This is a genomic window from Sphingomonas folli (genome assembly GCF_019429525.1).
Lineage (GTDB): Bacteria > Pseudomonadota > Alphaproteobacteria > Sphingomonadales > Sphingomonadaceae > Sphingomonas > Sphingomonas folii.
The window spans coordinates 57,672-112,197 of record NZ_JAHXZL010000007.1 but is presented as its reverse complement, the minus strand read 5'-3'; the positions used below and the strand labels follow the sequence as shown (position 1 = coordinate 112,197).

55 protein-coding genes (2 of these 55 only partly in view) are annotated in these 54,526 nt (G+C 71.6%); 22 read left to right on the top strand and 33 right to left on the bottom strand.

What is annotated here, in order from left to right:
- From lepB to KZ813_RS12100, 3 genes are all read left to right on the top strand, one after another.
- Nucleotides 1-48 carry the final stretch of a signal peptidase I gene (gene lepB / locus KZ813_RS20155; RefSeq protein ID WP_258046701.1) on the top strand. It extends 768 nt beyond the left edge of the window, so only the last 48 of its 816 coding nucleotides appear in the window; its start codon lies off the left edge, out of view; it ends in the stop codon at nt 46-48.
- On the top strand, nt 45-761 hold the full coding sequence (rnc, locus tag KZ813_RS12105) for a ribonuclease III (RefSeq protein ID WP_258046700.1): 717 nt from the start codon (nt 45-47) through the stop codon (nt 759-761). The genes lepB and rnc overlap by 4 nt, the downstream gene beginning before the upstream one ends.
- Nucleotides 762-1,129: 368 nt before the next feature.
- Nucleotides 1,130-1,468 carry an HNH endonuclease signature motif containing protein gene (locus KZ813_RS12100; protein WP_219755240.1) on the top strand — a complete coding sequence of 113 codons (339 nt, stop codon included), beginning with the start codon at nt 1,130-1,132 and terminating at the stop codon, nt 1,466-1,468.
- Between the two features lies 1 nt (nt 1,469).
- On the opposite strand, the gene KZ813_RS12095 is transcribed toward KZ813_RS12100, so the two are convergent.
- The 7 genes from KZ813_RS12095 to KZ813_RS12065 form a co-directional block, all read right to left on the bottom strand.
- The gene (locus KZ813_RS12095) at nt 1,470-2,771 is read right to left on the bottom strand and encodes an Nramp family divalent metal transporter (protein ID WP_219755239.1); all 1,302 of its coding nucleotides are present in this window, start codon (nt 2,769-2,771) and stop codon (nt 1,470-1,472) included.
- Between the two features lie 281 nt (nt 2,772-3,052).
- A complete protein-coding gene (locus tag KZ813_RS12090; protein ID WP_219755238.1) occupies nt 3,053-3,361 on the bottom strand; it encodes a hypothetical protein in 309 nt (102 codons plus the stop codon).
- An 84-nt stretch (nt 3,362-3,445) separates the two neighbouring features.
- Nucleotides 3,446-5,206, bottom strand: a complete 1,761-nt coding sequence (locus KZ813_RS12085) for a gamma-glutamyltransferase family protein (protein ID WP_219755237.1) — start codon at nt 5,204-5,206, stop codon at nt 3,446-3,448.
- A gap of 71 nt (nt 5,207-5,277) precedes the next feature.
- Nucleotides 5,278-5,580 carry a hypothetical protein gene (locus KZ813_RS12080; RefSeq protein ID WP_219755236.1) on the bottom strand — a complete coding sequence of 101 codons (303 nt, stop codon included), beginning with the start codon at nt 5,578-5,580 and terminating at the stop codon, nt 5,278-5,280.
- Nucleotides 5,581-5,703: 123 nt separating this feature from the next.
- Nucleotides 5,704-8,232 carry a ribonuclease R family protein gene (locus KZ813_RS12075; RefSeq protein WP_258046699.1) on the bottom strand — a complete coding sequence of 843 codons (2,529 nt, stop codon included), beginning with the start codon at nt 8,230-8,232 and terminating at the stop codon, nt 5,704-5,706.
- A gap of 34 nt (nt 8,233-8,266) precedes the next feature.
- Nucleotides 8,267-8,773, bottom strand: coding sequence for a crossover junction endodeoxyribonuclease RuvC (gene ruvC / locus KZ813_RS12070; RefSeq protein WP_219755234.1), 507 nt, complete (start codon nt 8,771-8,773; stop codon nt 8,267-8,269).
- A gap of 25 nt (nt 8,774-8,798) precedes the next feature.
- Nucleotides 8,799-9,542 carry a YebC/PmpR family DNA-binding transcriptional regulator gene (locus KZ813_RS12065; protein WP_219755233.1) on the bottom strand — a complete coding sequence of 248 codons (744 nt, stop codon included), beginning with the start codon at nt 9,540-9,542 and terminating at the stop codon, nt 8,799-8,801.
- 285 nt (nt 9,543-9,827) lie between these two features.
- Here KZ813_RS12065 and KZ813_RS12060 point away from each other — a divergent pair, with 285 nt between their 5' ends.
- Nucleotides 9,828-11,291 carry an ATP-binding protein gene (locus KZ813_RS12060; protein ID WP_219755232.1) on the top strand — a complete coding sequence of 488 codons (1,464 nt, stop codon included), beginning with the start codon at nt 9,828-9,830 and terminating at the stop codon, nt 11,289-11,291.
- 178 nt (nt 11,292-11,469) lie between these two features.
- Here KZ813_RS12060 and KZ813_RS12055 read toward each other — a convergent pair whose 3' ends face one another.
- The 4 genes from KZ813_RS12055 to ykgO form a co-directional block, all read right to left on the bottom strand.
- Nucleotides 11,470-11,847 (bottom strand): DUF4440 domain-containing protein, encoded by a 378-nt coding sequence (locus KZ813_RS12055; protein ID WP_219755231.1) that lies wholly within the window; start codon nt 11,845-11,847, stop codon nt 11,470-11,472.
- A gap of 64 nt (nt 11,848-11,911) precedes the next feature.
- Entirely contained in the window at nt 11,912-12,823 is a 912-nt protein-coding gene (locus KZ813_RS12050) for an EamA family transporter (RefSeq protein ID WP_258046698.1), read from the bottom strand.
- A 2-nt stretch (nt 12,824-12,825) separates the two neighbouring features.
- Complete coding sequence (locus KZ813_RS12045; RefSeq protein ID WP_219755230.1) at nt 12,826-13,461, bottom strand: HAD family hydrolase; 636 nt, start codon at nt 13,459-13,461, stop codon at nt 12,826-12,828.
- A 14-nt stretch (nt 13,462-13,475) separates the two neighbouring features.
- On the bottom strand, nt 13,476-13,601 hold the full coding sequence (gene ykgO / locus KZ813_RS12040) for a type B 50S ribosomal protein L36 (RefSeq protein WP_003046794.1): 126 nt from the start codon (nt 13,599-13,601) through the stop codon (nt 13,476-13,478).
- A 356-nt stretch (nt 13,602-13,957) separates the two neighbouring features.
- On the opposite strand from ykgO, the gene KZ813_RS12035 reads away from it, so the two are divergent.
- Nucleotides 13,958-14,557: a DUF4136 domain-containing protein gene (locus KZ813_RS12035; RefSeq protein WP_219755229.1), complete on the top strand. Its 600-nt coding sequence runs from the start codon at nt 13,958-13,960 to the stop codon at nt 14,555-14,557.
- Nucleotides 14,554-15,675 carry a M14 family metallopeptidase gene (locus KZ813_RS12030; RefSeq protein WP_219755228.1) on the top strand — a complete coding sequence of 374 codons (1,122 nt, stop codon included), beginning with the start codon at nt 14,554-14,556 and terminating at the stop codon, nt 15,673-15,675. Before KZ813_RS12035 ends, KZ813_RS12030 begins: the two co-directional genes overlap by 4 nt.
- A 46-nt stretch (nt 15,676-15,721) precedes the next feature.
- Here KZ813_RS12030 and KZ813_RS12025 read toward each other — a convergent pair whose 3' ends face one another.
- Both KZ813_RS12025 and pyk read right to left on the bottom strand, forming a co-directional pair.
- A complete protein-coding gene (locus KZ813_RS12025) occupies nt 15,722-15,874 on the bottom strand; it encodes a hypothetical protein (protein ID WP_219755227.1) in 153 nt (50 codons plus the stop codon).
- Between the two features lie 126 nt (nt 15,875-16,000).
- Entirely contained in the window at nt 16,001-17,470 is a 1,470-nt protein-coding gene (gene pyk / locus KZ813_RS12020) for a pyruvate kinase (protein WP_219755226.1), read from the bottom strand.
- A 68-nt stretch (nt 17,471-17,538) separates the two neighbouring features.
- Here pyk and KZ813_RS12015 point away from each other — a divergent pair, with 68 nt between their 5' ends.
- The 3 genes from KZ813_RS12015 (at nt 17,539) to KZ813_RS12005 (ending at nt 19,407) form a co-directional block, all read left to right on the top strand.
- Nucleotides 17,539-17,838, top strand: a complete 300-nt coding sequence (locus tag KZ813_RS12015) for a DUF1244 domain-containing protein (protein WP_219755225.1) — start codon at nt 17,539-17,541, stop codon at nt 17,836-17,838.
- Between the two features lie 174 nt (nt 17,839-18,012).
- Nucleotides 18,013-18,627: a 30S ribosomal protein S4 gene (rpsD, locus tag KZ813_RS12010; protein ID WP_219755224.1), complete on the top strand. Its 615-nt coding sequence runs from the start codon at nt 18,013-18,015 to the stop codon at nt 18,625-18,627.
- A gap of 276 nt (nt 18,628-18,903) precedes the next feature.
- Nucleotides 18,904-19,407, top strand: coding sequence for a pyridoxamine 5'-phosphate oxidase family protein (locus KZ813_RS12005; RefSeq protein ID WP_219755223.1), 504 nt, complete (start codon nt 18,904-18,906; stop codon nt 19,405-19,407).
- Nucleotides 19,408-19,614: 207 nt separating this feature from the next.
- Here the strand turns inward: KZ813_RS12005 and glnA are convergent, their stop codons facing one another.
- On the bottom strand, nt 19,615-21,027 hold the full coding sequence (gene glnA / locus KZ813_RS12000) for a type I glutamate--ammonia ligase (protein WP_183924528.1): 1,413 nt from the start codon (nt 21,025-21,027) through the stop codon (nt 19,615-19,617).
- 92 nt (nt 21,028-21,119) lie between these two features.
- Nucleotides 21,120-21,458: a P-II family nitrogen regulator gene (locus KZ813_RS11995; protein WP_132910351.1), complete on the bottom strand. Its 339-nt coding sequence runs from the start codon at nt 21,456-21,458 to the stop codon at nt 21,120-21,122.
- A gap of 215 nt (nt 21,459-21,673) precedes the next feature.
- Between KZ813_RS11995 and KZ813_RS11990 the strand changes: the two genes are divergently transcribed.
- Complete coding sequence (locus KZ813_RS11990) at nt 21,674-22,768, top strand: CAP domain-containing protein (RefSeq protein WP_219755222.1); 1,095 nt, start codon at nt 21,674-21,676, stop codon at nt 22,766-22,768.
- Between the two features lie 54 nt (nt 22,769-22,822).
- Here KZ813_RS11990 and map read toward each other — a convergent pair whose 3' ends face one another.
- A complete protein-coding gene (gene map, locus KZ813_RS11985) occupies nt 22,823-23,647 on the bottom strand; it encodes a type I methionyl aminopeptidase (protein WP_219755221.1) in 825 nt (274 codons plus the stop codon).
- 52 nt (nt 23,648-23,699) lie between these two features.
- Between map and KZ813_RS11980 the strand changes: the two genes are divergently transcribed.
- Nucleotides 23,700-24,458 (top strand): competence/damage-inducible protein A, encoded by a 759-nt coding sequence (locus tag KZ813_RS11980; protein WP_219755220.1) that lies wholly within the window; start codon nt 23,700-23,702, stop codon nt 24,456-24,458.
- A gap of 166 nt (nt 24,459-24,624) precedes the next feature.
- Here the strand turns inward: KZ813_RS11980 and KZ813_RS11975 are convergent, their stop codons facing one another.
- The 8 genes from KZ813_RS11975 to KZ813_RS11940 all read right to left on the bottom strand — a co-directional run bounded on the left by KZ813_RS11975 (nt 24,625) and on the right by KZ813_RS11940 (nt 34,384).
- Nucleotides 24,625-26,979 (bottom strand): TonB-dependent receptor, encoded by a 2,355-nt coding sequence (locus tag KZ813_RS11975; protein WP_258046697.1) that lies wholly within the window; start codon nt 26,977-26,979, stop codon nt 24,625-24,627.
- 247 nt (nt 26,980-27,226) lie between these two features.
- Nucleotides 27,227-27,922, bottom strand: coding sequence for a response regulator transcription factor CtrA (ctrA, locus tag KZ813_RS11970; protein ID WP_183920808.1), 696 nt, complete (start codon nt 27,920-27,922; stop codon nt 27,227-27,229).
- Between the two features lie 97 nt (nt 27,923-28,019).
- A complete protein-coding gene (locus tag KZ813_RS11965; protein WP_219755219.1) occupies nt 28,020-29,138 on the bottom strand; it encodes an AI-2E family transporter in 1,119 nt (372 codons plus the stop codon).
- A 285-nt stretch (nt 29,139-29,423) separates the two neighbouring features.
- Nucleotides 29,424-30,866 carry a hypothetical protein gene (locus tag KZ813_RS11960; RefSeq protein WP_219755218.1) on the bottom strand — a complete coding sequence of 481 codons (1,443 nt, stop codon included), beginning with the start codon at nt 30,864-30,866 and terminating at the stop codon, nt 29,424-29,426.
- Nucleotides 30,867-30,911: 45 nt separating this feature from the next.
- A complete protein-coding gene (gene lpdA / locus KZ813_RS11955; protein ID WP_219755217.1) occupies nt 30,912-32,306 on the bottom strand; it encodes a dihydrolipoyl dehydrogenase in 1,395 nt (464 codons plus the stop codon).
- A 77-nt stretch (nt 32,307-32,383) separates the two neighbouring features.
- Nucleotides 32,384-32,722 carry an acyl-CoA thioesterase gene (locus KZ813_RS11950; RefSeq protein WP_219755368.1) on the bottom strand — a complete coding sequence of 113 codons (339 nt, stop codon included), beginning with the start codon at nt 32,720-32,722 and terminating at the stop codon, nt 32,384-32,386.
- Between the two features lie 62 nt (nt 32,723-32,784).
- Nucleotides 32,785-33,012, bottom strand: coding sequence for a hypothetical protein (locus KZ813_RS11945; RefSeq protein ID WP_219755216.1), 228 nt, complete (start codon nt 33,010-33,012; stop codon nt 32,785-32,787).
- Nucleotides 33,013-33,025: 13 nt separating this feature from the next.
- Nucleotides 33,026-34,384 carry a pyruvate dehydrogenase complex dihydrolipoamide acetyltransferase gene (locus KZ813_RS11940; RefSeq protein ID WP_219755215.1) on the bottom strand — a complete coding sequence of 453 codons (1,359 nt, stop codon included), beginning with the start codon at nt 34,382-34,384 and terminating at the stop codon, nt 33,026-33,028.
- 167 nt (nt 34,385-34,551) lie between these two features.
- Between KZ813_RS11940 and KZ813_RS11935 the strand changes: the two genes are divergently transcribed.
- Nucleotides 34,552-35,004: a universal stress protein gene (locus tag KZ813_RS11935; protein WP_219755214.1), complete on the top strand. Its 453-nt coding sequence runs from the start codon at nt 34,552-34,554 to the stop codon at nt 35,002-35,004.
- A gap of 154 nt (nt 35,005-35,158) precedes the next feature.
- On the opposite strand, the gene KZ813_RS11930 is transcribed toward KZ813_RS11935, so the two are convergent.
- Nucleotides 35,159-36,937, bottom strand: a complete 1,779-nt coding sequence (locus KZ813_RS11930; protein ID WP_219755213.1) for an ABC transporter transmembrane domain-containing protein — start codon at nt 36,935-36,937, stop codon at nt 35,159-35,161.
- A gap of 158 nt (nt 36,938-37,095) precedes the next feature.
- Here KZ813_RS11930 and KZ813_RS11925 point away from each other — a divergent pair, with 158 nt between their 5' ends.
- On the top strand, nt 37,096-38,340 hold the full coding sequence (locus KZ813_RS11925; RefSeq protein WP_219755212.1) for a polyhydroxyalkanoate depolymerase: 1,245 nt from the start codon (nt 37,096-37,098) through the stop codon (nt 38,338-38,340).
- Nucleotides 38,341-38,537: 197 nt separating this feature from the next.
- Here the strand turns inward: KZ813_RS11925 and dprA are convergent, their stop codons facing one another.
- Nucleotides 38,538-39,629, bottom strand: a complete 1,092-nt coding sequence (gene dprA, locus KZ813_RS11920) for a DNA-processing protein DprA (protein WP_219755211.1) — start codon at nt 39,627-39,629, stop codon at nt 38,538-38,540.
- A 14-nt stretch (nt 39,630-39,643) separates the two neighbouring features.
- Nucleotides 39,644-40,309: a glycerol-3-phosphate 1-O-acyltransferase PlsY gene (gene plsY, locus KZ813_RS11915; RefSeq protein WP_219755210.1), complete on the bottom strand. Its 666-nt coding sequence runs from the start codon at nt 40,307-40,309 to the stop codon at nt 39,644-39,646.
- A gap of 69 nt (nt 40,310-40,378) precedes the next feature.
- Here plsY and murI point away from each other — a divergent pair, with 69 nt between their 5' ends.
- The 6 genes from murI (at nt 40,379) to KZ813_RS11885 (ending at nt 44,518) form a co-directional block, all read left to right on the top strand.
- Nucleotides 40,379-41,161, top strand: coding sequence for a glutamate racemase (gene murI / locus KZ813_RS11910; RefSeq protein WP_219755209.1), 783 nt, complete (start codon nt 40,379-40,381; stop codon nt 41,159-41,161).
- A gap of 128 nt (nt 41,162-41,289) precedes the next feature.
- Nucleotides 41,290-41,664, top strand: a complete 375-nt coding sequence (gene crcB / locus KZ813_RS11905) for a fluoride efflux transporter CrcB (protein ID WP_219755208.1) — start codon at nt 41,290-41,292, stop codon at nt 41,662-41,664.
- Nucleotides 41,661-42,776: an RluA family pseudouridine synthase gene (locus KZ813_RS11900; RefSeq protein ID WP_219755207.1), complete on the top strand. Its 1,116-nt coding sequence runs from the start codon at nt 41,661-41,663 to the stop codon at nt 42,774-42,776. The genes crcB and KZ813_RS11900 overlap by 4 nt, the downstream gene beginning before the upstream one ends.
- A gap of 262 nt (nt 42,777-43,038) precedes the next feature.
- Nucleotides 43,039-43,488 (top strand): PaaI family thioesterase, encoded by a 450-nt coding sequence (locus KZ813_RS11895; RefSeq protein WP_219755206.1) that lies wholly within the window; start codon nt 43,039-43,041, stop codon nt 43,486-43,488.
- Nucleotides 43,485-43,868 (top strand): PaaI family thioesterase, encoded by a 384-nt coding sequence (locus KZ813_RS11890; RefSeq protein WP_219755205.1) that lies wholly within the window; start codon nt 43,485-43,487, stop codon nt 43,866-43,868. Before KZ813_RS11895 ends, KZ813_RS11890 begins: the two co-directional genes overlap by 4 nt.
- A gap of 11 nt (nt 43,869-43,879) precedes the next feature.
- Nucleotides 43,880-44,518, top strand: a complete 639-nt coding sequence (locus tag KZ813_RS11885; protein ID WP_219755204.1) for a trimeric intracellular cation channel family protein — start codon at nt 43,880-43,882, stop codon at nt 44,516-44,518.
- Nucleotides 44,519-44,685: 167 nt separating this feature from the next.
- Here the strand turns inward: KZ813_RS11885 and KZ813_RS11880 are convergent, their stop codons facing one another.
- The gene (locus KZ813_RS11880) at nt 44,686-45,429 is read right to left on the bottom strand and encodes a Crp/Fnr family transcriptional regulator (protein ID WP_308461873.1); all 744 of its coding nucleotides are present in this window, start codon (nt 45,427-45,429) and stop codon (nt 44,686-44,688) included.
- 160 nt (nt 45,430-45,589) lie between these two features.
- Between KZ813_RS11880 and KZ813_RS11875 the strand changes: the two genes are divergently transcribed.
- Together KZ813_RS11875 and KZ813_RS11870 are read left to right on the top strand one after the other, a co-directional pair.
- Nucleotides 45,590-49,006: an amidohydrolase family protein gene (locus KZ813_RS11875; protein ID WP_219755203.1), complete on the top strand. Its 3,417-nt coding sequence runs from the start codon at nt 45,590-45,592 to the stop codon at nt 49,004-49,006.
- Between the two features lie 147 nt (nt 49,007-49,153).
- Nucleotides 49,154-50,317, top strand: coding sequence for a BaiN/RdsA family NAD(P)/FAD-dependent oxidoreductase (locus KZ813_RS11870; protein ID WP_219755202.1), 1,164 nt, complete (start codon nt 49,154-49,156; stop codon nt 50,315-50,317).
- Between the two features lie 333 nt (nt 50,318-50,650).
- On the opposite strand, the gene hemA is transcribed toward KZ813_RS11870, so the two are convergent.
- Complete coding sequence (gene hemA / locus KZ813_RS11865; RefSeq protein ID WP_219755201.1) at nt 50,651-51,895, bottom strand: 5-aminolevulinate synthase; 1,245 nt, start codon at nt 51,893-51,895, stop codon at nt 50,651-50,653.
- A 204-nt stretch (nt 51,896-52,099) separates the two neighbouring features.
- Between hemA and KZ813_RS11860 the strand changes: the two genes are divergently transcribed.
- A complete protein-coding gene (locus tag KZ813_RS11860; protein WP_219755200.1) occupies nt 52,100-52,321 on the top strand; it encodes a hypothetical protein in 222 nt (73 codons plus the stop codon).
- Nucleotides 52,322-52,390: 69 nt separating this feature from the next.
- Here KZ813_RS11860 and KZ813_RS11855 read toward each other — a convergent pair whose 3' ends face one another.
- The 4 genes from KZ813_RS11855 to KZ813_RS11840 all read right to left on the bottom strand — a co-directional run.
- On the bottom strand, nt 52,391-52,957 hold the full coding sequence (locus KZ813_RS11855; RefSeq protein ID WP_219755199.1) for a glycine zipper 2TM domain-containing protein: 567 nt from the start codon (nt 52,955-52,957) through the stop codon (nt 52,391-52,393).
- 94 nt (nt 52,958-53,051) lie between these two features.
- Nucleotides 53,052-53,480 carry an OsmC family protein gene (locus KZ813_RS11850; protein WP_219755198.1) on the bottom strand — a complete coding sequence of 143 codons (429 nt, stop codon included), beginning with the start codon at nt 53,478-53,480 and terminating at the stop codon, nt 53,052-53,054.
- Nucleotides 53,481-53,585: 105 nt separating this feature from the next.
- Nucleotides 53,586-53,891, bottom strand: a complete 306-nt coding sequence (locus tag KZ813_RS11845; RefSeq protein ID WP_183921641.1) for a glycine zipper 2TM domain-containing protein — start codon at nt 53,889-53,891, stop codon at nt 53,586-53,588.
- A gap of 296 nt (nt 53,892-54,187) precedes the next feature.
- Nucleotides 54,188-54,526, bottom strand: the end of a protein-coding gene (locus tag KZ813_RS11840; protein ID WP_219755197.1) for a crotonase/enoyl-CoA hydratase family protein. It continues 450 nt past the right edge of the window; only the last 339 of its 789 coding nucleotides appear in the window; its start codon lies off the right edge, out of view; it ends in the stop codon at nt 54,188-54,190.

Genomic DNA, 54,526 nt, shown 5'->3' with positions numbered 1-54,526 from the left:
ACCTGGGTCTCGGCGGCGCGCTTCCGGCGAATCGGGGAGGGCTTTTGAGCGACGCCGGCGACGATCTCGCCGGCTGGATCGAGGCGCGCTTCGGCGTCCGCCCCGACGATATCGCGCCCTTCGTCCGCGCGCTGACGCACGGCAGCCACGCCGAGGGTCAGGCCGGCGGCAGCTACGAGCGGCTCGAATTCCTCGGCGACCGCGTGCTGGGCCTGTCGATGGCGGAGTGGTTGGTGGAGCTGTTCCCGGCCGAGCCCGAGGGGCAATTGTCCAAGCGCTTCAACGCGCTGGTGACCGGCTCGGTGTGCGCCGCGGTGGCGCGGGAGATCGGCGCCGACGCGCGCGTGCGGCTGGGCAAGCAGGCGCGCGACGACGGCGCGCAGCACAGCGACAACGTGCTGGGCGACGTGGTCGAGGCGCTGCTCGGCGCGGTCTATCTCACCGCCGGGCTGGCGCCCGCGCGCGCGGCGGTGCGGCGGCTGTGGCGCGACAAGGTCCACGCCGAGGCAGGCGCGCCGCAGCATCCCAAGTCGGCGCTCCAGGAATGGGCCGCGGCCCATCGCCGCGCGGTGCCGGCCTATGCCATCGTCGAGCGCGCCGGGCCGGGCCACGCGCCGCGTTTCACCGTGCGCGCCACCGTGGGCAAGGACGAGATGCTCGCCGAGGGGACCAGCAAGCAGGAGGCCGAGACCGAGGCGGCCAAGGCGCTGCTCGCCGCGCTGTCGGCGCAGGCGCCGGTGCGGGGCAGGCGGCGGCGGTAAAAGGGCGCCCCCCTGCGCATGCAGGAGCCCCGGGCCGCGGCGCCGGCGATAGGGTGGTGGCGGTGAGAAGCGGTGCTCCTGCGCACGCGGGAGCCCGGAGCCGCGAGTGTCGCTTCCCGTGACCCTATGCTCCCGCGTGCGCGGGAGCACGGGGTCTTGTGGAGGAGCGCCACGCTCTCCCTTTCTCTCGCCGTCATCCTGAACTCGTTTTAGGATCCACCGTCTCGCAGGCCCGGCGGTCGCTGGGTCCTCGGCCCCGTGGATCCTGAGACGAGCTCAGGATGACGCCGGAGGGCGGGTCCGTGACCCACCGCGCGTCCCGCGACCGCGGTCCGGAACACCCCACCCTCCCCGCACATTCCGCCCGCATGGCGGGACGCGTGCGGCGCAAGCAGGGACTGGCCGAGGCCGAGCGGCGCGCCGCGGCCGAGGCCGCGCTGCCCGACCGCTGCGCGCTGTGCGGCCGCCCGCTCGGCCGACGCGTCGAGTGGCACCATGTCGTGCCGCGCAGCGAGGGCGGTCGCGAGACCGTGCCGCTCCACCCGATCTGCCACCGCGCGATCCACGCCGCCGCGGACAATGCGTCGCTCGCCCGGGCGGGCACGCTCGACTCGATCCGCGACTGGCCCGCGATCGCGCGCTTCCTCGGCTGGATCGCGGACAAGCCGCCCGACTTCCACGCGCCGACGCGACGCGGCCCGGCGTGACTCAGCCTGAGACCATCCCCCACAGCAGATAGCCGTTGAGCCCGACGATCACCGCCGCGATCCCCCAGGCCAGCGCCGCCAGCCAGCGCGGCGCGGCGAACTCCCCCATCAGCCGGCGGTTGGCGGTATAGGCCACCAGCGGGATCACCGCGAAGGGCAGCTGCAGGCTCAGCACCACCTGGCTCAGCACCAGCAGCTCGGTCGCGCCGCGATCGCCCATCGCCGCCACCACCACCACCGCGGGCACGATCGCGATCGCGCGTGTCACCAGCCGGCGCAGCCACACCGGCAGCCGAACGTCGAGGAAGCCCTCCATCACGATCTGGCCCGCGAGCGTGCCCGTCACGGTCGAGTTCTGCCCGCTCGCGAGCAGCGCCACCGCGAAGACCGCGCTCGCCGCACCCACGCCCAGCATCGGCGACAGCAGCTCGTGCGCCTGCTCGATGTCGGCGATGTCGGTTCGCCCCGCGGTATGGAAGGCCGCGGCGGCGAGGATCAGGATCGCGGCGTTGATGAAGAAGGCCAGCCCCAGCGCGACGGTCGAGTCGATCGTCGCCAGCTTGAGCGCCTCGTGCCGGTCGCGCGCGCCCACGCCATAGGCGCGCGTCTGCACGATCGAGGAGTGGAGATAGAGGTTGTGCGGCATCACCGTCGCGCCGAGGATGCCGATCGCGATGTAGAGCATGGCGGGGTTGGCCACCACCTCGCGCGACGGCACGAGCCCGCGCGCCGCGCCGCTCCAGTCGGGATTGGCCCAGAACAGCTCGAACGCGAAGCACCCCGCGATGATGACGAGCAGGCTGGCGATGAACGCCTCGAGCCGGCGGAAGCCGAAGCGCTGCAGCGCCAGGATCAGGAACACGTCGAGCGCGGTGACCACGACGCCATAGACGAGCGGCAGGCCGAACAGCAGTTTGAGCGCGATCGCCGTACCCAGCACCTCGGCCAGGTCACAGGCGATGATCGCCACCTCCGCCAAGATCCAGAGCAGCCAGGCGACCGGGCGCGACGAATGCCGACGGCACGCCTGGGCGAGGTCGAGCCCGGCGCCGACGCCGAGCCGCGCCGACAGCGCCTGGAGCACGATCGCCATCAGGTTCGACAGCAGCACGACCGAGAGGAGCGTGTAGCCGAAGGCCGATCCGCCGGCGATGTCGGTGGCCCAGTTGCCCGGGTCCATGTAGCCGACCGCGACGAGCCAGCCCGGCCCGACGAAGGCCATCAGCTTGCGCCAGAAGCCCGCCCCCTCGGGTACGGGGACGGTGGCGAAGCTGTCGCCGAGCGAGCGCGCGGTAGATGTCATGCGCGGCGTTGAATGCGGGAGACACGCCGGGGTTTCAATGGGGACGGTGGCGACGGCGCGATGCCGACCGTCCGACCGCCGATCTGCGGGCGTCACGCGGACAGCGGACACGCGCGCGGTGCGCCACGGCGACCGCCGGTCTGGCGCCGGTCTGGCGCCGGCCTAACGCCGGCCTGACGCCGGCTGGCGTCGGTGATGCAGAGGATCGAAGAGGCCGCGCGACGGGAGATTTTCTCGCCCGATCGGCCGTCGCCGACGTGCCGGCAGCCTCCGACGCGATCTTACCCCACCAGTCGGCGCAGCCGCTGCAGCGTCTCGTCGAGCAGCAGCGGCTCGAGCGCCATCGCGCGCGGCGCGACCGCGGGCGTGGAGCGCGCGAGCGCGGCGGGGTCGAACAGGCGCAGCGGCAGGTCGAGATCGCGCGGCAGCGGGCGCTCGGGAGGCGGCGTCAGCCACGCCGGCACCGCCTCGGCGGCGCGCGCATGGCGTCCGTCGCGGCGTCGCAGCCGACGCCACGCGCCGGCCAGACCAGAGAGAGGGGCCGCGGCGGAGGAGGCGGCGGCGGAGCGGGTGAGGACATCGGCGACCATGCGACTCACCCTAGCGGCGCAGTGGTAAGTCGATGGTTAACGCGACGGAAGGCAGCGGCGCCAGGAAGGCGCCAGGAAGGCGCCTCAGGGCGCCGGCGCCACCGCCACCTTGCCCTCGCGGCGCGGGTCGTAGCCGCCGTCGAGCCGGCCGTCGCGCACGATCACACCGTGCAGCCCCGAGTCCTCGCCCTGCCCCGGCCGCACCGTCACGCCGCGCGCGGCGAGCCCGTCGCGCACCGCGGGCGCGAACTCGTCGGCCTCGCCCTGGAACGAGTCGCCGCGCGCGATCAGGTTGGGCAGTGCCAGCGCCCGCTGCATCGTCAGCCCCCAGTCCACCGCGCCGACCACCGCCTTGCCGACATAGGCCAGGATCGCGTTGCCTCCGGCCGATCCGACCGCACCGGCGAAGCGCCGCTGGCGGTCCAGCATGATGAGCGGCGTCATGGACGAGCGCGGGCGCTTGCCCGCGGCGACCGCGTTCGCCGCCGCGCGCCCCTGGGCGTCGCGCGGGCTGAACGAGAAGTCGGTCATCTGATTGTTGAGGAAGAAGCCGTCGACCATTCGCCCCGAGCCGAAGATCGACTCCACCGTGGTCGTCATCGACACGACGTTGCCGCGCGCGTCGCCGATGACGAAGTGCGAGGTGCCGGTCGGCTCCAGCGTGCGGTCCGCGCCGCGCGCGGTGGCGCCCTGCGGTACGCCGGGCGCGGGCGCGGGACCGGCGCGCTCGCCGATCAGCCGCGCACGCCGGTCGAGATAGGCGGGTGCGAGCAGCCCGGCGACGGGCACGTCGACGAAGGCGGGGTCGCCGACGTAGCGGTCGCGATCGGCGTACATCAGCCGGCTCGCCTCGGCGAAGAGGAACCAGCCGCGCGGGTCGTCCGCGCCGTGGCGCGCCACGTCGGTGCGCTCGAGCAGGCCGAGCAGCTCGAGCAGCCCGACGCCGCTGGCGGGCGGCGGCGGCGCGCAGACCAGCAGCACGCGATAGGGTGCGCACAGCGGCTGGCGCACCGCGGGGCGATAGGCGGCGAGGTCGGCGAGCGTCATGCTGCCGGCGAGCGGCCCCTCGTGGACCCGCGCGACGATGCGCCGCGCGGTCTCGCCGGCGTAGAGCGCGTCGGGTCCCTGCGCGGCGAGCCGCCGGAGGAACCCCGCATAGGCCGGATTGCGCAGCCGGTCGCCGGCGCGCAGCAGCCCGCCGCCGGGTCGCGCGAAATAGGCCAGCACGTCGGGCGCGCTCGACTCGGGGAAGCGCCCGCTCGCCAGGAAACGGCCGAGCCGCGGCGAGACCAGGAAGCCCGCGCCGGCGGTCCGCTCCGCCTCGCCGAACAGCGCGCGCCACGGCAGCGCGCCGTGGCGCCGATGCGCCTCGGCGAGCATCTTCACCGCGCCCGGCACGCCGGTGGCGCGGCCGCTCAGCACCGCAGTGGCGAAGGGCAGCGGGCGGCCGCCGTCGTCGAGGAACATGTCGGGGGTAGCACCCGCGGGCGCGGTCTCGCGCCCGTCGTAGACGGTCACCTGCCTGGTGGCGGCGTCGTAATAGGTCATGAAGCCGCCGCCCCCCATGCCCGAGCTCTGCGGCTCGACCAGCGACAGCATCGCCTGCACCGCGATCGCGGCGTCCACCGCCGAGCCGCCGCGGCGCAGCACCGCCAGCCCGGCGTCGGCGGCGAGGGGGTTGGCGGCGACGACGAAGAGCTGCGGCGCCGTCGTCGGGGTGGCGGCGGTGGCGGCGGCGGGTGGCACGGACCCGCGCGCGGCGGGCGGGGGAGTCGCGCAGCCGCCGAGCAGCGCCGCCAGCAGCAGCGCCGCGCTCTTCCCCCACCAGCTCGCGCGCGCTGCCATGGCCGTTCCTTCCGCTACCCGAAGCCGCGCGGGATAGCGGCGAGCGGCGGCAGCGTAAACCGCGCGGACCCTCAGCCGAGCGCGATCGCCCCCGCCGCGGCGAAGCCGGCGAGCGCGAGATAGCCGAGCACGCGCGCCAGCGACTCCTTGCGATAGTCGGCGTAGCGGCGGCGGTGCAGCCAGTAGCGCCCATCCTCGGTCCGCTCGAGCGCGCCGAAGGCGATCATGCGGTCGAACTCCTCGCCGCCGAGGCGCGTCTCGGGCCGCTCGAACGCGGTGGCCGTGGCGGCCGACGTCGCCCCCGCGGAGAGGAAATGCCACGCGATCTTCTTGCGCGCCTTCATGATCACCGTCGCGGCGATGGTACCGGGCATGCTGCGTCTCCTAGCTCGTGAAAGCCCCTCCCCTTCAGGGGAGGGGTTGCGGTGGGGCTTTCCTCAGGCGCTGCGCTCGGGGCCAGGCCCCACCCCCGACCCCTCCCCTCAAGGGGAGGGGAGTTACTTCCGCCCCTGGTGACGGATGTTCCCCGGCCTCCCGCGCCGCTTGAGCACGCGTGGCGGGCGGCGGTCGCTCTCGCGCGCCCGCCCTCCCCCGCCGCCGCCGGCGCCGCCGTAGCGCCCCTCGGGCAGCTCGAAGCGCAGCGCGCCCGACACCGGATTGGCCTCCGCCAACCGCAACTCCAGCCGCTGTCCCTGCGCATAGGTCTCGCCGCTATGCTCGCCGATCAGCCGGCGAGATGCCTCATCATAGCGGAAATATTCGCCGCCCAGGTCGCGCACCGGCATCAGCCCGTCACCCCCGACGCCCTCGACCGTCGCGAAGAAGCCGAAGTTGGTCACGCCGGTGATGCGCGCCTCGACCAGCGCGCCGACGCGCTCGGCCAGATAGGCGGCGACGTAGCGGTCGATCGTCTCGCGCTCGGCCTCCATGGCGCGGCGCTCGAGCTGGCTGATCGTCTCGCCGGCGCGCTGGAAATCCTCGTCGCCCGCCAGCCCGCCGGGGCCGAGCGCGTAGGCGCTCACCAGCGCGCGGTGGACCATGAGGTCGGCGTAGCGCCGGATCGGCGAGGTGAAATGCGCGTAGCTGCCCAGCGCCAGCCCGAAATGCCCCTGGTTGAGCGGGGCGTAATAGGCCTGGGTCTGGCTGCGCAGGATCTGCTCCATGATCTCGGGGCGGAACTCGGCGTCGCCGACGCGCGCGATGATATGGTTGAAGGTGGCGGGACGGATCACCTGGCCGAGCGCGAACGCCACGTCGAAGGTGGCGAGATAGTCCTTCAGCGCGACCAGCTTCTCGCGCGCGGGCGCCTCGTGGACGCGGTACATCACCGGCGCCTTCTTCGCCTCCAGCGCCTTGGCCGCCGCGACGTTGGCGGCGATCATGTAATCCTCGATCAGCCGATGCGCGTCGAGCCGCTCGCGCGCCGCGACCGACATGATGCGGCCCTTCTCGTCGAGCACGACGCGGCGCTCGGGCAGGTCGAGCGCGAGCGGCTCGCGCCGGTCGCGCGCCGCGGCGAGCGCGCGCCAGCAGTCCCACAAGGGAGCGAGCGCGGTGTCGACGAGGGCGGGGTCCCAGGAGGGAGGGGCGACATCCTCCCTGGGACGGAGCATCGGGTCGGATCGTCCCCCGGACGATCCTTGATCATGCGGGGCATGATCAGCCCGATGCTGGAGACCGCCCGGCGTAGCCGGGTGGTGGAGGGGGCTATCCACGGTTGGGACGATGGCGAGAGTCGACTCTTCCGAAGGTAGCGCTCGTGGCGCGCCCCCTCCACCACCGGCTTCGCCGGCGGTCCCCCTCCCCGTTCCGGGGAGGAATGGGGGATCCCCCGCCGCCCGCCCGTCGATCGCGGCCTGCGCCTCCTCATAGGCGATGTTGGCCGCCAGCCGCACCAGAGCGCGCGAGAAGCGCCAGCTCCGCAGCGCGCCGTCCTTGCCGATGCGCAGGTGGCAGGCGAGCGCGGCGCGGTCCTCGCCCGCTTTGAGCGAGCAGACGTCGGCCGACAGGATCTCGGGCAGCATCGGCACGACCCGATCGGGGAAATAGACCGAGTTGCCGCGCGCGCGCGCCTCGCGGTCCAGCGCGCTCTTCGGGCGCACGTAGAAGCTGACGTCCGCGATCGCGACGATCGCCTGCCAGCCGCCCGCGTTGGCGGGATCGTCGTCGGGCGCGGCCCAGACCGCGTCGTCGTGGTCGCGCGCGTCGGCCGGGTCGATCGCGACGATCGGCAAATGGGTGAGGTCCTCGCGCCCCTCGCCGAGCGGCTGGCGCGCGACCCGCTCGGCCTCGTCGAGCGCCTCCTGCGCGAACACGTCGGGGATGCCGAGCCGGTGGATCGCGATCAGCGAGAAGCTGCGCGGCGCGAACGGGTCGCCCAGCCGCTGCACCACGCGCGCGGTGATCCGCGGCGGCCGCCCGGCCTTCTCGGCGAGCACCAGGTCGCCCGCCTCGGCGTCGCCCGCGTCGGACACGGCATACTCGCGCCGCTCCTTCTTCTCGACGCCCTGGAGCCACAGCCGCTCGCCCTCGCGCCGTAGCACCCCGATCAGCTGCTCGGCGGCGGGGGCGAGCACCTTCATCGGGTGCGCGGTCCAGCCCTGACCGGTCTCCTCGGTGCGCGCGAGCAGCCGCTCGCCGACGCCCAGCGCGCCGCGCCGGCGCTCGCGCACGCGGATCCGCGGCACGGGCACGTCGGCCTCCCAGTTCTCGGGCACCGCCCAGACGTTGCCGCCCTCGTCCACGTCGGCGACGCGCAGCACGGTCACCTTGGGCAGCCCGCCCATCTTGTGGAAGGCGCGGCCGGGGGCGGAGTCGATCAGCCCCTCGTCGGCCATGTCCTTGAGCAGCGCCTTCAGCGCGATCTTCTGTTGCGCGGAGAGCGCGAAGGCGCGCGCGATCTCGCGCTTGCCCGCGGGCGTGGTGGCGGTGGCGATGAAGTCGAGCACCTGCTCGCGCGTGGGCAGGCCGGGGGGCGGTTTCTTTGGCACGCGGCGGAGATAGGCGCTCGCGCGGCGCCGCGCCATGCGCGAGTGAGAGGGCGCGCCTCGGGGAGGTGCGCTACGCCGTCACCCGCGCGCGGCGGCGCATGCCCTCAGCGCTGGCGAGGTGGTGCGCGTGGGTGATCGCCACCGCCAGCGCGTCGGCGGCGTCGGGGCCGGCGAGCTTGGCGCCGGGCAGCAGCACCGCCATCATCGCCTGGATCTGGCGCTTCTCCGCGCCGCCGGTGCCGACCACCGCTTTCTTCACGGTGGAGGGGTGATACTCGCCGATCGCCAGGCCCGCGCCGGCGGCGGCGAGCAGCACCACGCCGCGCGCCTGCCCCAGCTTGAGCGTCGATTGCGCGTTGGTGTTGCCCAGCACCTCCTCCACCGCGGCCGAGTCGGGGCGTTCGGCCAGGATCACGTCGGTCAGCGCGGCGTGGAGGTTGGACAGGCGGCGCGGCAGCGGCATCGACGGCTCGGTGCGGATCTGGCCGTTGGCGATATGGCTGAGCCGGTTGCCGTCGGCGTGGATCACGCCCCAGCCGGTCGTGCCGAGCCCAGGATCCAGCCCGAGGATGATCATGCCGCCGTACCGGGGGCGCCCACCGTCAACCCAGTCGCTCCATCACCGCGTCGGAGACCTCGTAATTGCCCCAGACGGTCTGGACATCGTCGTCGTCGTCGAGCGCGTCGATCAGCTTGAACAAGGTCGCGGCCTCGTCCTCGCCGACCTCGACCATCGTCTGCGGCCGCCACGCCAGCTTGGCGCCCTCGGCCTCGCCCAGCACCGGCTCGAGCGCCTTGGCGACCTCGTGCAGGTCGCCGACCGCGGTCCAGATCTCATGCCCCTCGTCGCTCGAGGTGACGTCCTCGGCGCCCGCCTCCAGCGCGGCCTCGAACACCTTCTCGGCGTCGCCCACGCTGGCGGGATAGGTGATCAGGCCGACGCGGTCGAAGGCGTGGCTCACCGATCCGCTCGCGCCGAGGTTGCCGCCGTTCTTCGACACCGCGGTGCGCACGTTGGTCGCGGTGCGGTTGCGATTGTCGGTCAGCGCCTCGATGATCAGCGACACGCCGCCGGGGCCGAAGCCCTCGTAGCGGATCTCCTCGTAGCTCTCCGTGTCGCCCTTGGTCGCCTTGTCGATCGAGCGCTGGATATTGTCCTTGGGCATCGACTGCGCCTTGGCCGCGTTGACCGCGGCGCGCAGGCGCGGGTTCATGTCGGGGTCGGGTAGGCCCATCTTGGCCGCCACGGTGATCTCGCGGCTGAGCTTGGAGAACATGCCCGAGCGCTTCTTATCCTGCGCACCCTTGCGGTGCATGATGTTCTTGAATTTGGAATGGCCTGCCATGACTGCCTCTAGCGGGTAATCCCCAGCCTTTATCCCGCGCGGGGCCGCGATGCCAGTCCGGGAGGGCAAGCCTGAGCGGGTGAACGTTCTGAGACCCACGCGCCACCACCCCTGCGGACGCCGGACCCAGGCGCGAAAACGGACGTGAGGACCGCGACGTCCCCCGATTGGACCCGGCGCCCGCCGGGGTGGAGGCGAATGGCGGCGCCGACCAGCCCGAAGCCCGCCCTACCCGCCATCATCGCGCTTGCCCCGACTCCACCCCATCGGGCACAGGCGGCGGCAATGACCGTCAGCGTGGACATGGGCACCGACACGTCGGGCGCGCCCGTGACAATGGATCTCGAGGAACTGCTCGCCACCCGCTTGCTCGTCCAGGGCAATTCGGGCTCGGGCAAGTCGCACCTGCTCCGCCGCCTGCTCGAGGGCTCGGCCGGGCAGGTGCAGCAGGTGGTGATCGATCCCGAGGGCGACTTCGTCACGCTGTCCGAGCGCTACGGCCATGTCGTGATCGAGGGCGCGGACTATGCCGAGCGCGAGATCGCGCGCATCGCGGCGCGGCTGCGCGAGCATCGCGCCAGCGTCGTGCTCAGCCTCGAGGGGCTGGAGGCGGAGGGCCAGATGCGCTGCGCCGCGGGCTTCCTCGGCGCGCTGTTCGACGCGCCGCGCGAGCATTGGTACCCCGCGCTGGTGGTAGTCGACGAGGCGCAGCTGTTCGCCCCCACGACCGGCGGCGAGGTGGCCGAGGACGTCCGCCGCGCCTCGCTCTCCGCCATGACCAACCTGATGTGCCGCGGGCGCAAGCGCGGGCTGGCCGGGGTGATCGCGACGCAGCGGCTCGCGAAGCTCGCCAAGAACGTCGCGGCCGAGGCGAGCAACTTCCTGATGGGGCGGACCTTCCTCGACATCGACATGGCGCGCGCGGCGGACCTGCTCGGCATGGAGCGGCGCCAGGCGGACGTGATCCGCGACCTCGCGCGCGGCACCTTCCTGGCGCTCGGCCCGGCGGTGTCGCGCCGGCCGCTGACGGTGAAGATCGGCGCGGTGGAGACCCAGGCGCGCAGCGGCAGCCCCAAGCTCGTCCCGCTGCCCAGGGCGGACAGCGTCGACGTCCAGGCACTGCTCGACGTCACGCCCGAGGCGGCACCGTCGCTGCCGCTGTCGTTCGACCCGCGCCCGCGTCGCGTGCCGACCGACGAGCTGATCGCCGACCTCGCCGCCCCCGTCGCGCCGGGCGTCCCCGCGCCGGCGCTGCCCGACCGCTCGGAGGCGGAGGTGGAGGAAGTCTACGCCGAGGTGCTGCGCGCGATCGTCGCCGACGCGGAGAGCGCGGGGCGGCCCGCGGCGGTGCTGTTCCAGGACTTTCAGGTGCGCTGCCGGATGACGGGCGTGGCGCGGCCGGGGCTCGACCTCGCCGCGTTCAGCCGGCGATTGTCGTGCGCGCGCGCGGGGATCTTCGCGCCGCACGCCGAGGAATGGGCGAGCGCGTTGGCGCTGGCGCAGGGGCTGCCCGACGACATGCTCGGTGCCTTCCTGCTGGTGGCGAAAGCGGCACGCGACGGCGAGCCGTGCCCGTCGGACGAGGCGATCGCGCATACCTATGGGACGAGCTCGCTCGGGCGGGTGAAGCGGCTTATCGGCTATATCGAGAGCCGCGACCTGTTCGTCACGCGCACCGACATGGCGGGCAAGCGCTCGATCACCATCCCGCATCTGGGATGGACGACGGGGGCGGCGGAGGCGGCGTAGCGTTTCCGGTGAGGTGGCCGTGTGCGGAGAGCCCCCTCCACCACCGGCTTCGCCGGTGGTCCCCGTCCCCGCCACGCGGGGAGGAGCTAGATCCTCCCCGGCACGGGGAGGGGGACCGCTCGCGAAGCGAGTGGTGGAGGGGGATCTCCCCACACGCTCTGCTTACCCCTTCATAACCTTACCCCGTCTCGAGCTGCGCCTCCGCCACCAGCGGCGGCGTCTGCTGGTGCTGCACCACCGTCCAATGCTCGTGCTCGATCCGGCGATAGGTCGAGGTGCAGTGCGCGACATAGGTCTCGCCTTCGCCCCTGCTCGCCTCGACCTTGTAGGCCGCCACGATCAGCCCCTCCTGCGGGCGCACGATATGCTGCTCGCTGAAGCGCACCTCGTCCCACCGCGGCGTCTTGCTCACCGCCTCGACCGCCGCGGCGCTCTCGAGCACATAGGGCGGCTGCGGGACTACCATCAGCGCCGATTCGTCGATCGACTCACGATAATGGTCCGCGTCGGCGGTCCACAGGCTCTCCTCGAAGGCCCAGACTCGATCGTCTTCCATGCTGTCGGCTCCCGTGCTGCTGCCTCGTCCAAGCGAGGTGGGCGCGGGATCGTTCCGTCGCGCCTCAGCCCGCCGCGCCGCGCCGCCACGGATAGCCGCTGACGCGCGGCCACAGCAGGTTGAGCGCGAGCCCGCCCAGCACCAGCGCGGCGGCGAGCAGCTTCCAGCCCGGCAGCGGCTCGCCCAGCAGCAGCGCCGAGGTGCCCATGCCGAACACCGGCACCAGCATCGCGCTCGGCGTGATCGTCGCCGCTGGATGCCGCGCCAGCAGCCAGCCCCAGGCGGCGTAGCCGAACAAGGTGTTGCCGACCGCCTGCCACGCCACCGCCGCCCACACGCCCGGCCCGGCGCGCTGCATCGCCTCCATGATCGGCGCCGCACCCTCGACCAGCAGCGCGGCGGCGACCAGCGGCGGCACCGCGAAGGCGCTCGACCAGACGACGAAGCCGAGCATGTCGGTGGTGCCGCTCGCCTTGGCGACCTGGTTGCCGCCGGCCCAGCTGATCGCCGCCGCGATCGTCAGCGCGATGCCGAGCGGGGTCGCGGCGCGGTCATTATGGACGAGGATGGTGAGGATGCCCGCGCTCGCCAGCACCAGCGCACCGAGCTGATAGCCGCGCACGCGCTCGCCGCTCAGCGCGATCGCGAGGCCGATGGTGAAGAAGACCTGGCTCTGCACCACCAGGCTGGCCAGGCCGGGCGAGATCCAGCCGTCCATGGCGAGGAACAACAGCCCGAACTGCCCCGCGCCGATCAGCAGGCCGTAGGACGCGAGCGAGAGCCACCTCACCTTAGGCCGCGGCACGACCAGCGCCGGCAGAAAGGCGAGCGCGAAGCGGCAGGCGGCGAAGGCGAGCGGCGGCAGCACGTCGAGCGCGGCGCGGATCACGACGAAATTGGTTCCCCACACCGCCACCACGGCGAGCGCGAGCAGCAGGTGGCGCGGCGGCACCGCGCCCGCGGTGGGCGCGGCCATGCTCAGCCGAGCAGCCCGAGGTCGGTCAGCTCCGCGCGCAGCGCGTCGGTGCCGGCGAACAGGTGCGAGCGGATGCCGAGCGCGCGTGCCGCCGTCACGTTCGCCTCGTTGTCGTCGACGAAGAAGGCCTCGTCGGCGGCGAGGCCGAAACGGCGCAGCGCGAGATGGTAGATCGCGGGGTCCGGCTTCACGACGCGCTCGTCGCCCGAGACGACGATGTCGCGGAAGCGGTCGAACAGCGCCGCCTCGCGCGCGCGGAACGGCGCGAAGAACTCGCCCGAGAAGTTGGTGATCGCGAACAGTGGCACGCCGCGCGCGTCGAGCGCCTCGACCAGCGCGGGCATGCCCGGGATCGCGCCGGGGATCTGCTCGCCGAAGCGCGGCCCCCACAGCGCGATCATCTCGGCGTGCTGCGGATGCGCGGCGCTCAGCTCGGCGCTGGTCTCGGCGAAGGGCCGGCCGGCGTCGTGCTGGAAATGCCACTCGCGCGTGGCGACGTCGCGCAGGAACGAGTCGAGCGCCCGCTCGTCGTCGAACAGGCGCCCGTACAGCGCGCGCGGGTCCCAGTCGTAGAGGACGTGACCGACGTCGAAGATCACCGACGTCGGGGCGCTGGCCGCCGACGTCACGTCCGCCATCGCGCCGGAGGCGATCAGCCCTGGCGCGCCTTGAAGCGGCGGTTCGTCTTGTTGATGACGTAGGTGCGGCCGCGACGGCGGATCACGCGATTGTCGCGGTGACGGTCCTTGAGCGACTTGAGGCTGTTGCGGATCTTCATGGCGGTGGCGCTTCTGTCGAGAGAATAGGGAAAGCGCGCCGCCTAGAGAGCGGGGGGTGGAAAGTCAACCGAGTCGGGGGGCGGTGGCATGCGACGCTCCCCGATCGCGGGGAGGGAAACCACCGCACGTCATTGCGGTGGTGGAGGGGGCGTCCACGAGCGCGGCGCCGCGTGGAGAGCCCCCTCCACCACGCCGCTTCGCATCGCGGTCCCCCTCCCCGCGAGCGGGGAGGATCTGTCCCTCCACAGGCAGGAAGTGACGACTCACCGCGACGCTCCCCTCTCCCCACCCCGGCGGAGCTTGCGACGCGCTGCGGCGTTGCTATGGCGCAACGATCGTTTCCGAAGGATGTGTCATGCGTCGTCTCGTCCTCGTCCTTCTCGCCGCCGCACCGCTGGCCGCCTGCGCCACCGGGCCGCAGCGCTTCCCCGTCGAGGCGACCCGCTTCCACTATGACGCCGTCGCCGAGCGCGGCACCGTGAGCGTCGAGCCGCTCCAGGGCGCGGGCTCCCCCAGCCTCGAGTACAAGACCTATGCCGCCGCGGTCGAGGCCGAGCTGCTGCGCAACGGCTTCACCAGCCCCGCGCCCGGCACCACCGCCCAATATATCGCCACCGTCGGCTTCACCCGCACCGACCGGCCGCTGCCGCCGCGCAGCTCGCCGGTGCAGATCGGTCTCGGCGGCGGCGGCTTCTCGGGCGGGCGGCGCGGCGGCACCGGTCTGGGCGGCGGCATCAGCTTCCCACTGGGCCAGGCGCGCGAGCGGGTCGGCGTGGTGACCGAGCTGGCGGTCCGGCTGCGGCGCGGCCCCAACGCGATCTGGGAGGGCCAGGCGCAGTCGCTCACCGACACCAGCGCGCCCGACGCCGACGCCAACGCGGTCGCGGCGCGGCTCGCCACCGCCCTGTTCAAGGATTTTCCCGGTGAGTCCGGGCGCACGGTCGAGGTGAAATGACGCTACAGATCAACGCCGCCTTCGACGGTGGCAATATCCGCCTGGTCGAGCTCAGCGGCGAGGGCGACGACTGGACCTGCGATCTCGAGATCGTGCGCGACCACCAGTCCGACTTCTACCAATGGTTCTACTTCCGCGCCGCCGGGCTGCGCGGTAAGCGCGTGACCTTCCGCATCGTCAACGCGGGTCAGTCGGCCTATCCGTTCGGCTGGCCTGGCTATCGCACGCGCGCCTCGACCGACCTCGAGGCGTGGCGGATGATCGACACGCGCTACGACGGCGGCGTGCTCACCTTCGACTGGACCGGACACGGCGACCTCGCCTGGTTCGCCTATTTCGCGCCCTTCACCATGGAGATGCACGCGCGACTGGTGGCGCGGATCGCGGCGCGGCCGGGCGTGACCCATCGCGAGCTGGGCACCACGCTCGACGGCCAGGCGATCGATTACCTCCGCTTCGGCAGCGGCGCCAAGCAGGTGTGGCTCTACGGCCGCCAACACCCCGGCGAGTCGATGACCGAATATTGGATGGAGGGCGCGCTCGACTGGCTCACCGGCGACGCGGCGGCGCCGCTGCTGGCGGCGGCGACGGTCCACGTCGTCCCCAACATGAACCCCGATGGCACGCGCCGCGGTCATCTCCGAACAAACGCGGCGGGCGTGAACCTCAACCGCGAGTGGCACGCGCCCAGCCCCGAGCGCAGCCCCGAGGTGTTGTGCGTGCTGCGGGAGATGGACCGCACCGGCGTCACCTTCGCGATGGACGTCCACGGCGACGAGGCGATCCCGGCGAATTTCATCGCCGGCTTCGAGGGCATCCCCTCCTGGACCGACGCCCACGGCGCCAAATTCTACGATTTCGGCCGACGGCTGGCGGCGCACAGCCGCGACTTCCAGACCGAGCTGGGATACGAGCGCTCGGCGCCGGGTAAGGCCAATCTCTCGATGTCGACCAACCAGCTCGCCGAGCGCTTCGGGGCGGTGTCGGTGACGCTCGAGATGCCCTTCAAGGACCATGATCCCCACCCCGACCCCGAGTTCGGCTGGAGTCCCGAGCGCAGCCGCGCGCTGGGCGTGTCGTGCCTCGAAGTGGTGGCGGAGATGATCGACGGGTTATGAGACCCGAGATCCTCCCCGTCGAGCGGGGAGGGTCGTCACGCCGGCCTCACCGTCCGGCGCGGCGGTGCAATTCCCCTTCCAGCTCTCCGATATAGCGGCGGAGCGAGCCGGCGGAGAGCGGGTCGGTCACCATGGTCGCGGCGCGCCGCGCGCGCGCCAGTTCGGTGCGCACGAGCTCGTGCGACGCCTCGCGTAACATTGCTGCAGTTTCCCCGGCCTCACTCGCGCGCTTCATGCGCGAGGGCGCGAGGCGGGGATTGGATAAAATTACCGTCCGGCCGCGATCCGGATCGAAATGGACAAAATCGACCCGGGCCGCGCGGGCTCACTCCCGGCGATAATCCTTGAGCTCGTCACCGATGATACGGACGACGTGGAGCACGTTGGTCGAGCCCGGGGTGCGGAACGGCACGCCCGCCATCACGATCACGCGGTCGCCCGCCTGCGCGATGCCCTGGCGCAGCGCGATCCGCTTGGCCTTGGCGACCATCTCCTCGAACGACTCGACGTCGCGCGTGACGACGTTGTGCGTGCCCCACAGCAGCCCGAGCCGGCGCGCGGTCTCGCGGTTCGGCGTCAGCACCAGGATCGGCACCGAGGGGCGCTCGCGCGCGATCCGGCGCGCGGTCGAGCCCGAGCTGGTGAAGCAGATGATCGCCGCCGCCGAGACGGTAGCGGCGATGTTCTTGGCCGATTCCGCCAGCGCGTCGGCGGTGGTGGGATCGGGGCGCGTGACGGTGAAGTGGATGCGGTCGCCGTGCATCGGGTCGCGCTCCACCGCGTCCCCGATCGCGTTCATCATCGCCACCGACTCGACCGGCCAGGCGCCCGCCGCGCTCTCCGCGGAGAGCATGATCGCGTCGGCGCCGTCGTAGATCGCGGTGGCGACGTCGGAGACCTCGGCGCGGGTCGGCGACGGGCTCTGGATCATCGACTCGAGCATCTGCGTGGCGACCACCACCGGGCGGCCCATGCGCCGCGCGGTCTCGACGATGCGCTTCTGCAGCGGCGGCACCGACTGCGGCGGCAGCTCGACGCCGAGGTCGCCGCGCGCGACCATGACGCCGTCGCACATCTCGACGATCTCCTCAAGCCGCTCGATCGCCGCGGGCTTCTCGATCTTGGCGAGCAGCGCGGCCTCGCCCTGGATCAGCTTGCGCGCCTCGGCGAGATCCTCGGGGCGCTGGACGAACGAGAGCGCGATCCAGTCGACCCCCTGCTCGAGCGCGAACGACAGGTCGGAGCGGTCCTTCTCGGTCAGCGCCGCCATCGGCACCACCACGTCGGGCACGTTGAGGCCCTTGTTGTCGCTCAGCGCGCCGCCGATCTCCACCGTGGTGACGATGCGGTTCTCGTCATGGTCGGTGACGCGCAGCACCAACTTGCCGTCGTCGAGCAGCAGCCGCGCGCCGGGCTCGATCGCGGCGAAGATCTCGCGGTGCGGCAGCCGCACGCGCGTCGCGTCACCCGGCGTGGGGTCATGGTCGAGCGTGAAGGTGCTGCCGTGCTCCAGCATCACGCGGCCACCGTCGAACTTGCCGACGCGCAGCTTGGGACCCTGGAGATCGGCGAGGATGGTCGACGGCCGGTTGAACTTCTCCTCCAGCGCGCGGATCGAGCGGATGATCTGCGCCTTGGACGCCTGATCGCCGTGACTCATGTTGATGCGGAACGCGTCCGCGCCCGCCTGGAACAGCGTCGCGATCATCTCGGGCGTGTCGCTCGCCGGGCCAAGGGTGGCGAGCACGCGGACTTTGCGCGAGCGCGGGGCGATCGTATCGGATGTCTCGGTCACATGCGCCTTCCTGCTTTGCCGCGGCCGCCTTAGCGACTAACGCGCGCGGATCAAATCCGGAGATGCAGATGGACCAGCGCGATCCCCTCGACACGATCGACGACGCCACCGCCGCCGCGGCCTTCCGACGGCTGGTGCGCCACCTGCGCCATCGTACCGACGCGCAGAACGTCGACCTGATGGGGCTGGCCGGTTTCTGCCGCAACTGCCTGTCAGATTGGGTCAGCGAGGCGGGCGACCTGCCCAAGGAAGCCGGCCGCGAGGCGATCTACGGCATGCCCTATGCCGAGTGGAAGGAGCGCCACCAGCAGGAGGCGACCCCGGAGCAACTGGCGCGGATGAAGGAGAGCGTCGCGCGCAACGCGTGAGCGCGCCGGACCGGCCGGCGGCGACCTTGACTCCGCCGGTCCGCCCCGCTACCCGCGCCGCTTCGCAATCGCCCCCGCACCCCGGTGAAGCGGCGGGCCTGCGCTTTCCACCTCGTGGATCACGCAGCGCGATGACCGGGACCAACGTTGTACGCCATTGCTTAGGAACATCTGATGTCGAAGCGCAGCAGCGCCAAGTATAAGCTCGACCGTCGTCTCGGCGAGAACATCTGGGGCCGGCCGAAGAGCCCGGTCAACAAGCGCGAGTACGGCCCCGGCCAGCACGGCCAGCGCCGCAAGGGCAAGATGTCGGACTTCGGCATCCAGCTGCGCGCCAAGCAGAAGCTCAAGGGCTATTACGGCGACGTCACCGAGAAGCAGTTCCGCCACGCCTATGAGGAGGCGTCGCGCATGAAGGGCGACACCTCGCAGAACCTCATCGGCCTGCTCGAGCGCCGGCTCGACGCGATCGTGTATCGCGCCAAGTTCGCGCCGACGATCTGGGCGGCGCGCCAGCTGGTCAGCCACGGCCACGTCCGCGTCAACGGCGTGAAGTGCAACATCGCGTCGCGCCGCTGCGACGTGGGCGACGAGATCACGCTCGGCACCAAGGCGCAGGAGATGGCGCTGGTGCTCGAGGCGCAGCAGCTCGCCGAACGCGAGGTGCCCGATTACGTCGCGGCCGACGGCGCCGCGAAGGTCTCCTTCATCCGCGTGCCGACGCTGGACGAGGTGCCCTATCCGGTGAAGATGGAGCCGAACCTGGTCGTCGAGTTCTACTCGCGCTGACCTGACCTGACCTGCCCGTCGCCCCGGCATCGACCGGGGTGGCCCGGGAGGGCGAGCCCTTCCCAGAGGACCCCGGCCACGTGCCGGGGTTTTTCGTTGGCGCGCTCCGGGGCACGTGCTCCGGGGCACGCCGGAGCTTAGGGCCGCAGGCGTGGCGCTGGTGGCTCTGGGCTCCTGCGTGCGCAGGAGCACGCCGGCGCCGGGCTTGCGCCACCCCGCCCCCGCAACCAACCCGACCCGCTCTCGTTCTCCGTCCACACCGACAGGAGACCCAAGATGGCGGACGCCAACACCGACCCGACCAAGCTCAAGCACGACCTGTGGCAGAAGATGGCGGACAGCCCGTTCGTCATGGTCGGCCCGGCGGACGGCTCGGCGCACAGCGAGCCGCTCACCGCGCAGCTCGACGAGGATCAGGTCGACACGCTGTTCTTCTTCGTCGGCAAGGACAATCGCCTCGCCGGCGGCGGGCGCGTGATGGCGCAGTACGTGTCCAAGGGGCACGACTTCTTCGCCTGCATGGACGGCCAGGCGCGCCTCGACGACGACGCCGCGCAGATCGACAAGCTCTGGAATAAGCAGGCCGAGGCCTGGTTCCCGGGCGGTCGCGAGGACCCGAACCTGGCGCTATTGCGGGTCGACGTCGACAGCGCCGAGCTGTGGGAGACGGATATCTCGCTCTCGGGCCGGGTGAAGATGCTGTTCGGCGGCACGATCAAGCCGAGCGAGTCGGGCAGCCATGCCAAGGTGGCGACGACGGCGGAGAGCTCGCCGGCGTGAGGGTGAAATCCTCCCCGGCACGGGGAGGGGGACCGCTCGCGAGGCGAGTGGTGGAGGGGGATTACCTCACCCGACGCGGTGCGCGCGTGGAGAGCCCCCTCCGTCGGCGCTGACGCGCTGCCACCTCCCCGCGAGCGGGGAGGATCTAACGAAAAGGGCGCCCGGCTCTCACCGGGCGCCCTTCTCGCGTCAGCCGCTCAGCGCGACTTACGCGCTGTAGTACATGTCGTATTCGACGGGGCTCGGGGTCATCTCCCAGCGCGCCACGTCCTGCCACTGCAGCTCGACATAGGCCTCGATCTGGTCCTTGGTGAACACGTCGCCCTTCAGCAGGAAGTCGTGGTCCGCCATCAGCGAGTCGAGCGCCTCGCGCAGCGACGCGCAGACCGTCGGCACCTGTGCCAGCTCGGCCGGCGGCAGGTCGTACAGGTTCTTGTCCATCGCCTCGCCGGGATGGATCTTGTTCTGGATGCCGTCGAGGCCCGCCATCAGCAGCGCGGCATAAGCGAGATACGGGTTGGCCATCGCGTCGGGGAAGCGCACCTCGACGCGCTTGCTCTTCGGGCCCGTGCCATAGGGGATGCGGCACGAGGCCGACCGGTTGCGCGCCGAGTAAGCGAGCAGCACCGGCGCCTCGTACCCCGGCACCAGCCGCTTGTAGCTGTTGGTGGTCGGGTTGGTGAAGGCGTTGATCGCCTTGGCGTGCTTGATGATCCCGCCGATGAAATAGAGGCAGGTGTCGGACAGGCCGGCATAGCCGTTGCCCGCGAACAGCGGCTCCTTGCCGTTCCAGATCGAGAAGTGCGTGTGCATCCCCGAGCCGTTATCTTCCTTGATCGGCTTGGGCATGAAGGTGGCCGACTTGCCATAGGCATGCGCGACCTGGTGCACGACATACTTGTAGATCTGCATGCGATCCGCGGTGGTGGTCAGCGTGCCGAAGGTGAGCCCCAGCTCGTGCTGCGCCGCCGCCACCTCGTGGTGGTGCTTGTCGCACGGCAGGCCCATCTCGATCATGGTCGAGACCATCTCGCCGCGGATGTCGACCGCCGAGTCGACCGGCGCGACCGGGAAGTAACCGCCCTTGGCGCGCGGGCGGTGCGCGAGGTTGCCGCCCTCATACTCGCGGCCGGTGTTGGTCGGCAGCTCGATGTCGTCGATCTTGAAGTAGCTGGTGTTGTAGCTGTTCTCGAAGCGGACGTCGTCGAACATGAAGAACTCGGCCTCGGGGCCGACATAGACCGTGTCGCCGATCCCGGTGGTGGCGACATAGGCCTCGGCGCGCTTGGCGGTGGTGCGCGGGTCGCGGCTATAGCCCTCGCCCGTCGACGGCTCGACGATGTCGCAGAACACGATCAGCATCGGCGTCGCCGAGAACGGGTCGGTGTAGACCGCGTCGAGGTCGGGCTTGAGGATCATGTCCGACTCGTTGATCGCCTTCCAGCCCGCGATCGAGGAACCGTCGAACATCAGGCCGTCGGTCCACTCGTCCTCGCCCATCACCGAGGCGACCATGGTGAGGTGCTGCCACTTGCCCTTGGGATCGGTGAAGCGCAGGTCGACCCACTCGATCTCCTCGTCCTTGATCTTCTGCAGAACGTCTGCGGCCGTGTTCGCCATGATGCTTCTCTCTCTCGCAGGTGCCGTCCCCCGGGCGGGCCGGGCTGGGCGGTAACTCATGATACCGCGGCGCGCGGCCGCGGCGAGGCAGCTCAGATCGCGTCGTTGTCGCGCTCGCCGGTGCGGATACGCAGCGCGGTCTCCACCGGGATCACGAAGATCTTGCCGTCGCCGATCCGGCCGGTCTGCGCCGCGGCGGCGATCGCCTCGACCACGCGCTCGGCGAGACCGTCCTCAACGACCACCTCGAGCTTCACCTTGGGCAGGAAGTCGACGACGTACTCGGCACCGCGATACAATTCGGTGTGACCCTTCTGCCGGCCGAAGCCCTTGGCCTCGGTCACGGTGATGCCGCTGACGCCGATCTCGTGCAGCGCCTCCTTCACCTCATCCAGCTTGAACGGCTTGATGATCGCCTCGATCTTCTTCACGCGATTGACGCCCCACCTCGGATGAAAGACCGATACCCCACGCGGTATCTTGCACCGACCGTGCCAGCCGCGGACGCTCAGGGCAACCCAGTGCGGCGATCGGCGGGGCGACTGCCAGCGATGCGCAAAAAGCAGGCAGACACCCGTCGATTGCCGCCGCTTTGAGCAACCTCGCACTGGCCAATTTGTTAAGCGGCGGGAGAGTAGAGGGCGGCATGCGTATCTTCCGGTCGTCCTGGATCCTCGGCGTGTCGTCGCTCTCGCTGCTGCTCGGCGGCTGTGGCGGTGGCGGTGGTGGCAGCGGCGCGGCGAGCACCCCCGCCGCGGTGGTGGTGACGCCGGCGCCCGCGCCCTCCCCCTCGCCGACGCCGAGCCCGACCCCGCAGCCGACGCCCACCCCCACGCCGGTCTCGGCGGATCCCTCCTCCGCCGCGCCGACCGGCAGCTGGGCGGCGCGCGCCGCCGCGCTCTTCACCGCCCAGCCCGACGTGCCCAACTGCCGCCCGGGGATACTGGCCGACAGCGTGCGCGCCGACGTGCTCGCGCGGCTGAACGCGATCCGCGCGCTCCACCGCCTGCCCGCGGTGACCTATTCCAGTGCCGACGACGAGCAGGCGACCCAGGCGGCGCTGATGATGGCGGCCAACGGCCAGCTCACCCACACGCCGCCGGCGGATTGGAAATGCTACACCGACACCGGCTCGACCGGCGCGGGCACCAGCAACCTCTACGGCGGGCTGATCTCGCCCTATCTCGCTTACTATACCGAGGACATGTACCTCGGCGGCTGGCTCACCGAGACGACCAACCTCGTCGCCAACAACGTCGGCCACCGCCGCTGGATGCTCGACCCCTTCCTCGGCAAGATCAGCTACGGCCGCGTCGCGCAGGTGCTCGCCGACGGCAGCCGCACCGACGCCGCGGCGATGAAGGTGGTGTCGTTCGCCGGCGGCGTGACGGTGCCCGGCGGGCTGCCGCCGTACGTGGCCTATCCCTACGGCGACTATCCGGCGCGCTATTTCGACCCGGCGGCGCTGCTCTCCTTCACGGTGATCGCGGACACGACGCGGCGCGGGGGCGCCAACGCGCAGGTCGATTTCGCCAAGGCGACGGTGCGGGTAGCGAACGGCGACACGGCGCTGACGGTGTCGAACATCAGCTTCGACAACACCGGCTATGGCGTGCCCAACAACCTCCAGTTCGCGGTGGCGGGGCTGGCGAACGACGTCACCTATACGGTGACGATCGACGGCGTGTCCGTGCGCGGCCAGGCGCAGAGCTACAGCTACACGTTCCGGATCGTGCCGTAGACGAGGGTGCATCCTCCCCCTGCGAGGGGAGGATCGATCCAGCGTCGCGGCCCCTCAATACGGCGGCTTGTCGAGCCCCGCGGGCGAGCAGGTGAAAATCTCGCAGCCGTCCTCGGTGATGCCGATCGAATGCTCGAACTGCGCCGAGAGGGAGCGGTCACGCGTCACCGCGGTCCAGCCGTCCTCGAGCAGCTTCACGTCGGGGCGGCCGATGTTGATCATCGGCTCGATCGTGAAGATCATCCCCGGGCGCAGCTCGACACCCGCGCCGGGCCGCCCGACATGCACCACCTCGGGCGCGTCGTGGAACAGACGGCCCAGCCCGTGCCCGCAGAAGTCGCGCACCACGCCGTAGCGGTTCGACTCGGCGTGGCGCTGGATCGCGTGCGCGACGTCACCCATGTGGTTACCCGGGCGCGCCTGCTCGATGCCGAGCATCAGGCACTCATAGGTCACCTCGACCAGCCGCTTGGCCTTCAGCGGCACGTCCCCGACCAGGTACATGCGGCTCGAGTCGCCGTGCCAGCCGTCGACGATCGGGGTCACGTCGACATTGACGATGTCGCCCGACTTCAGCGGCTTGTCCGCGGGGATGCCGTGGCAGACGACGTGGTTGATCGAGATGCAGGTGCTGTGCGCGTAACCGCGATAGCCGAGCGTCGCGGGCACGCCCCCGCCCGCCAGGATGAAGTCGTAGATCAGCCGGTCGAGCGCCGCGGTGGTGACGCCGGGCACCATATGCGGCACCAGCATGTCGAGCGTCTCGGCGGCGAGCCGCCCGGCCCTGTGCATGCCCGCGAAGGCCTCGGGCCCGTGGAGCTTGATCGCGCCGGTGCGCCCGTGCGGCGCGTCGCTGGTGACGGTCACGTAATCGGTCATCGCGGCGATATAGCGTGGCGACCCGTCGAATGCGAGGCTATGCCCGCCCGTCATGGAGACCGAACGCATCTGGACCGCGGCGCTGGTGGTGATCGGCGACGAGATCCTCTCCGGCCGCACGCAGGACAAGAACATCGCCCAGCTGGCGAGCTGGCTCAACGTCCAGGGCATCCGCCTCGCCGAGGTGCGCGTGGTGGCGGACCGTGAGGAGGCGATCGTCGAGGCGGTCAACCAGCTGCGCGCGCGCAACGACTATCTCTTCACCACCGGCGGGATCGGGCCGACGCACGACGACATCACGGTCGACTCGATCGCGGCGGCGCTGGGCGTCGGCGTGGTGCATCATCCCGAGGCGGTGGCGATACTGGAGCGTTACTACGCCACGCGCGGCGGGGTCACCGAGGCGCGCCTGCGGATGGCGCGCGTGCCCGAGGGCGCGACGCTGATCGAGAATCGCGTGTCGGGTGCGCCCGGGATCCACGTCGGCAACGTCTTCATCATGGCGGGCGTGCCGCACATCACCGCGGGGATGCTCGACTCGCTCACCGGGACGCTGGAGGGCGGCCGGCCGGTGGTGAGCCGCACGATCGGCTGCTGGGTGGCGGAGAGCGAGGTCGCCGACCTGCTGCGCGCCACCGAGAAGGCGCATGAGGGCGTCGCGATCGGCAGCTACCCCTTCTTCCGCGAGGGGCGGACCGGCGCCAATTTCGTCGCGCGCTCGCCGGACGCGGCGCTGGTGGAGCGCTGCCTGGCCGACCTGGGCGCCGCGCTGACGGCCGCGGGGCACGAGGTGGTGGCGGGCGGGATCTGAGCGGGGCGTGAGATCCTCCCCTGCAAGGGGAGGGGGACCAGCCGCGGGCTGGTGGAGGGGTGTCGCCGGCGGTGAGTTCCGCGACACTCACCCCCGGCGACACCCCTCCGTCAGGCCTGCGGCCTGCCACCTCCCCTTTCAGGGAAGGATCTCACGTCGCTCCCCCTCAGAACCCGCGTCGCAGCGTCACGAACCACTGGCGCGGCGCGCCGGCGAGCAGGGTCTGGTTGTCGCCGCTCGCGGTGTAGCCGTTGCTGCCGATCGTCGAGACATATTTCTTGTCGGTCAGGTTGGTGACGCTGCCCTCGAGCGCGAAGCCGCGGAAGAAGCCCATGTTCTCGCCGAGGCGCACGCCGATGCTCGCGTCCATCAGCACGCGCGCGCCGACCGACTGGTCGTTGAGATAGGTGAAATAGCGCTTCGACATATAGTCCGCGCCGACTCGGCCGAAGAAGCGGCTGTCATCGTACACGATCTCGCCCTTGGCCATATGCTCGGGCGTGTCGACCACGGTCCTGCCCGCGGTGGCGGTCAGCACCGTGCCCGCGGCATCGACCACGTCGTCCTGATAGGTCGCCTTGTTGTAGCTGTAGCTGGCGAACAGGCTGAGCGGCTGGAACACGCGGTAGAAAGCGGAGACCTCGCCGCCGTAGCTCTCGACGTTGCCGGCGTTGTTGAGCGTCGGCGGGTTGCCCTGGATTCCCGAGCCGTTCTGGAAGGTGAGCAGCCGGTCGTTGAAGTCGATGTAATAGCCCACCGCGGAGAGCTGCAGCCCGCCGGCGCGCAGGCGCACGCCGCCCTCGGCGGTCTTCGACGTCTCGGGCTTGATGCGCGAGCGGATCGCGTCGAAGCCGGTCTGGGTGGTGCCGAACGGCCCGGCCGTGCCCGAGACGAAGGCGCGCATGTTCTCGGTGTAGCTGGCGAACAGCTCGGCGCCACCGCCGAGCGCGAAGACCGCGCCGGCCTGCGGCAGGAACCAGTCCTTCGATTCGATCCTGCCCGCCACCAGCACGCCGGTGAGCAGATTGGCCTGATTCTCGACGCGCATGCCCTTCCAGCCGGCGTTGATCGTCAGCGCGCCGAGCTGGAGCGTGTCGGCGACGTGATATTGCAGCGTCTCGGTGTCGTAATTGCCCGCCCACTGGGTGAAGAAGGGGTTGTCCTGATAGTCGAGCGCGCGGCGGTTCGGCGTCGTGCCGTTGGCCATGCCGTAGAAGCGGCGCGCCTGGTCGAAGGTGTTGCTCTCATACCAGGCGCCGACCTCGAGGCGGTTCGCGCCGAGCTCGAGCGCGGCGTTGGTGAAATTGCCCGCGCGCATGATGCGATATTCGGTGGTGCGGAACGACAGCGCCGAGCCGTCGGTGATCGGCGTGCCATCGGCATTCGGGGCGCCCGCGGGCGTCGGCTGATAGGGCGTGATCCACGAGCCCTGGCCCTTGTTGCGGTGGATATAGCTGGTCGACACGACCGACAGCTGCGGCAGCAGCTGCGCCTCGAACGTCACGCCGCCGAGCCAGTCGCGGCGCAGGCCGGCGGCGTCGTAATAGACGTCGTCGAGCGTGCCGATCCCCGACGGGAAGGCGAGGCCGACCCCCGGATAGGGCAGCGCCGCGGTGGCGCTCGCCGCGCGCGCGGCCTGGTTCTGCGCGATCTGCGCGATCTGCAGCGCCAGCGGATAGTCGTTCGAGATATTGTCGTTGTTCAGCCCGCGGCGGCGGATGATGTCGAGGCTGAGGTCCTGGTAATCGTTCTCGCGGCGATCGGAGAAGTTGAGGAAGGCGGTGATCTTGCCGTGCTCGCCCACCTCCTTCACGACCTTGGCGTTGGCCTGGTGCTGGCGCTGCTCGCCGAAGCCCTTCCACTTGTCGGTCTTGAGGAAGCCGTAGCTGATATAGCCCTTGAGCCCGCCGCCCAGGTCGCCCGACTCGGCGCGGACGAAGGCGCGATAGGTCTGGTCGCTGCCATAGGTGCCCGAGGCGACGAGGTCGGCGGTGTCGGACGGCGCGCGGCTGACGAACTGGAGCGTGCCGCCGAGATTGCTGGTCGAGGCGGTGCCGAGCGCGCCGGCGCCCTGCGCCACGGTGGTGCTGGCGATATTCTCCGAGATGATCGCGCGGCTGATGTGAAGGCCGTTGACGTTGCCGTAGCTCATGTCGCCGAGCGGCACGCCGTCGAGCGTGAAGCCGAGCTGGTTCTGGTTGAAGCCGCGCAGCGAGATGCGGGTCGACCACTCATAGGCACCGAAGGCGTCGGCCGACTGGAAGTTGACCCCGGGGAGCTTCGCCACCGCCTTGAGCGGCGAGGTGCCGGGGGTGAGCCGCTCGAGATCGGCCGAGGTGACGGTCTGGACCTGGCGGCTCTGGCCGAAGCCGAGCACCACCACGTCCTCGCCCTCGGTCGGCTGCTCGGGCGCGGTACGGTCGATCGTCGCGGCGGTGGACGGCGGCGGCGTGTCCTGCGCCAGCGCGGGCGCGGCGAACAGGCACGAGGCGCCGGCGAGCAGCATGAATCTGGCGGTCATCGTCTCTTCCCCCATTGTCGTTAACGGGGGCGCCTGCACTAGGTCCGGGTCGGGCCGATGACAGTATGGTTGCGTTTATGCGACAGCGTGTTGCCGCCGTGCTCCTGCGCACCGAGGAGCACAGTGTCACAGGGCGAGCGTTCGCGACTCCGGGTTCCTGAATCCCCAGGAACACGGAGACGCAACAGAGAACGGCCGCCGCACCCTCCGGTGCGGCGGCCGCCGCATCAGCCGATGACGCCAGACCTCACGCGACCTGCGCGGTCTCCTCGGGCTCGCGCAGCACGTAACCGCGGCCCCACACCGTCTCGATGTAATTGTCGCCGCCGCACGCCAGGCTCAGCTTCTTGCGCAGCTTGCAGATGAACACGTCGATGATCTTGAGCTCGGGCTCGTCCATCCCGCCGTAGAGATGGTTGAGGAACATCTCCTTGGTCAGCGTCGTGCCCTTGCGCAGCGAGAGCAGCTCGAGCATCGCATATTCCTTGCCCGTCAGGTGCACGCGCGCGCCGTCGACCTCGACCGTCTTGGCGTCGAGGTTGACCGAGAGCTTGCCGGTCTTGATCACCGACTGCGAGTGACCCTTCGAGCGGCGCACCACGGCGTGGATGCGCGCGACCAGCTCCTCGCGATGGAACGGCTTGGTGACGTAATCGTCCGCACCGAAGCCGAAGCTGCGCACCTTGGAGTCCATCTCGTTGATGCCCGAGAGGATCAGGACCGGCGTCTGCACCCGTGCGACGCGCAATTTCTTCAGCACGTCGTAGCCGTGCATGTCGGGCAAGTTGAGGTCGAGCAGGATGATGTCGTAATCGTACAGCTTGCCGAGATCGAGGCCTTCCTCACCCAGATCAGTATTGTAGACGTTGAACCCTTCGGTCGACAGCATCAGCTCGATGGCCTTGGCGGTCGTCGGCTCGTCCTCGATCAGCAGCACGCGCATCGGCAAATCCCCGGTTCGTCAACGCGGTAGACCCTGTCACCCGCGTTTCGCTACGTTCATACCCAATGGCTTCTGAACCAGAAAGGTTAATTCACACTTAATCCGGACGTTCCGTTAATGTCGAATCTTCATCCTCAGCCGTCGGGCGCGGCGTGCCCTTGGCGGTGAACAGGGTGCGCTCGCGCGAGCGGGGTATGTCCTCGCCCAGCACTTCGCGCAGGTAGAGGCTGCGCACCAGCGTGAAGCCCACCACGAGGATACCGCCCGAGAAGAACAGGCCGAACAGCCCGAAGACCGCGCCGGTGCCGATGATCGCAAACAGGCTGAGCGCGGGCGGGATCGCGACGACTCGGCTGGTGACGAAGGGCGTGACGAAGTTGGTCTGCACCACGCGCACCACCGCGAAGACGGTGAGCGCCCAGACGAGCTGGTCGGTCCCGCGAGTCGCCGCCAGCCCCAGCGCGGGCAGCATCGCCGCGACCGGGCCAACATAGGGGATGAACTCGGACAGGCCGGTGAGCAGCCCCAGCAGCGCCGGCGAGGGCACACCCGCGATCCATAGGCCGATGCCCACCATCGCGCCCATCGCGGTCATCTGGATCAGCTGCGCGCGCAGCCACAGCAGCAGCGTCGAGGCGACGTCGCCCAGCGCGTCCTCCACCGCGGCGCGCTTCGCCGGCGGGACCAGCAGCAGGAAGCCGCGCTCGTAGATCTTCGGGTCGACCGCGAAGAAGATCGCGCCGAACAGGACGAGCACCGCGTTGAGCAGCAGCTCGCCCGCGCCGCGCACGATCTCGCCGATGTCCTGGGCGACTCGGCTGCCCGCGAAGGCGGCCTGTACCGCGTCCGCCACTTTCTCGCCCACCGGGCTCTGCGACATATAGGCCTGGAGCTGGTCGAGCAGCCCCGGCAGCGACACGACCAGGGTGTTGACCTGGGCGCGGAACTCGACGCCGAACAGCCAGCCGAGCAGCGCCAGGAAGGCGAGCACGCTGGCGATCGCGGCGCCCATCGCGGCGCGCGCGCTCAACCGGGTCCGCGTGGCATAGACCTCGGCGATGGCGTGGATGATGATCGCGATCAGCATCGAGCCGAAGGCGAGGATCAGCAGGTGGCGTGCGAAGTAGAGCGCCGCCAGCGCCGCGACGATCAGCACGAGCCAGAGCACCCGCCGGATGAAGCGCGCGTCGGGCTCGTCGGGGGCGAGCCGGTTCATGCGCGCGCCGGCGCCGCGGGGTGGGATCGTTGCATCGCCGGCACAACGCCCGGCTCGGCGAAAAGGCGCGCGGGCGTAGGGAAAAGCGATCGGTGTCCGAGCCGATCAGCTGGCAGGTCGTTGATCTGGTGTCAGCCGGCCTCACCCGCCTGACGTCGTCCTGGACTCGTCTCAGGATCCACCGCCGCGCGCACTCAGCCGCTTCGGCGCATGCGGCGCAGTGGATCCTGAGACGAGCTCAGGATGACGCCGGGAGGAAGCGACGGCGGCACCTCCGCCCCTTCCCTATGCCGGCAACAGGCTCAGCGGGGGCGCCCAGTGGAGCAGCTGGTGATAGTCCTGCGGCGGGTCGGGCAGGGTCGCGCGCTCGGCCACCGCGGCGGCGAGGCACAGGCCGGCGACCAGCACCATCCAGGCGGGCACGCGGCGGAGCGGGTAGGTGTCGGCGAGCAGCACCGCCGCCAGCGCGGTCGCGATCATCGGCCACAGGTGATAGCGCAGGTCGGTCGCGATCGAGATCGCCAGGAAACTGAACTCGAGCGTCACCGCCGAGATCAGCAGCGCGATGGCGAGCTGGCGTGGCGGCGCGTGGCGCCATCGCCGCGTCCCCACCAGCAGCAGCAGCGCGAGCAGCAGCCAGGCGAAGGGCCAGGCGAGCGGCGTCAGTACCGCCTGCGCGGCGAGCCACATCCACTGCTGCGCCTGCGGCCCCGGGCTGGCGAGACCGAGCGCGTTCGGCTCGCTGCCCCCGACCGGCGCCGCGCCCGCGAGCCGCGCCGGCACCAGCCAGCGCTCGGTCATGTTCCAATGCGCGGCGCGCTGCGCGAGATAGGCGAGCGGGTGGTGGAGCGCGGCGTTGGCGAGCCGCAGGTACAGGTCCCCCGCGCGCTGCGCCCTGAGCGGCACGATCGCGGCGACGCAGCCGGGCGTGTCGCCGAGCGGGTCCCAGAAATAGGGCGTGACACAATGGTTCGCGCGCAGCTGCCGCGCCGCGTCGCGCGACAGCCCGACCGAGTGCGAGCCCGGCGCCCGCACCGCGATGCCGGCGAGGTCGTAGAGCGGCTGGGTCTTCTCCACCCCGCTCGGGCGCGCGCCGATCAGCCGGTGGTTGATCGGCCCCGCCAGCGCGAGCGTCAGCGCGAGCAGGACCGCCGAGCCGACGACCAGCGCGCCCGCGCGCCGCACCGGGAAAAGCCCGGCGATCAGCGGCGCCAGCGCGAAGGCCGCGTTGGCGCGCACCAGCAGCGCGTAGCCGAACAGCAGCGCGGCGAGCAGCGCCGCCGCGGGGGGGATCGGCCGATCGCGCAGCCGCCACCACGCCACCAGCCCGAAGGCGCCCAGCGCCGCGCCGACGAGCTGCGCATCCTTGAGCACCACCGCCTGCCAGCCGAGGAAGGGCGGCAGCAGCCCGATCAGCAGCACCGTCCAGCCCGCGCCCGCCCGCCCGATCCGCGCCAGGGCACCCGCGATCAGCCCCAGCCCGAGCCAATAGCCGGTGAGCTGGAACACCAGCAGCGGGGTGGCGCCGTCGCCGAGCGGCAGCAGCCGGCGCCACAGCCAGGCCATGACGGGCGGGTGCCAGTCGTCATATTGGCCGCTCAGGACCTGGCGGAACTGCTCGACCGAGTCATATTCCGCCACGCCCGGCGCGAACACCACCAGCGAGACGAGCCACAGCGCGGCGGCGACGAGCAGCGGGTAACGGGCGGGGCGCGACGCGTAGATCATACCGCCGATTATAGGACGCCCCCGCGCGCCGCGCGCCGCCGCGGGTCAGATGTGCAATGCGCGGTTGTAGGCGCCGAGCACGCTCTCGTGCATCATCTCGCTCAACGTCGGGTGCGCGAACACCGTCTCCATCAGCTCGTGCTCGGTGGTCTCGAGCTGGCGCGCGACGACATAGCCCTGGATCAGCTCGGTCACCTCGGCGCCGACCATGTGCGCGCCGAGCAGCTCGCCCGTCTTCGCGTCGAACACCGTCTTCACGAAGCCGTCCGCCTCGCCCAGCGCGATCGCCTTGCCGTTGCCGATGAAGGGGAACTTGCCGACCTTCACCTGGCGCCCGCCTTCCTTGGCCTTGGCCTCGGTGAGCCCGACGCTGGCGACCTGCGGGCGCGAGTAGGTGCAGCCCGGGATGTTCCACGTCTCGAACGGGTGCGGGTCCTGCCCCGCGATCTTCTCGACGCAGACGACCCCCTCGTGGCTCGCCTTGTGCGCCAGCCAGGGCGCGCCGGTGACGTCGCCGATCGCGTAGATCCCCTCCACGTTGGTGCGGCCATAGCCGTCGACCTTGATGTGGCCGCGCTCGGTCTGCACGCCCAGCGTCTCTAGCCCGATGTTCTCAGTGTTGGGGACGATGCCGATCGCGACGACGACGTGGCTATACGCCTCGGTCGCGCTCTTGCCGTCCTTCCCCTTGATCGTCGCCTTGACCGACTCCGCACCGGTCTCGATCGACTCGACGCCCACGCCGGTGAGGATGCGGATGCCCTCCTTGGTGAGGCGCTTCTCCATGAAGGCGCTGACCTCCTCGTCCTCCACCGGCAGGATCCGCGGCAGCATCTCCACGACCGTGACGTCCGCGCCCATGTCGTTGTAGAAGCTGGCGAACTCGATACCGATCGCGCCCGAGCCGATGACCAGCAGCTTGGTCGGCATCTCCTCGGGCACCATCGCGTGGCGATAGGTCCAGATGCGCTTGCCGTCGGCCTTGGCGAAGGGCAGGTCACGCGCGCGCGCGCCGGTGGCGACGATGATATGCTTGGCCTCGAGCTCGACCGTGCCGCCGCCCTGCTTGACGCTCAGCCTACCCTTGCCGCTGAGCGCGCCGACGCCCTCGACCACCGTCACCTTGTTCTTCTTCATCAAGCCTTTGACACCGGCGTTGAGCTGGCCCGCGACCTTGCGGCTGCGCTCGACGATCTTGGTGAGATCGAAGCCGACATTCTCCGCCTTGAGCCCGTAATCGGCGGCATGGGTCATGTAATGATAGACCTCGGACGTGCGCAGCAGCGCCTTGGTCGGGATACAGCCCCAGTTGAGGCAGATGCCGCCCAGCCGCTCGCGCTCGACGATCGCGACCTTCAGCCCGAGCTGCGCCGCGCGGATCGCGGAGACGTAACCGCCGGGGCCCGAGCCCAGCACGATGAGGTCGTAGGTGTCAGCCATTGAGCCACTCCCGGGCCGCAGCCCCTGTTTGCCATCTGATGGGTGACGCGGCGTCCGCGCGCACCCGGGGAATCATGTCACGCCGCGGGCGGCACCTCGCGCGGGCGGCGGTCCTCGTCGATCGCGACGAAGGTGAAGCGCGCCTCGGTCACCTTGCGCGACTCCTCGCCGTGGCGGTCGCGCGCCCAGCTCTCCACCTGGATCGCGATCGAGGTGCGCCCGACGCGCTCGATCGACGCGTAGACCGACACCTCGTCGCCGACGTGGACGGGGGCGTGGAACTGCATCCCGTCCATCGCGATCGTCACCGCGCGGCCGCGCGCGCGCCGCGCCGCGGTCAGCCCCGCCGCCGAGTCCATCAGGCTCATCAGCCAGCCGCCGAAGATGTCGCCATAGGCGTTGGCGTCCGCCGGCATCGCGGTGACGCGGATCGTCGGCGCGCTGCTCGGCGGCGCCGCGGCGGGGGCGGTCGCCCCGCTCACGCGCGCGCCCCCCGCCGCGGCTCGTCGCGCTGCTGCACCTCCCACACGTCGCGCGCGCCCAGCAGCGCCACCGCCACCATCGTGCCCGCGCCGACCAGCCAGATCGTCTCCGCGCCCTGCGGGTAGCTCCACGCCGCGCCCTTGAAGACGAGCGCGGTCACGCCCAGCGCGAGCAGCCCCCAGGCCCACTCGCGCCACACCGCGGGCAGCTCCATCTGCGCCATCGCCCGTCCCGGCTCAGGCGAGCATCGCCAGCGGGTTCTCGACGAGCTGCTTGAACGCCTGCATCAGCTGCGCGCCGTCCGCCCCGTCGATCGCGCGATGATCGAAGCTGCCCGTCGCCGACATCACCGAGGCGACGCCGAGCGCGCCGTCCTTGAGCACCCACGGCCGCTTCTCGCCCGCGCCGATCGCCAGGATCATGCCCTGCGGCGGGTTGATCACCGCCTGGAACTGCTTGATCCCGAACATACCCATGTTGCTGATCGAGGCGGTGCCGCCGGTGAACTCCTCGGGTTTCAGCTTCTTGTCGCGCGCGCGCGCGGCCAGATCCTTCATCCGGGTCGAGATGCTCGACAGCGAGGCGGTGTCCGCCTCGGTGATCACCGGCGTGATCAGCCCCTCCGGAGTCGACACCGCCACCGAGATGTCGGCGCGCGCGAAGCTGACGAGCTGGTCGGGCGTGAACATCACGTTGCACTTGGGCACCTGGACCAGCGCCACCGCGAGCGCCTTGATCAGCAGGTCGTTGACCGACAGCTTCACCCCGCGCGACTCCAGCCCGGCGTTGAGCTCGCCGCGCAGCTTGAGCAGCTTGTCGAGCTCCACGTCGACCGTGAGATAGATGTGCGGCACCTGCTGCTTCGACTCGGTCAGGCGGCGCGCGATCGTCTTGCGCATGTTGCTGAGCTTGGTGAGCTCGTGCGGCACGTCGGGGATCTGGGCGGGCCTGGGCGCGGGCGGGGCGGCCCCGGCACCCTGGGCGGGTGCGGGCGCGGCGGTGCTCGCGGCCGGGGCGGCGGCGCCGGCCTTGGCGCCCTCGACGTCGGCGCGGACGATGCGGCCGTTCGGGCCGGTGCCGCTCACCGAGCCGAGGTCGACGCCGCGCTCGGCGGCGACGCGGCGCGCCAGCGGGCTGGCCTTCACGCGCTCGCCCGCGGCGCGCTGCGGCGCCGCGGCCTGCGCCTGCGTGGCGACCGGGGCGGCGGCCTGCGAGTCGGCGGGTTTGCCGTGGTCCTCGACGTCCTCGGGCGCGGCCTCGGCCTCGCTGCCGGTCTTGTTCGGGTCCTCCGGCGACGGGCGCGGCTCGCTCTCCTTCGCCGCCGGGGCGGGGGTGCTCTCACCGGACTCGTCGCCCTCGCCCTCGAGCAGCGCGATCACGGTGCCGACCTTCACGCCGTCGGTGCCCTCGGCGACCGCGATCTTGCTGATCCGGCCCTCGTCCACCGCCTCGAACTCCATCGTCGCCTTGTCGGTCTCGATCTCGGCCATGATGTCGCCCGCCTTGACCTCGTCGCCCTCCTTGACGAGCCACTTGGCCAGCGTGCCCTCCTCCATCGTGGGCGACAGGGCAGGCATCTTGATTTCGATGGGCATCGTGAGTCCTCGAGCGGATCCTGGGAGTTGCCCGCGTCTCTCGCGGACGCGCGACGCAGGGTCAACCCCACCCCCCTTCTCGCCCCCTCCTGCTCCCTTCCCGCCCGCGTCTTGCGCGCCCGCGCCGCGCGGCGGTACACCGCTCGCGACCAGGGGGCCCCGGACCGATGCGCATCTATCTCACCGTCGTCGACGACACCCCCGAGGCGCTGAGCGCGCTGCGCTTCGCCGCGCGCCGCGCGGTGCGGACGAACGGCGGCGTCGAGATCCTCGCGCTGCTGCCGCCGCCGGAGTTCAGCCCGTTCGGCGGAGTGCAGGCGACGATGGAGGAGGAACAGCGCCAGCACGCCGAGGGACTGGTGGCGCGCGCGGCGGGGACGCTGCTGGAGGAATCGGGCGTGCGCCCGTCGCTGACGGTGCGCAGCGGCGACGGCCCCAAGGTGATCCGCGAGATGATCGCGGCCAACCCGCAGATCGCCGCGCTGGTGCTCGGCGCCGCGGCGGGCGGCGCGCCGGGCGCGCTGGTGAGCCACTTCGCCGCCGAGGCGGGTACGCTGCCGGTGCCGCTGATGATCGTGCCGGGCGGGCTGGCGATGGACGCGATCGACCGGGTGAGCTGATCCAGATCCTCCCGGCAAGGGGAGATGGCGGCGCCCCAGCGCTGACGGAGGGGGCGCTCCACGCGCGCGAACGTCGCGTTGGGGGAAGCCCCCTTCCACAACGCCCTTCGGCCCCGGCCACCTCCCCGCGAGCGGGGAGGATCGGGTTCCGTCCCTACGCCGCCGCGTCGAACTGCAGGCTCGCCAGCCGCGCGTACAGCCCGCCGCGCGCGATCAGCGTGGCGTGCGTCCCCTCCTCCACGATCCGGCCGCCGTCCATCACCACGATCCGCGACGCCGCGCGCACCGTCGCCAGCCGGTGCGCGATCACGATCGTGGTGCGCGTCGCCATCAGCCGCTCGAGCGCGTCCTGCACCAGCCGCTCGCTCTCGGCGTCGAGCGCGCTGGTCGCCTCGTCGAGCAGCAGGATCGGCGAGTCGCGCAGCAAGGCGCGCGCGATCGCGACTCGCTGGCGCTGCCCGCCCGACAGTCGCGCCCCGCCCTCGCCGAGGAAGGTGTCGAGCCCCTCGGGCAGCGCGCGCAGGAAATCCGCCGCGTTGGCCGCCTCGGCCGCGGCCCAGACCTGGTCGTCGCTCGCGTCCCAGCGGCCGTAGCGCAGGTTGTCGCGCGCGCTGGTGGCGAAGATCACGGTCTCCTGCGGCACCATCGCGATGCGCGCGCGCACCTCGGTCGGGTCGGCCCGGCGCAGGTCGACCCCGTCGACCAGCACGCGGCCGCCCACGGGCTCGTAGAAATGCTCGATCAGCTGGAACAACGTCGACTTGCCCGCGCCCGACGGGCCGACCACCGCGACCGTCTCGCCCGGCGCGACGCTCAGGGTAAAGTCGTGCAGCGCGGCCATGTCGGGGCGCGTCGGGTAGCGGAACTCGACCCCCTCCAGCGCGACGCGGCCCTCGGCCGGCACCGGGAGCGCCACCGGATGCGCCGGCGCCGCGATGGCGGGGCGCTCGTCGAGCAGCTCGGCCAGCCGCCCCGCCGCGCCCGCGCCGCGCAGCAGGTCGCCGTACACCTCGGTCAGCGCGCCGAACGCGCCCGCGACGATGCCGCCGGTCAGCACGAAGGCGGCGATCGCACCGCCCGAGAGCCGCCCCGCCGCGACGTCGATCGCGCCCTCCCACAGCACGAGCGTGATCGCGCCGAAGACCAGGCCGATCACGATCGCGGTCATCACCGCGCGCAGGCCGATGCGCTGCTTGGCGGCGTCCATCGTCGCCTCCACCGCGCCGGCGAAGCGCGCGCTCTCGCGCCCCTCCTGGCCGAACGCCTGGACGATCTTCATCGCCCCCAGCACCTCGGTGACGATCGTGCCGACGTCGGCGACGCGGTCCTGCGAGGTGCGCGAATACGCGCGCACCTTCCGGCCCAGCAAGGTGATCGGCAGGATCATCAGCGGGATGCCCAGCAGCAGCAGCGACGCCAGCTTGGGCGAGATCGCGAAGAGATAGATCAGCCCGCCCACCGCGGTGAAGCTGTTGCGCAGCGCCACCGAGATGGTCATGCCGACCACCGTCTCGATCTGCCCGGTGTCCGCGGTCAGCCGCGAGGCGATCTCGGACGGGCGGTTCTCCTCGTAGAAGGCGGGGCTGAGCGTCATGAGGTGGCGCACCACGCGCTCGCGGATGTCGGCGACGACGCGCTCGCCCAGCCAGGCGACGAAATAGAAACGCACCGCGGTGCCCAGCGCCAGCACCAGCACGATCATCAGCATATAATGGAACGACGACGCGACCGCCGCGGACGAGCCGTCGCCGGCGGCGAAGCCGCGGTCGATCACGCGCTTGAAGCTGTACGGGATCGCGATCGTCGCCGCCGAGGTGATCGCCAGCGCGGTGAAGGCGGCCGCGATCTGCGCCGGATAGGCGCGCGCGTGCTGCCACACCATCGTGAGGTTGCCCAGACGGCGGGAGGGGGCGACGTCGGGAAGGCTAGCCATGCCCGGCGCCTAGCAGTGCCCGGCAGGCGGCTCAACGTGTGTGGCGTCGCGGACACCATCGCGGCACGATCGCCACTCCTCCCGGCTTCGTGCGTTACCTGTTGGTAGGTTTTGTATTACGACCGATCGAGGCCCATCTCATGGGCGGAAGGAAGCGGATGCTGTACGACGCATATGAGTGGCAGCGGTCGTGGCTCGCCTCGGCGAGCGCGATGGCGACGGTCGGGGCCAATTGGCTCAACAACCCGTCCAATCCGTTCGCCTATCTGGGCGGCGGCCCCGTGATGGCCAGCGCGCTCGAGGTGTTCGCGCATGCCTCCGCCTCGCGCGGCAAGCCCGCTTTCGCGCTCGACACCACGACGGTCGAGGGCCGCGAGGTGGCGGTGACCGAGGAGATCGTGCTCCAGCTGCCCTTCGGCCAGCTCAAGCGCTTCCGCCGCGAGGGGGTCGAGGGCGGGCCGCGGCTGCTGATCGCGGCGCCGATGTCGGGTCATTTCGCCACGCTGCTGCGCGGCACGGTGGAGCGGATGCTGCCCTTCGCCGACGTCTACATCACCGACTGGCGCGACGCGAAGCTGGTGCCGCTGACCGAGGGCCAGTTCGACCTCGACGATTACATCGACTATCTGGTCGCCTTCCTCGAGGCGATCGGCCCCGACGCCGGCGATGCGGAGGCCCCTCGCGGCGCGCACATGCTGGCGGTGTGCCAGCCCTCGGTGCCCTGCCTCGCCGCCGCCGCGCTGATGAGCGCCGACCGGCACCCGTGCCGCCCGCGCACGCTGACGATGATGGGCGGCCCGATCGACACGCGCGAGGCGCCCACCGCGGTCAACACGCTGGCCACCGAGCGGCCGTTCGCCTGGTTCGAGCAGAACGTGATCGCCACCGTGCCGATGCTCTACCCCGGCGCCGGGCGGCGCGTGTACCCGGGCTTCCTCCAGCTCGGCGGCTTCATGACGATGAACCTCGGCAACCACATGATGAGCCACTATGAGCTCTTCAAACATCTGGTCACCGGGGACGGCGAGAGCGCGGACGCCACCAAGCGCTTCTACGACGAGTACCGCTCGGTCTGCGACATGACCGCCGAATTCTACCTCCAGACGATCGACACCGTGTTCCAGGCCCACGCGCTGCCGCGCGGCGAGATGACCCACCGCGGCCGCCCGGTCGATCTCGGCGCGATCACCGACGTCGGGCTGCTCGCGATCGAGGGCGAGCGCGACGACATCTCCGGCCTGGGCCAGACCAAGGCGGCGCTGACCTGCGCCACGTCGCTCCCGGACGCGCACAAGCGTTATCACATGGCCGAGGGTGTCGGTCACTACGGCATCTTCAACGGGTCGAAGTGGCGGAACCGCATCGCGCCGGTGGTCGAGGAGTGGATCACCGCGCATGGGTGATTGAGGGGAGCCGCGGGGCAACAGGCCATCGTTCTGACCCTCGCGCTCGTCTGCTGTCACCGCCGATCGGTGGACCTTCTCGTGCGCCCCCCATCCCACGTCATCCCGCACTTGGTCCGGGATGACGAGGAGCGTGTGGCTCCGGCCCCGCCCTCCAGGAGCAGCCTGTCGCTCGCCCGCGTCGCGATCGCCCACGGCTACGTCAACCGGCTGACGCGCCCGCCGGGGTGGCGCTCCAGCCGCCCGGCGAGTTCGAGCTCGAGCAACACGTCCTGGACCAGCGCCGCGGGCAGCGCGCTCTGCCGCACCAGCTCGTCGGTCGCGACCGGCGCCGCGCCGAGCAGCGACTCGACCCGCGCGCGCTCGACGTCGCCGTAGACGACCGCCGGCTCGCGCACGCTCTCCCACGCCGTGGCCCGCGGGGGCAGCGCGCGCGGGTCGAGCGGGCGCAGTTGCTCGAGCACGTCCGCCGCGCCCTGCACCAGCGTCGCACCGTCGCGGATCAGCGCGTTGCAGCCGCGCGCGCGCGGGTCGCTGGGATGGCCCGGCACCGCCATCACCTCGCGCCCCTGCTCGCCCGCCAGCCGCGCGCTGATCAGCGAGCCCGACCGCGGCGCCGCCTCCACCACCAGGGTGCCGAGCGCCAGCCCGGTGACGATGCGGTTGCGGTACGGGAAATGGCGCGCGCGCGGCTCGGTGCCCGGCGGCATCTCGGCGAGCAGCAGCCCCTCGCGCGCGATCCGCTCCTGCAGCGCGGCGTGCTGCGGCGGGTAGGCGACGTCGATCCCGCCCGCCACCACGCCGATCGTCGCGGGCAGCGCGCCGAGATGCGCGGCGCCGTCGATGCCGCGCGCCAGGCCGGAGACGATCCCGGCCCCCGCCGCGGCGAGGTCGCGCGCCAGCTCGCGCGCGAAGCGGCACGCCGCGGCCGAGGCGTCGCGCGCGCCCACGATCGCCACGGTCGGTCGCGCGGCCAGCGCGAGGTCGCCGCGCAGCGTCAGCACCGCCGGCGCATCGTCGAGTTCGGCGAGCAGCGGCGGATATTCGGGGTCCCCCAGCAGCAGGTGACGCGCGCCGAGCTTCTCGATCAGCGCCTGCTCGCGCTCGATCGTGTCGGGTGCCGGCACGGCGGGCGCGCGGCCGCCACCGCGCCGCGCCAGTTCGGGTAGAGCCTCGATCGCGACGGCGGCGGAGCCGAAGCGCGCGAGCAAGCGGCGGTAGCCGATCGGGCCGATCGAGGGCGTGCGGATCAGCCGCAGCCGCGCCGAACGTTCCGCCGCCTCGTCCATGCCCGGGCGGCCTCTTACCCCTGCTCGGCCGCGTCGGTCGAGGCGGAGCGGCCGACGCGCGGCTCAGTGCCGTCGATCAGCCGTGCGATATTGGCGCGATGCTTCCACAGCACGAGCGCCGCCAGGCCCATCAGCAGCGGCACGAGGTCGAACTCGTCGAGCACCGCCGCGGCGACCGGCGTGCTGATCGCCGCCACCATGCCGGCGAGCGAGGAGATACGCACCAGCGCGAGCAGCCCGAGCCACAGCAGCGCGAACACCGCGCCGAGCGGCCAGTACAGCGCCAGCGCCACGCCCATCAGCGTCGCCACGCCCTTGCCGCCGCGGAAGCGCAGCCACACGGGATAGCAATGCCCCACCATCGCCGCCGCCGCGGCATAGGGCTCGGCGCCCGGCAGCCACCAGCGCGCCAGCAGCACCGCCGCGGCGCCTTTGGCGAGATCGAGCAGCAGCGTCGCCGCGGCCAGGCCCTTGCGCCCGGTGCGCAGCACGTTGGTGGCACCGATGTTGCCCGAGCCGATCTGCCGCAGGTCACCGGCGCCGAACGCGCGGGTGAGCAGCACCCCGAACGGGATCGATCCCAGCAGATAGCCCAGCAGCAGCGCGGCCGCGGGCAGCGTCCAGACGAGTTCGGCGGTCAGCTCCGGTCCCCCATTCGGCCCCCTCTCTAACCGAAACATTTCGGGTACGCTACCACCCGGCGCGCGCGGCGTTGCCGACGGCGGGGAGAGGCCCTAAGCGCGCGGGCGATGAGCGACGCGCGGCCGATCCTGTTCTTCGACTCGGGCGTGGGCGGGCTCTCGGTGGTGGCCCCAACGCGCGCGCTGCTGCCGCACGCGCCGATCGTCTACGCCGCCGACTCGGCCGGCTTCCCGTATGGGACGCGCGCGGAGAGCGAGATCGCGGCGCGCGTGCCGGCGCTGCTGGGGCGGCTGGTCGAGCGCTATCGCCCGCGGCTGGCGGTGATCGCGTGCAACACCGCCTCGACGATCGCTCTGCCCGCGGTGCGCGCCGCGCTCGACGTGCCCGTGGTCGGCACCGTGCCCGCGATCAAGCCCGCCGCGCTGATGAGCGTCAGCCGCGTCATCGGCGTGCTCGGCACCGAGGCGACGGTGCGCCAGCCCTATGTCGACGACCTCGCGGCGCGCTTCGCGGGCGACTGCCTGGTGCTGCGCCACGGCTCGGCCGCGCTGGTCGAGCTGGCCGAGGCCAAGCTGGCGCGCGCGGCGCCCGCGCCGGCGGCGGTGGCGCAGGCGCTGGCGGGGCTGTTCCACCAGCCCGGCGGCGACCGGATCGACGTGGTGGTCAACGCCTGCACGCATTTCCCGCTGCTGGGCGACGAGCTCGCCGCGGCGGCGCCGGCAGGGGTACGCTTCGTCGACGGCGGCCCCGGCATCGCGCGGCGGATCGCGTCGCTCACCGCGGGGCAGGACTGGGCGAAGGGACCGGACGTACTGGTGTTCACCCGGCTGGGCGAGCACGAGCGCCGCGTCGCGGCAGGACTGGACTTCGCCAGGGTAGAGTCGCTGTAGCCGAAGCGCCGGCCTACGCGATCCCCCCGCCCCCGTTCGCCCGCTCCCGTCCGCCGGCTCCGGCGATCGCGCGACGCCCTCGTCTGCCCGCGATTTCCTTGGTCAGCGAAAAGGACTAGGGGGGCGCGATGAACTCCCTCTTTCTCGTCATGGCGGGCGGCGCGGTCGGTACCGCCGGGCGCTACCTGACCGGGCGCGCGATGACCGCCGCGCTCGGACCCGGCTGGCCCTGGGGCACGCTGACCGTCAACCTCGTCGGCGGGCTGCTGATGGGGCTGCTCGTCGGCGCGCTCGCGCGCACGGGCGGCAGCGACCAGTGGCGGCTGCTGCTCGGCGTCGGCGCGCTGGGCGGCTTCACCACTTTCTCCGCCTTCGCGCTGGACGCCGCTGCGATGATCCAGCGCGGCGCCGCGCTCGGCGCGCTCGGCTACGCCCTGGTCTCGGTGGTCGGCGCGATCGCGGCGGTGTTCGCCGGGCTCGCGCTGGTGCGGGTGGCGGCATGAGCGGCGAGGGCGTCCGCCAGTTCACCGTCGCGCTCGACGACGACGGCATCCGCGTCGACCGCTGGTGCAAGCGCCACCTCGACGGCACCAGCTTCACCACCGTCGCCAAATGGGCGCGCACCGGTCAGCTCCGCCTCGACGGCGCGCGAGTCGGCCCGGGCGACCGCGTCCAGGCCGGACAGGTGCTGCGCGTGCCACCGCCCGAGCCGGTCCGCGTCGACGCCAAGCCCGAGCGCCAGCGCGCGCCGCTCAGCGACGACGAGATCGCCTTCGCGCGCGAGCTGGTGATCCACCGCGACGCGCAGGCGCTGGTACTCAACAAGCCCCCCGGCCTCGCCACGCAGGGCGGCACCAAGACCACGGCGCACGTCGACGGGCTGCTCGACGCGCTGCAGGACGAGTCGCAGGGTCGGCCCAAGCTGGTCCACCGGCTCGACAAGGACACGTCGGGCGCGCTGCTGGTGGCGCGCACCGCGCGCGCCGCGGGCTTCTTCGCTAAGGCCTTCTCGGGGCGCACCGCGAAGAAGGTCTATTGGGCGCTGATCGTCGGCGTGCCGTCGATCGACGACGGCATGGTCGAGCTGCCGATTGCCAAGCAGCCCGGCACCGGCGGCGAGAAGATGCACGTCGACGAGGCCGAGGGCCAGGCGGCGCGGACGCGCTACCGCGTGATCGAGCGCGCGGGCAACCGCGCCGCCTGGGTCGAGCTGCAGCCCTTCACCGGGCGCACGCACCAGCTGCGCGTCCATATGGCCGCGATCGGCCATCCCATCGTGGGCGACGGCAAATACGGCGGCCCGGCGGCGTTCCTCACCGGGGGGATCAGCCGCAAGATGCACCTCCACGCGCGGCGCATCCGAGTCGACCATCCCGACGGCGGCGAGATCGACGTCACCGCCGAGCTGCCGTCGCACCTCGCGGAGAGCCTGGCGTCGCTCGGCTTCGAGGCGATGGCGGGCGACATGATGCCGCTCGACGAGCGCGCCCCGCCGACCCGCGAGGAGAAGAAGGCGCGCGCGCGGGCGCATGCCAAGACGGTGCGCAAGGAGCGCCGCGGCGAGCGGCGCGCGCGCGCGGGTGGCGAGGGTCGGCGCGGCACCAGGCGCGGGTGAGGGGTGTAGCGGGCGTGCTTCGACGCCCGGGCGTTGCGCGACGTTCAGCCTCTCGCTGGCGTCATCCTGAGCTCATCCCAGGATCTACCTCGCCGCGTGCGCAGGCATCGCGGCACCTGCGGACCAGTGGATCCTGAGACGAGTTCAGGATGACGCCGGTGGGGTAGGCGAGCCTTGCCATCGCGCCGGCTCCCGCCGCGGATCGGCCGGGCAGGCCCAGCCCCCGGTTGCACCGCTCGGCCGCCCGTGTAGACGCTGGGGCATGGACCTCGACCCGGCCGCCGCGCTCAAGGCGCTCCAGAGCCGCAACTTCGGCGGGCACAGCGCGCGGCTGGGCATCCGCTACCACGATCGCGGCCCCGGCTGGGTCGAGCTGGCGCTGCCCTTCTCGCCCGACCTGGTCGGCGACGAGGACAGCGGCGTGCTCGCCTCGGGGCCGATCATCGCGCTGATGGACGTGGCGACCAGCATCGCGGTGTGGCAGCGCATCGCCGCCTTCGCGCCGCACGCCACGCTCGACCTGCGGATCGACTATCTCCGCCCGGCACGCCCCGGCCAGACCGTGATCGGTCGCGCCGAGTGCCTGCGCGTGGCGCGCTCGATCGCCTTCACGCGCGGCATCGCGCACGACGGCGACCTCGCCGACCCGGTGGCGCATGTCGCGGCCACCTTCATGGTGCCCAGCGGCACCTATCCCAAGGTGGCGCCGTGAAGCTCCCGCCCTATGCCGAGCTGCTCGGCGCCGCGCTCGAGGTCGGCGACGATGGCGCGCCGCTGATCGTGATGCCGTTCGGGGAGGACGTCGTCGGCCGCCCGGGGTTCCTCCAGGGCGGCGCGATCTCGGGGCTGCTCGAGGTTGCCGCGATCGCGGCGCTCCACCACGCGCTCGCGGGCGAGGGCGGCGGTCGGGTCAAGCCGATCAACGTCACGGTCGACTTCATGCGTGGGGGGCGCGATCACGTCACCCGCGCGGCCGGGACGATCACGCGGCTGGGCACGCGCGTCGCCAACGTCGAGGCGGTGGCGTGGCAGGACGATCGCGCCCGCCCGATCGCGGCGGCGCGGATGAACTACCTGATTGAGCGCGACTGAGGCCGCGCGCGATGACGCCGCCGCTCGAGCCCACGGTGCTGCTGCCCGCGTTCGCCCCCTATCTCGACGTCGCGGGGATCGCGGTGTTCGCCGCCTCGGGTGCGCTGGCCGCGGCGCGGCGCGCGCAGACGCCGGTGACGCTCGCCTTCTTCGCGCTGGTGACCGGTGTCGGCGGCGGCACGGTGCGCGACCTGCTGATCGGCGCGCCGGTCTTCTGGGTGCATGACGCTCGGGTCGCCGCGGTGTGCCTCGTGATGGCCGCGGTGATCTGGGCGACGCCCGAGCGCTGGTGGCGCGGCGCCGCGCTCGACTGGTTCGACGCGGTCGGGCTCGCCGCCTACGCGGTATATGGCGTGGCCAAGGCGCTGGGCTATGGCGTGCCGCCGGTGCCGGCGGCGCTGATGGGGGTGGTGACGGGCTGCGTCGGCGGCATCATCCGCGACGTGCTCGCGGGCGAGCCCTCGATCCTGATGCGCCCCGAGCTGTACGTCACCGCGGCGGCGCTGGCGGCGGGGCTGCACGTCGCGCTGCGCCAGCTGGGTGTGCCGCCGGTGGTCGCGGCGAGCGTGGCGGCGAGCGCTGGCTTCGCGCTGCGGGCGGCGGCGATACGGTGGAAGCTGGCGCTGCCGGCTTATGGGGAACGGGAGTAGGCCCTCCCCGTCACGGGAAGGGAACCATGCGAAGCCTAGTGGAGCCGGGTGTCCGCGAGCGCTGCGCTACGGGGAGAGCCCCCTCCAGCACCGCTTCGCGGCCGTCCCCCTCCCCGTGCCGGGGAGGATCTTGGTCTCCTCGCGAGCGGGGAGGAGCTAGGAAACGCTCAGACCCCCGCTTGTGCCCCTGCTAGCCAGCTCACGTCCTGCGCGGGCACGCGCTCCTGCCGCCCCGACACCGACTTGAGGTGCGCGCAGTCGAGCAGCGTGACGCGCTGGCGCTGCCGCGCGATCAGCCCGGTCTCGACCAGCTGTCGGAAGACGCGGTTGACGTGCACCGCGGTGAGCCCGAGATGGTCGCCGATCTGCTCCTGCGTGACCGGCAGCTCGAACTCGCTCACCGCGCCGCCGCCCAGCGTGCCGAGCCGCTCGGCCAGGTCGAGCAGCAGCGCCGCCACGCGCGCCAGCGCCGGCGTGCGCCCGACCGCGGCGAGCCGGTCCATCAGCGCGACACGCTCGCGCTGCGCGCTCAGCAGCATCGCCGCGGCGAAACGCGGCGAGCGCTGGAACAGGTCACCGAAAGCGGCGAGCGGGACGCGGCTGACGCTCGTCGGCGTCAGCGCGGTCAGCGTGTCGGCGGTGCGCTCCAGGCACATGCTCGGCGTCCCGAGCAGGTCGCCGGGCAGGTGAAACTTGGTGATCTGGCGATCGCCGCCCGGCAGCAGCACCGAGGAGGCGACCCAGCCGTCGAGCAGCAGGTAGATATAGCGCGGCGCCTCGCCCTCGCGGCGCAGCACCGCGTGGCGCGCCAGCCGCATCGGCGGCTCGGCCATCGCCTGGATCCGCTCGAGATCGCCGCTCGGCAACACGATCGACTCATTGAACCGGTGGAGGGGCAGGCTGTGAAGCACGTACGATTCCCGCGTAGACCAATCGTTACGCTAGCCGACTCTGATCGGCCAAGACTCTGACGCACTTTAGGATGTCATGGAAAATTCATCCGCGGGCGCAGCGCTTCCCCGCCAGCGTCACACACTCTAACGTCCCGCGCGAAAGGGGAATCGTCACACAATGTCCCAGCGCGCTCTCACCGCCGTCGCCCTCTGCCTCGCCGCCGCCCAGCTCTCGGCTCCCCTCGCGGCGCAGGTCACCCCGCCGCCCAACGACCCGCCGGTGGCGCAGACCCAGGCGCCCGAGGACCAGGCGACCGCGCCGCTGCCCGACCAGGCCGGCCCGCTCCCCCCGCCCCGCCCCACCGCGGGCGCGCCCACGACCGACAGGGCCAAGCCCGCCAAATGGGACGTCAACGCGCCCCGCGGCCTACGCACGCGCGAGGTGCGCATCGCCACCGACGAGGGCAGCTGGATGAACCTCGACGTCTCGCCCGACGGCAGGACGATCGCCTTCGACCTGCTCGGCGACATCTACACCCTGCCGATCGCGGGCGGCACGCCGACCCGGGTCGCCGCGGGGCTCGCCTTCGAGCACCAGCCGCGCTTCTCGCCCGACGGGAAGCGCATCGCCTTCACCTCGGACCGCGGCGGCGGCGACAACATCTGGGTGATGAACCTCGACGGCGGCGACAAGCGCCAGGTCACCAAGGAGGACTTCCGCCTGCTCAACCAGCCGACGTGGAGCCCCGACGGGCGCTTCATCGTCGCCAAGAAGCATTTCACCACCGGCCGCTCGCTCGGCACCGGCGAGGTGTGGCTCTACCATGTCTCGGGCGGCGGCGGGGTGCAGCTGGTCAAGCGCGCCAGCGAGGTGCTCCAGAAGGAGCTGGGCGAGCCGATCTACGCGCCCGACGGCAAGAGCGTCTATTACACGCGCAACGTCTCGCCCGGGCCGATCTTCGAGTACGCGCAGAACTCGCGCACCGACCTGTTCGACATCGAGCGCTACGACCTCGACAGCGGCGAGGTGACGACGGTCGTCTCGGGCGCGGGCGGCGCGGTGCGACCGACGCCGTCGCGTGACGGCAGGCGCATCGCCTTCGTGCGCCGCGACGACAATGTCAGCAGCCTGTGGGTCAAGGACCTCGCCAGCGGCGAGGAGCGCAAGATCTACGGTCCGCTCGACCGCGACGTGCAGGAGACCTGGGCGGTCACCGGCGTCTACCCCAACATGGCGTGGACGCCGCGCGACGAGGCGATCGTCTTCTGGGCCGGTGGCAAATTACGCCGTGTCCCCGCGAGTGGCGGCGCGGCGGAGGTGATCCCGTTCCGCGTCGACGACACGCGCGTGGTGGTCGACTCGGTCCACCCCCAGGTCGAGGTCGCGCCCGCGCGCTTCGCCACCAAGATGCCGCGCTGGGCCGAGGTCTCGCCGGACGGGCGCCAGGTGGTGTTCGAGACGCTCGGCAAGCTCTGGGTCAAACCGGTCGCGGGTGGCGCGGCCAAGCGGCTGACGCGCGGCGACGACGGCTTCGAGCTCTTCCCGAGCTGGTCGCGCGACGGCAAGACGATCGTGTTCGTCGGCTGGCACGACGACACGCTCGGCCAGATCCGCACCGTGGCGGCGAGCGGGGGCGCGGCGCGCACCGTCACCACCGCGGCGGGCACCTACCGCCGGCCGCGCTTCTCGCCCGACGGCCGGACGATCGTGTTCGAGCAGGGCCAGGGCGGCGAGCTCACCGCGCCGCGCGGCAACCCCGGCAGCGGCGTGTACCGCGTCGCGGCCAGCGGCGGCGCGCCCGAGCGGGTCGCGCGCGACGCCGCCGAGCCGCAGTTCGGCGCGACCGGCGACCGCGTCTTCATGATCGCGAACGACGGCGGCAAGCGCCAGCTCGTCAGCACCGATCTGACCGGCGAGAACAAGCGGGTCCACGCCGCGGGCGAGCTGGTCAACGACTATCAGGTATCGCCCGCGGGCGACTATGTCGCCTTCCGCCAGAATTACGAGGCGTTCGTGATGCCGCTGCTGCCCGGCAAGCAGGCGGTCGACGTCGACACCAAGGGGAGCGCGCTGCCGGCGACTCGGGTCAGCGCGGACGGCGCCGACTTCATCCACTGGTCGAACGGCGGCGAGCAGATCCACTGGAGCGCGGGGCCGGTGCTGTACACCGCGCGGACCGCGCAGCTGTTCCGCGCGGCGCCGGCGGACGAGGGAGCGAGAGGTGCGTCCTTCACCCCGCCGCGCACCGGCGTGTCGCTGTCGATGGAGGTGGACGCGGCCAAGCCCACGGGCACGGTCGCGCTCACCGGCGCGCGCGTCGTCACCATGGCGGCGGCGGACGGCGGCATCGTCGACGATGCCACCGTGCTGATCCGCGGTGACCGCATCGTCGCGGTCGGCCCGCGCGCGTCGGTGACGATCCCCGCGGGCGCGACGAGGGTCGACGTCAGCGGCAAGACGATCATCCCGGGGCTGGTCGACGCGCACGCGCACGGCCCGCAGGGCGACGACGAGCTGGTGCCGCAGCAGAACTGGTCGGCGATGGCCAATCTCGCGCTTGGCACGACGACGATCCACGATCCCTCGTCGCGCTCGGCCGAGATCTTCCCCGCGGCCGAGCTGCAGCGCGCCGGGCTGGTGCTCGCCCCGCGCACCTTCTCGACCGGCGAGGTGATCTACGGCGCCAAGTCGCCCGACGTGTACGCGCAGATCGACGACTACGACGACGCGCTGGCGGTGGTGCGCCGGCTCAAGGCGGTGGGCGCGCACAGCGTCAAGAACTACAACCAGCCGCGCCGCGAGCAGCGCCAGATGGTGGTCGCCGCCGCCCAGGCCGAGAACATGGAGGTGGTGCCCGAGGGCGGGTCGCTGTTCACGCTCGACATGACGCTGGTGCAGGACGGCAACGCGACCGTCGAGCACAACGTCCCGCTCGAGACCTTCTACGGCGATGTGGTGCAGCTCTGGTCGCAGACCAAGGTGGGCTACACGCCGACGCTGGTGGTGGCCTATGGCGGGCCGGCGGGCGACCCGTACTGGCGCGCGCACACGGACGTGTGGCGCCATCCCCTGCTGTCGCGCCACGCGCCGCCCGCGCTGCTCGCCGCGCAGAACGCGCGTCGCGTGATCGCGCCCGAGAGCGATTACGTCGACGGCGTCACCGCGCGCGAGGCCAAGAAGCTCGCCGACAAGGGCGTGCCGGTCGCGATCGGCGCGCACGGCCAGCAGCCGGGGCTCGGCGCGCATTGGGAGCTGTGGAGCTTCGTGCGCGGCGGCATGACCCCGATCGAGGCGCTGCGCGCGGGCACGATCGCCTCGGCCACCTCGCTCGGCTATGCCAGAGACGTCGGCTCGCTCGAGCCGGGCAAGCTCGCCGACCTGGTGGTGCTGAACGCCGATCCCACCGCCGACATCCGCAACAGCGACAAGGTGGCGCAGGTGATGCTCGGCGGCCGACTGTACGACGCCGCCACGCTCAACGAGGTGGCGACCGGCACGCGCAGGCGCCAGCCGTACTGGTGGGAGCGCGCCGGCGACACGAGCGGCGCGGCGGGGCGGCCGACGATCGGCCACGGCTTCGGCGACGTGGACTGAGGGAACCGACGCGGCCTGCTGATGGCCCGCGTCTATTCACTTCCGTCATCCCGGACGCGGTCCGGGATGACGGAAGAAGTGTTGCATCGCGCCCGAGCGACAGCACCCCGACTGGCGCGGCGCGCCGCGCTATGTCACGGCGCGCGCATGGAAGACTATGACGCGATCGTGCTCGGCGCGGGCGGCGCCGGGCTGATGGCGGCGGCGATGGCGGGGCAGCGCGGTCGCCGCGTCGTCGTGCTCGACCACGCCGACGCGCCGGGCAAGAAAATCCTGATCTCGGGCGGCGGCCGCTGCAACTTCACCAACCTGCACGCCACCGCCGAGCGCTACCTCTCCGCCAACCCGCATTTCGCCAAGTCGGCGCTGGGCCGCTACACCGCGGCGGACTTTCTCGCGCTGGTCGAGCGTTATGGGATCGCGTGGCACGAGAAGACGCTGGGCCAGCTGTTCTGCGACGGCAGCGCGCGCCAGATCGTCGACCTGCTGCTCGGCGAGTGCGCCGCGGGCGGCGCCACGGTCCGGCTCGGCGCCGCGCTCGGCGCGATCGAGCACACCGACGCGCGCTTCACCGTGGCGCACGGCGCGCGTACCTATCGGGCGCCGGCGCTGGTGGTGGCGACCGGCGGCCCCTCGATCCCCAAGCTCGGCGCGACCGGCGTCGCCTATGACATCGCGCGCCGCTTCGGGCTGAAGGTGGTCGAGCCGCGCCCCGCGCTGGTGCCGCTGACGCTGCCGGGCAGCGAGGCGCTGTTCCGCGCGCTCTCCGGTGTCGCCACCGCGGTGGAGGCGCGCGTCGGCAAGGCGCGCTTCGCCGAGGCGGCGCTGTTCACCCACCGCGGCCTGTCGGGGCCGGCGATCCTCCAGGTATCGAGCTACTGGCGCCGCGGCGAGGCGGTGGCGATCGACTTCCGCCCCGACGCGGCGCCCGGCTGGCTCGTCGAGGCCAAACGCGCGCGCCCGCGCGCGACGCTGGCGGGTGCGCTGGTATTGCCGGCGCGGCTCGCCGAGGCGCTGGCGGAGCGGCTCGGGCTGGGCGAGCTGGGCGCGGCGAGCGACCGCGCGCTGGCCGAGGCGGAGCGCCGGCTGTCGGACTGGCGCTTCCACCCCGACGGCAGCGAGGGATTCGCCAAGGCCGAGGTGACCGTCGGCGGCATCTCCACCGCCGAGCTGTCGTCCAAGACGATGGAGGCGCGCAAGGTGCCGGGCCTCTACGCGATCGGCGAGGCGGTCGACGTCACCGGCTGGCTCGGCGGGTATAATTTCCAATGGGCGTGGGCGAGCGGCTATGCCGCCGGACAGGCGGTGTGAGCGGGAGAGGGCATGGAGAGCACCTTCAACACCGTCCTCCCCGCGGAGGCGGGGACCCAGACACGCTGAGGGCGCGGATCGATCGCGACCGCTGCGTCAAACGGCCTCGGCGTTGGCGCGCCGCTTTCTCGCGCGCGTCAGCGCGTCTGGATCCCCGCCCTCCGCGGGGATGACGGGAGGAGAAGCGGGAATGCCGGGAGGAGAGGCGGGGATGACGGGAGGAGAGGCGGGAATGCCGGGATGAGAGGCGGGGATGACGGTAGAGAGGGCGCGTGACCAGGCAGGTGCGGTGCCGGGCAGGAATCGACCCTGCCTCGCCCCGCCCCCGCATCCTCACGCCGCCAGGCGCAGCTCCAGCCGGTCCCAGATCTCGACCAGCGCCGCGGTCAGATCGCGCATCATCGCCTCGTCGTGCGCCGGCCCCGGCGTGAAGCGCAGCCGCTCGGTGCCGCGCGGCACCGTCGGGTAATTGATCGGCTGCACGTACACGCCATATTCGGCGAGCAGGATGTCGCTGATCTTCTTGGCCTTCACCGGATCGCCGACCATCACCGGCACGATGTGGGTCTCGCCCAGCATCACCGGCAGCCCGGCGTCGCGCAGCATCGCCTTGAGCGCCGCGGCGGCGGCCTGCTGGCCCTCGCGCTCGGCGGTCGACGCCTTGAGGTGGCGCACGCTCGCCAGCACGCCCGCGACCAGCACCGGCGACAGCGAGGTGGTGAAGATGAAGCCCGGCGCGTAGCTGCGGATCACGTCGACGATCGTGCGGTCGGCGGCGATATAGCCGCCCATCACGCCGAACGCCTTGCCCAAAGTGCCCTCGATGATCGTCAGCCGCTCGGCCACGCCGTCGCGCTCGCTGATCCCGCCGCCGCGCGGGCCGTACATGCCGACCGCATGGACCTCGTCGAGATAGGTCAGCGCGTTATACCTGTCCGCCAGGTCGCAGATCGCGCCCACCGGGGCAACGTCGCCCTCCATCGAGTAGACGCTCTCGAACGCGATCAGCTTCGGCGCCGCCGGATCGTCGGCGGCGAGCAGTTCCTCGAGATGCGCGAGATCGTTGTGGCGGAACACGCGCTTCTCGCAGCCGGCATGGCGGATGCCCGCGATCATCGAGGCGTGGTTGAGCTCGTCCGAGTAGATGATGCAGCCGGGCAGCACCTTGGCGAGCGTCGACAGCGTCGCCTCGTTCGAGACATAGCCGCTGGTGAACAGCAGCGCCGCCTCCTTGCCGTGCAGGTCGGCGAGCTCGTGCTCGAGGCCGATGTGATAGTGGGTGTTGCCGCCGATGTTACGCGTGCCGCCCGAGCCGGCGCCGACGTCGTGCAGCGCCTCCTCCATCGCCGCGATCACCTTCGGGTGCTGGCCCATCGCGAGATAGTCGTTCGAGCACCAGACGGTGATCGGCTTGGGGCCGTTGTGCCCGGCGAAGCAGCGCGCGTTGGGGAACTTGCCCTTGTTGCGCAGGATGTCGATGAAGACGCGGTAGCGCCCTTCGGCATGGAGTCGGTCGATCGCCTGCGTGAACACGCGCGAGTAGTCGACGCCGCGCGCCTCTCTGCTGTCGCTGATCATGGCGCCCGCGATTACTCCCCTCCGCCCGCGATAGCCAGCGCAGAAGAGCGCTATGTCTGATCGAGTGCCTGGACAAATTGTCCCACCCCCGCCGCCGGTCAAGGGGGGAAGTGGTGGCAGGCGAGGCGCGCGTCGGTCACGATCGTTCGTTTCCGGCACCGTCTCATCCTTGCAATACACCTCCTCTGCCGCCATCTTGCCGACATGCTCAACCTGCTCTCGATCCTGATCGGCCTCGTCGCGCTGGTGCTCGGCATCGTGCCGTTCCTGCCGTTCCTCGCCTGGGGCTATTGGTTCGTCATCCCGATCGCGGTGGTCGGCGCCGCGGTGGGGGCGTTGTCGTCGCGCAACACCGGGCGCAACCTGAACCTCGTCCTGATCCTGATCTTCGGGCTGCGGCTAATGCTCGGCGGCGGGTTCATCTGACGCGAGACGGGCGCCGGCATCGCTGCCGGCGCCCGTTCGTACGCGATACAGACCGCTCGAGGGCGGTGATCAGCGGCAGACCACCTGACCGCGATCGACCGACTGGCCGAGCAGCGCGCCGCCGCCGGCGCCGATCACGGTGCCGAGCAGGCGCGAACCGCCCCCGGCGATGATGTTGCCCAGCGCGCCCCCGGCGAGACCGCCGACGATCAGCCCGGTCGTGCCGTCGTTGCGCCGGCAGTAATAGCGGTTGTCGGAGCCGCGATAGATGCGGTCGTTGCGGCCAAGCGCGCGGGCGCGATAATAGCGGCCATCGCGATAATAACGGTCGGCATAATAAGCGCGCTGGCCAGGCTCGTAGCGGTTGTAGTCGTAGCGCGCCGAGCGGCGCCAGTCGCCGATCCGGTCGTTGCGGTCACGCCGCGCGTCGCGGACATTGTCGCGATACTCGCGGCGCGCGTCGCGCACGTCGCGGCGCGAGTCGGCGTCGCGCAGATCCTCGCGATATTCCTGGCGCGCGTCGCGCACGTCGTCGCGATATTCGCGATTGGCGCGGCGCGGGTCCTGCGGTGCGGCAGCGGCGGGGACGCTGGCCAGCGTGGTGGCGGCGAGCGCGGCGGCGAGGATGATACGCATCACTTGTCTCCCAGAAGAGTGATGCCGCATGAACGACGCCGCCGTGCCGCGGTTGCGTGAACGGGAAACTACCTCCTGTTCATTTCAGAGACACTTACGACTCCAACTTGTGGGTCAACGTGACTTCCGCGTTCAACACTTTGGAAACCGGGCAATTTGCTTTCGCGTCCTGGGCGATGCGCTCGAACTCGTCGGGTGCGATGCCCGGGATCTTGGCGGTGAGGTCGAGCTTGGACGAGGTGATGGTGAATCCGTCGCCGTCCTTGTCGACGGTGACCCGCGCGCTCGTCTCGAGCGTGCCGTCGCCGTAGCCCGCGCCCGCGAGCGCGAAGCTGAGGGCCATGGTGAAGCAGCTGGCATGCGCCGCCGCGATCAGTTCCTCGGGATTGGTGCCGGGCTCGTCGCCGAAGCGCGTGCCGAAGCCATAGGGCTGGTCGTCGAGCGCCTTGGACTGGGTCGAGGTCCAACCCTTGCCGTCCTTGCCGAGACCTTCGTAGCGTGCCGAACCACCGCGCGTGGGCATGAGATACTCTCCCGCTGAAACCATAAGAGAAAGGGCGCGACCCGCACTCGCGGACCGCGCCCCTCTAACGTCGGTCGGGCCGAAAGGCTCAACCGCGACGTGGCATCAGCGACACTGGCGCTTGCCGCTCCGCTCGATCTCGCGACCCGCCAGCGCGCCGCCGACGCCGCCCAGCACGGTGCCGAGCGTGCGGTCACCGCGCGAGTCGATGGTGCGGCCGAGCAGACCGCCCGCCACCGCGCCGACCACCAGGCCGGTGGTGCCGTCGGGCTTGCGGCAGCGCAGGCGACCGTCGTTGCCGCGCCACTCACGATACTTGTACCGGCGCTGCGCGTCGGCATCGACGGTGGTGGCGACGAGCGTCGGCGCGACCATCGCGGCGGCACCGAAGGCCAGCATCAGCTTACGCATGACTTCATTCTCCCGTTCGAAATTCATGTTGGCGACGTAACGTGTCTCTTCTAGCCCGGTTGCATGAACCGGGAACAACGTGGCGTTCATGGTGTTGCAGGCGTCCCGCGGCGGGGCGGGAGGAGCAGCGGGGGCGCGTCTGGGACAGGGGGGCGTCGCCGCCTCCCCCTTCGCGGATGTCATGCGGAACCCGCTTCAGGATGCGCCGCGTCGTGTCTGCCGCGGCGGCCGCGCCAGCTCGACGGTGGAGCCTGAGACGGGCTCGGGATGACGCCCTTGGTCGTGCGACCTGTCCCCTACCCCGCCTCGCCGAACCGCGCCTCCCGCTTCTCCAGATTGGCGCGCACCGCCTCGACCTGGTTGGGCGAGCGCAGCAGCGCCAGCTGCTCCGCGCTCTCGGCGGCGAGGATGGCGGGCGCATCGGCGTCGGCGGCGAGCGCGAACAGCCGCTTCGCGGCGCGCACCGCGTCGGGGCTGCGCGCGGCGATGGCGCGCGCGATCGCGAGCGCGCGCTCGCGCGGGGCGGGATCGAGGTAGGTGACCAGCCCGCACGCCTGAGCCTCGACGGCGTCGAGCTCGCGCGCGGTATAGACCAGCTCGCGCAGCACGTCGTCGCGGACGCTCCCGCGCCACAG

What these genes read in the sequence shown, in the direction of transcription:
- KZ813_RS12100 (WP_219755240.1), top strand. Translation starts at nt 1,130, where the DNA reads ATGGCGGGACGCGTGCGGCGCAAGCAGGGACTGGCCGAGGCCGAGCGG.
- KZ813_RS12095 (WP_219755239.1), bottom strand. Translation starts at nt 2,771, where the DNA reads ATGACATCTACCGCGCGCTCGCTCGGCGACAGCTTCGCCACCGTCCCC.
- KZ813_RS12090 (WP_219755238.1), bottom strand. Translation starts at nt 3,361, where the DNA reads ATGGTCGCCGATGTCCTCACCCGCTCCGCCGCCGCCTCCTCCGCCGCG.
- KZ813_RS12085 (WP_219755237.1), bottom strand. Translation starts at nt 5,206, where the DNA reads ATGGCAGCGCGCGCGAGCTGGTGGGGGAAGAGCGCGGCGCTGCTGCTG.
- KZ813_RS12080 (WP_219755236.1), bottom strand. Translation starts at nt 5,580, where the DNA reads ATGCCCGGTACCATCGCCGCGACGGTGATCATGAAGGCGCGCAAGAAG.
- KZ813_RS12075 (WP_258046699.1), bottom strand. Translation starts at nt 8,232, where the DNA reads ATGGCGCGGCGCCGCGCGAGCGCCTATCTCCGCCGCGTGCCAAAGAAA.
- ruvC (WP_219755234.1), bottom strand. Translation starts at nt 8,773, where the DNA reads ATGATCATCCTCGGGCTGGATCCTGGGCTCGGCACGACCGGCTGGGGC.
- KZ813_RS12065 (WP_219755233.1), bottom strand. Translation starts at nt 9,542, where the DNA reads ATGGCAGGCCATTCCAAATTCAAGAACATCATGCACCGCAAGGGTGCG.
- KZ813_RS12060 (WP_219755232.1), top strand. Translation starts at nt 9,828, where the DNA reads ATGACCGTCAGCGTGGACATGGGCACCGACACGTCGGGCGCGCCCGTG.
- KZ813_RS12055 (WP_219755231.1), bottom strand. Translation starts at nt 11,847, where the DNA reads ATGGAAGACGATCGAGTCTGGGCCTTCGAGGAGAGCCTGTGGACCGCC.
- KZ813_RS12050 (WP_258046698.1), bottom strand. Translation starts at nt 12,823, where the DNA reads ATGGCCGCGCCCACCGCGGGCGCGGTGCCGCCGCGCCACCTGCTGCTC.
- KZ813_RS12045 (WP_219755230.1), bottom strand. Translation starts at nt 13,461, where the DNA reads ATGGCGGACGTGACGTCGGCGGCCAGCGCCCCGACGTCGGTGATCTTC.
- ykgO (WP_003046794.1), bottom strand. Translation starts at nt 13,601, where the DNA reads ATGAAGATCCGCAACAGCCTCAAGTCGCTCAAGGACCGTCACCGCGAC.
- KZ813_RS12035 (WP_219755229.1), top strand. Translation starts at nt 13,958, where the DNA reads ATGCGTCGTCTCGTCCTCGTCCTTCTCGCCGCCGCACCGCTGGCCGCC.
- KZ813_RS12030 (WP_219755228.1), top strand. Translation starts at nt 14,554, where the DNA reads ATGACGCTACAGATCAACGCCGCCTTCGACGGTGGCAATATCCGCCTG.
- KZ813_RS12025 (WP_219755227.1), bottom strand. Translation starts at nt 15,874, where the DNA reads ATGTTACGCGAGGCGTCGCACGAGCTCGTGCGCACCGAACTGGCGCGC.
- KZ813_RS12015 (WP_219755225.1), top strand. Translation starts at nt 17,539, where the DNA reads ATGGACCAGCGCGATCCCCTCGACACGATCGACGACGCCACCGCCGCC.
- rpsD (WP_219755224.1), top strand. Translation starts at nt 18,013, where the DNA reads ATGTCGAAGCGCAGCAGCGCCAAGTATAAGCTCGACCGTCGTCTCGGC.
- KZ813_RS12005 (WP_219755223.1), top strand. Translation starts at nt 18,904, where the DNA reads ATGGCGGACGCCAACACCGACCCGACCAAGCTCAAGCACGACCTGTGG.
- glnA (WP_183924528.1), bottom strand. Translation starts at nt 21,027, where the DNA reads ATGGCGAACACGGCCGCAGACGTTCTGCAGAAGATCAAGGACGAGGAG.
- KZ813_RS11990 (WP_219755222.1), top strand. Translation starts at nt 21,674, where the DNA reads ATGCGTATCTTCCGGTCGTCCTGGATCCTCGGCGTGTCGTCGCTCTCG.
- map (WP_219755221.1), bottom strand. Translation starts at nt 23,647, where the DNA reads ATGACCGATTACGTGACCGTCACCAGCGACGCGCCGCACGGGCGCACC.
- KZ813_RS11980 (WP_219755220.1), top strand. Translation starts at nt 23,700, where the DNA reads ATGGAGACCGAACGCATCTGGACCGCGGCGCTGGTGGTGATCGGCGAC.
- KZ813_RS11975 (WP_258046697.1), bottom strand. Translation starts at nt 26,979, where the DNA reads ATGACCGCCAGATTCATGCTGCTCGCCGGCGCCTCGTGCCTGTTCGCC.
- ctrA (WP_183920808.1), bottom strand. Translation starts at nt 27,922, where the DNA reads ATGCGCGTGCTGCTGATCGAGGACGAGCCGACGACCGCCAAGGCCATC.
- KZ813_RS11965 (WP_219755219.1), bottom strand. Translation starts at nt 29,138, where the DNA reads ATGAACCGGCTCGCCCCCGACGAGCCCGACGCGCGCTTCATCCGGCGG.
- KZ813_RS11960 (WP_219755218.1), bottom strand. Translation starts at nt 30,866, where the DNA reads ATGATCTACGCGTCGCGCCCCGCCCGTTACCCGCTGCTCGTCGCCGCC.
- lpdA (WP_219755217.1), bottom strand. Translation starts at nt 32,306, where the DNA reads ATGGCTGACACCTACGACCTCATCGTGCTGGGCTCGGGCCCCGGCGGT.
- KZ813_RS11950 (WP_219755368.1), bottom strand. Translation starts at nt 32,722, where the DNA reads ATGCCGGCGGACGCCAACGCCTATGGCGACATCTTCGGCGGCTGGCTG.
- KZ813_RS11945 (WP_219755216.1), bottom strand. Translation starts at nt 33,012, where the DNA reads ATGGCGCAGATGGAGCTGCCCGCGGTGTGGCGCGAGTGGGCCTGGGGG.
- KZ813_RS11940 (WP_219755215.1), bottom strand. Translation starts at nt 34,384, where the DNA reads ATGCCCATCGAAATCAAGATGCCTGCCCTGTCGCCCACGATGGAGGAG.
- KZ813_RS11935 (WP_219755214.1), top strand. Translation starts at nt 34,552, where the DNA reads ATGCGCATCTATCTCACCGTCGTCGACGACACCCCCGAGGCGCTGAGC.
- KZ813_RS11930 (WP_219755213.1), bottom strand. Translation starts at nt 36,937, where the DNA reads ATGGCTAGCCTTCCCGACGTCGCCCCCTCCCGCCGTCTGGGCAACCTC.
- KZ813_RS11925 (WP_219755212.1), top strand. Translation starts at nt 37,096, where the DNA reads ATGCTGTACGACGCATATGAGTGGCAGCGGTCGTGGCTCGCCTCGGCG.
- dprA (WP_219755211.1), bottom strand. Translation starts at nt 39,629, where the DNA reads ATGGACGAGGCGGCGGAACGTTCGGCGCGGCTGCGGCTGATCCGCACG.
- plsY (WP_219755210.1), bottom strand. Translation starts at nt 40,309, where the DNA reads ATGTTTCGGTTAGAGAGGGGGCCGAATGGGGGACCGGAGCTGACCGCC.
- murI (WP_219755209.1), top strand. Translation starts at nt 40,379, where the DNA reads ATGAGCGACGCGCGGCCGATCCTGTTCTTCGACTCGGGCGTGGGCGGG.
- crcB (WP_219755208.1), top strand. Translation starts at nt 41,290, where the DNA reads ATGAACTCCCTCTTTCTCGTCATGGCGGGCGGCGCGGTCGGTACCGCC.
- KZ813_RS11900 (WP_219755207.1), top strand. Translation starts at nt 41,661, where the DNA reads ATGAGCGGCGAGGGCGTCCGCCAGTTCACCGTCGCGCTCGACGACGAC.
- KZ813_RS11895 (WP_219755206.1), top strand. Translation starts at nt 43,039, where the DNA reads ATGGACCTCGACCCGGCCGCCGCGCTCAAGGCGCTCCAGAGCCGCAAC.
- KZ813_RS11885 (WP_219755204.1), top strand. Translation starts at nt 43,880, where the DNA reads ATGACGCCGCCGCTCGAGCCCACGGTGCTGCTGCCCGCGTTCGCCCCC.
- KZ813_RS11875 (WP_219755203.1), top strand. Translation starts at nt 45,590, where the DNA reads ATGTCCCAGCGCGCTCTCACCGCCGTCGCCCTCTGCCTCGCCGCCGCC.
- KZ813_RS11870 (WP_219755202.1), top strand. Translation starts at nt 49,154, where the DNA reads ATGGAAGACTATGACGCGATCGTGCTCGGCGCGGGCGGCGCCGGGCTG.
- hemA (WP_219755201.1), bottom strand. Translation starts at nt 51,895, where the DNA reads ATGATCAGCGACAGCAGAGAGGCGCGCGGCGTCGACTACTCGCGCGTG.
- KZ813_RS11860 (WP_219755200.1), top strand. Translation starts at nt 52,100, where the DNA reads ATGCTCAACCTGCTCTCGATCCTGATCGGCCTCGTCGCGCTGGTGCTC.
- KZ813_RS11855 (WP_219755199.1), bottom strand. Translation starts at nt 52,957, where the DNA reads ATGCGTATCATCCTCGCCGCCGCGCTCGCCGCCACCACGCTGGCCAGC.
- KZ813_RS11850 (WP_219755198.1), bottom strand. Translation starts at nt 53,480, where the DNA reads ATGCCCACGCGCGGTGGTTCGGCACGCTACGAAGGTCTCGGCAAGGAC.
- KZ813_RS11845 (WP_183921641.1), bottom strand. Translation starts at nt 53,891, where the DNA reads ATGCGTAAGCTGATGCTGGCCTTCGGTGCCGCCGCGATGGTCGCGCCG.